The sequence below is a fragment of the Paractinoplanes rhizophilus genome (genome assembly GCF_042664765.1).
Classification (GTDB): domain Bacteria; phylum Actinomycetota; class Actinomycetes; order Mycobacteriales; family Micromonosporaceae; genus Actinoplanes; species Actinoplanes rhizophilus.
In genome coordinates this window covers 1-56557 of sequence record NZ_JBHTBJ010000041.1, presented here as the reverse complement: position 1 = coordinate 56557, position 56557 = coordinate 1, and the positions used below count along the sequence as shown (strand labels likewise).

General features: G+C 72.3%; 52 protein-coding genes (1 of these 52 cut by a window edge). 18 read left to right on the top strand and 34 right to left on the bottom strand.

The features are described 5' to 3' along the window. Positions 1-134, bottom strand: partial view of a hypothetical protein gene (locus ACFQS1_RS34005; protein WP_378976114.1) — the 5' end (the start) only. 724 nt of this gene lie to the left of the window's left edge; only the first 134 of its 858 coding nucleotides appear in the window; its start codon is at positions 132-134; the stop codon falls past the left edge of the window. A gap of 221 nt (positions 135-355) precedes the next feature. Here ACFQS1_RS34005 and ACFQS1_RS34000 point away from each other — a divergent pair, with 221 nt between their 5' ends. Next, positions 356-1183 (top strand): serine hydrolase, encoded by an 828-nt coding sequence (locus ACFQS1_RS34000; RefSeq protein ID WP_378976120.1) that lies wholly within the window; start codon positions 356-358, stop codon positions 1181-1183. A 12-nt stretch (positions 1184-1195) separates the two neighbouring features. Here the strand turns inward: ACFQS1_RS34000 and ACFQS1_RS33995 are convergent, their stop codons facing one another. Genes ACFQS1_RS33995 through ACFQS1_RS33985 form a run of 3 tightly spaced genes read right to left on the bottom strand, consistent with a single transcriptional unit; the run spans position 1196 to position 3056 of the window. Then, the gene (locus ACFQS1_RS33995) at positions 1196-1786 is read right to left on the bottom strand and encodes a DedA family protein (protein WP_378976113.1); all 591 of its coding nucleotides are present in this window, start codon (positions 1784-1786) and stop codon (positions 1196-1198) included. Further along, on the bottom strand, positions 1783-2559 hold the full coding sequence (locus ACFQS1_RS33990; protein ID WP_378976112.1) for an MBL fold metallo-hydrolase: 777 nt from the start codon (positions 2557-2559) through the stop codon (positions 1783-1785). Before ACFQS1_RS33990 ends, ACFQS1_RS33995 begins: the two co-directional genes overlap by 4 nt. Then, positions 2556-3056: a DUF1990 family protein gene (locus tag ACFQS1_RS33985; protein WP_378976111.1), complete on the bottom strand. Its 501-nt coding sequence runs from the start codon at positions 3054-3056 to the stop codon at positions 2556-2558. The genes ACFQS1_RS33990 and ACFQS1_RS33985 overlap by 4 nt, the downstream gene beginning before the upstream one ends. Positions 3057-3109: 53 nt before the next feature. Here ACFQS1_RS33985 and ACFQS1_RS33980 point away from each other — a divergent pair, with 53 nt between their 5' ends. The 3 genes from ACFQS1_RS33980 to ACFQS1_RS33970 all read left to right on the top strand — a co-directional run bounded on the left by ACFQS1_RS33980 (position 3110) and on the right by ACFQS1_RS33970 (position 6222). Next, the gene (locus tag ACFQS1_RS33980) at positions 3110-4048 is read left to right on the top strand and encodes a diacylglycerol/lipid kinase family protein (protein ID WP_378976110.1); all 939 of its coding nucleotides are present in this window, start codon (positions 3110-3112) and stop codon (positions 4046-4048) included. A 61-nt stretch (positions 4049-4109) separates the two neighbouring features. Then, positions 4110-5645 carry a phosphatase PAP2 family protein gene (locus ACFQS1_RS33975; RefSeq protein WP_378976109.1) on the top strand — a complete coding sequence of 512 codons (1536 nt, stop codon included), beginning with the start codon at positions 4110-4112 and terminating at the stop codon, positions 5643-5645. Further along, entirely contained in the window at positions 5563-6222 is a 660-nt protein-coding gene (locus tag ACFQS1_RS33970; RefSeq protein WP_378976108.1) for an endonuclease/exonuclease/phosphatase family protein, read from the top strand. The genes ACFQS1_RS33975 and ACFQS1_RS33970 overlap by 83 nt, the downstream gene beginning before the upstream one ends. Positions 6223-6282: 60 nt before the next feature. Here ACFQS1_RS33970 and ACFQS1_RS33965 read toward each other — a convergent pair whose 3' ends face one another. After that, on the bottom strand, positions 6283-7683 hold the full coding sequence (locus tag ACFQS1_RS33965) for an MFS transporter (protein WP_378976119.1): 1401 nt from the start codon (positions 7681-7683) through the stop codon (positions 6283-6285). Positions 7684-7772: 89 nt separating this feature from the next. On the opposite strand from ACFQS1_RS33965, the gene ACFQS1_RS33960 reads away from it, so the two are divergent. Next, positions 7773-9230, top strand: coding sequence for an alpha/beta hydrolase family protein (locus ACFQS1_RS33960; RefSeq protein ID WP_378976107.1), 1458 nt, complete (start codon positions 7773-7775; stop codon positions 9228-9230). 18 nt (positions 9231-9248) lie between these two features. On the opposite strand, the gene ACFQS1_RS33955 is transcribed toward ACFQS1_RS33960, so the two are convergent. After that, positions 9249-9641 carry a hypothetical protein gene (locus tag ACFQS1_RS33955; protein ID WP_378976106.1) on the bottom strand — a complete coding sequence of 131 codons (393 nt, stop codon included), beginning with the start codon at positions 9639-9641 and terminating at the stop codon, positions 9249-9251. Positions 9642-9916: 275 nt separating this feature from the next. Here ACFQS1_RS33955 and ACFQS1_RS33950 point away from each other — a divergent pair, with 275 nt between their 5' ends. Then, positions 9917-10627, top strand: a complete 711-nt coding sequence (locus tag ACFQS1_RS33950) for a hypothetical protein (RefSeq protein WP_378976118.1) — start codon at positions 9917-9919, stop codon at positions 10625-10627. Between the two features lie 13 nt (positions 10628-10640). Here the strand turns inward: ACFQS1_RS33950 and ACFQS1_RS33945 are convergent, their stop codons facing one another. From ACFQS1_RS33945 to ACFQS1_RS33910, 8 genes are all read right to left on the bottom strand, one after another. Then, complete coding sequence (locus tag ACFQS1_RS33945) at positions 10641-11336, bottom strand: DUF4386 domain-containing protein (RefSeq protein ID WP_378976105.1); 696 nt, start codon at positions 11334-11336, stop codon at positions 10641-10643. Positions 11337-11387: 51 nt separating this feature from the next. Further along, positions 11388-11612, bottom strand: a complete 225-nt coding sequence (locus tag ACFQS1_RS33940) for a helix-turn-helix transcriptional regulator (RefSeq protein WP_378976104.1) — start codon at positions 11610-11612, stop codon at positions 11388-11390. A 2-nt stretch (positions 11613-11614) separates the two neighbouring features. Beyond that, on the bottom strand, positions 11615-12034 hold the full coding sequence (locus ACFQS1_RS33935) for a hypothetical protein (protein WP_378976103.1): 420 nt from the start codon (positions 12032-12034) through the stop codon (positions 11615-11617). A 134-nt stretch (positions 12035-12168) separates the two neighbouring features. Continuing rightward, complete coding sequence (gene chrA, locus ACFQS1_RS33930) at positions 12169-13299, bottom strand: chromate efflux transporter (protein ID WP_378976102.1); 1131 nt, start codon at positions 13297-13299, stop codon at positions 12169-12171. Continuing rightward, positions 13296-13688 carry a VOC family protein gene (locus ACFQS1_RS33925; protein WP_378976101.1) on the bottom strand — a complete coding sequence of 131 codons (393 nt, stop codon included), beginning with the start codon at positions 13686-13688 and terminating at the stop codon, positions 13296-13298. The genes chrA and ACFQS1_RS33925 overlap by 4 nt, the downstream gene beginning before the upstream one ends. Further along, on the bottom strand, positions 13685-14431 hold the full coding sequence (locus ACFQS1_RS33920; RefSeq protein ID WP_378976100.1) for an arsenate reductase/protein-tyrosine-phosphatase family protein: 747 nt from the start codon (positions 14429-14431) through the stop codon (positions 13685-13687). The genes ACFQS1_RS33925 and ACFQS1_RS33920 overlap by 4 nt, the downstream gene beginning before the upstream one ends. A 38-nt stretch (positions 14432-14469) precedes the next feature. Next, a complete protein-coding gene (locus ACFQS1_RS33915; RefSeq protein ID WP_378976117.1) occupies positions 14470-15300 on the bottom strand; it encodes a helix-turn-helix domain-containing protein in 831 nt (276 codons plus the stop codon). A 162-nt stretch (positions 15301-15462) separates the two neighbouring features. Then, the gene (locus tag ACFQS1_RS33910; protein ID WP_378976099.1) at positions 15463-16287 is read right to left on the bottom strand and encodes an SAM-dependent methyltransferase; all 825 of its coding nucleotides are present in this window, start codon (positions 16285-16287) and stop codon (positions 15463-15465) included. A gap of 219 nt (positions 16288-16506) precedes the next feature. Here ACFQS1_RS33910 and ACFQS1_RS33905 point away from each other — a divergent pair, with 219 nt between their 5' ends. From ACFQS1_RS33905 to ACFQS1_RS33885, 5 genes are all read left to right on the top strand, one after another. Beyond that, positions 16507-18111, top strand: coding sequence for an amidohydrolase family protein (locus ACFQS1_RS33905; protein WP_378976098.1), 1605 nt, complete (start codon positions 16507-16509; stop codon positions 18109-18111). Between the two features lie 74 nt (positions 18112-18185). Continuing rightward, complete coding sequence (locus ACFQS1_RS33900; RefSeq protein ID WP_378976097.1) at positions 18186-18497, top strand: hypothetical protein; 312 nt, start codon at positions 18186-18188, stop codon at positions 18495-18497. A gap of 40 nt (positions 18498-18537) precedes the next feature. Beyond that, a complete protein-coding gene (locus ACFQS1_RS33895) occupies positions 18538-19179 on the top strand; it encodes a TetR/AcrR family transcriptional regulator (protein WP_378976096.1) in 642 nt (213 codons plus the stop codon). Between the two features lie 97 nt (positions 19180-19276). After that, positions 19277-19702 carry a hypothetical protein gene (locus ACFQS1_RS33890; RefSeq protein WP_378976095.1) on the top strand — a complete coding sequence of 142 codons (426 nt, stop codon included), beginning with the start codon at positions 19277-19279 and terminating at the stop codon, positions 19700-19702. A 116-nt stretch (positions 19703-19818) separates the two neighbouring features. Continuing rightward, positions 19819-20586 (top strand): class I SAM-dependent methyltransferase, encoded by a 768-nt coding sequence (locus ACFQS1_RS33885; protein WP_378976094.1) that lies wholly within the window; start codon positions 19819-19821, stop codon positions 20584-20586. Here the strand turns inward: ACFQS1_RS33885 and ACFQS1_RS33880 are convergent. From ACFQS1_RS33880 to ACFQS1_RS33845, 8 genes are all read right to left on the bottom strand, one after another. Beyond that, on the bottom strand, positions 20543-21163 hold the full coding sequence (locus ACFQS1_RS33880) for an RDD family protein (protein ID WP_378976093.1): 621 nt from the start codon (positions 21161-21163) through the stop codon (positions 20543-20545). The two genes, ACFQS1_RS33885 and ACFQS1_RS33880, sit on opposite strands and share 44 nt — an antisense overlap. Positions 21164-21187: 24 nt before the next feature. Next, entirely contained in the window at positions 21188-22324 is a 1137-nt protein-coding gene (locus tag ACFQS1_RS33875) for a serine hydrolase domain-containing protein (protein WP_378976092.1), read from the bottom strand. Positions 22325-22446: 122 nt separating this feature from the next. Next, positions 22447-23640: a sialidase family protein gene (locus ACFQS1_RS33870; RefSeq protein ID WP_378976091.1), complete on the bottom strand. Its 1194-nt coding sequence runs from the start codon at positions 23638-23640 to the stop codon at positions 22447-22449. A gap of 151 nt (positions 23641-23791) precedes the next feature. Continuing rightward, positions 23792-24226 (bottom strand): hypothetical protein, encoded by a 435-nt coding sequence (locus ACFQS1_RS33865; protein ID WP_378976090.1) that lies wholly within the window; start codon positions 24224-24226, stop codon positions 23792-23794. Then, positions 24223-24456, bottom strand: a complete 234-nt coding sequence (locus tag ACFQS1_RS33860) for a hypothetical protein (protein ID WP_378976089.1) — start codon at positions 24454-24456, stop codon at positions 24223-24225. Before ACFQS1_RS33860 ends, ACFQS1_RS33865 begins: the two co-directional genes overlap by 4 nt. Beyond that, positions 24453-25121, bottom strand: a complete 669-nt coding sequence (locus ACFQS1_RS33855; protein ID WP_378976088.1) for a DUF2306 domain-containing protein — start codon at positions 25119-25121, stop codon at positions 24453-24455. Before ACFQS1_RS33855 ends, ACFQS1_RS33860 begins: the two co-directional genes overlap by 4 nt. After that, positions 25118-25795 (bottom strand): hypothetical protein, encoded by a 678-nt coding sequence (locus tag ACFQS1_RS33850; RefSeq protein ID WP_378976087.1) that lies wholly within the window; start codon positions 25793-25795, stop codon positions 25118-25120. Before ACFQS1_RS33850 ends, ACFQS1_RS33855 begins: the two co-directional genes overlap by 4 nt. Before the next feature lie 111 nt (positions 25796-25906). Further along, positions 25907-28600, bottom strand: a complete 2694-nt coding sequence (locus ACFQS1_RS33845; RefSeq protein WP_378976086.1) for a winged helix-turn-helix domain-containing protein — start codon at positions 28598-28600, stop codon at positions 25907-25909. A 155-nt stretch (positions 28601-28755) separates the two neighbouring features. On the opposite strand from ACFQS1_RS33845, the gene ACFQS1_RS33840 reads away from it, so the two are divergent. After that, the gene (locus ACFQS1_RS33840) at positions 28756-30276 is read left to right on the top strand and encodes a diguanylate cyclase domain-containing protein (RefSeq protein WP_378976085.1); all 1521 of its coding nucleotides are present in this window, start codon (positions 28756-28758) and stop codon (positions 30274-30276) included. An 81-nt stretch (positions 30277-30357) separates the two neighbouring features. Next, complete coding sequence (locus ACFQS1_RS33835; RefSeq protein WP_378976084.1) at positions 30358-31146, top strand: SAM-dependent methyltransferase; 789 nt, start codon at positions 30358-30360, stop codon at positions 31144-31146. Between the two features lie 37 nt (positions 31147-31183). On the opposite strand, the gene ACFQS1_RS33830 is transcribed toward ACFQS1_RS33835, so the two are convergent. Further along, positions 31184-31672, bottom strand: a complete 489-nt coding sequence (locus ACFQS1_RS33830; protein WP_378976083.1) for a carboxymuconolactone decarboxylase family protein — start codon at positions 31670-31672, stop codon at positions 31184-31186. A 16-nt stretch (positions 31673-31688) separates the two neighbouring features. Next, entirely contained in the window at positions 31689-32000 is a 312-nt protein-coding gene (locus ACFQS1_RS33825) for a hypothetical protein (RefSeq protein WP_378976082.1), read from the bottom strand. Positions 32001-32293: 293 nt separating this feature from the next. On the opposite strand from ACFQS1_RS33825, the gene ACFQS1_RS33820 reads away from it, so the two are divergent. The 3 genes from ACFQS1_RS33820 to ACFQS1_RS33810 all read left to right on the top strand — a co-directional run bounded on the left by ACFQS1_RS33820 (position 32294) and on the right by ACFQS1_RS33810 (position 38990). Beyond that, a complete protein-coding gene (locus tag ACFQS1_RS33820) occupies positions 32294-32884 on the top strand; it encodes a DinB family protein (protein ID WP_378976081.1) in 591 nt (196 codons plus the stop codon). 62 nt (positions 32885-32946) lie between these two features. After that, a complete protein-coding gene (locus ACFQS1_RS33815) occupies positions 32947-35961 on the top strand; it encodes an FtsX-like permease family protein (RefSeq protein ID WP_378976080.1) in 3015 nt (1004 codons plus the stop codon). Next, positions 35958-38990, top strand: coding sequence for an FtsX-like permease family protein (locus ACFQS1_RS33810; protein WP_378976079.1), 3033 nt, complete (start codon positions 35958-35960; stop codon positions 38988-38990). The genes ACFQS1_RS33815 and ACFQS1_RS33810 overlap by 4 nt, the downstream gene beginning before the upstream one ends. Before the next feature lie 4 nt (positions 38991-38994). On the opposite strand, the gene ACFQS1_RS33805 is transcribed toward ACFQS1_RS33810, so the two are convergent. Then, a complete protein-coding gene (locus tag ACFQS1_RS33805) occupies positions 38995-43989 on the bottom strand; it encodes a LamG-like jellyroll fold domain-containing protein (RefSeq protein ID WP_378976078.1) in 4995 nt (1664 codons plus the stop codon). 424 nt (positions 43990-44413) lie between these two features. Between ACFQS1_RS33805 and ACFQS1_RS33800 the strand changes: the two genes are divergently transcribed. After that, entirely contained in the window at positions 44414-47365 is a 2952-nt protein-coding gene (locus ACFQS1_RS33800; protein WP_378976077.1) for a helix-turn-helix transcriptional regulator, read from the top strand. Positions 47366-47464: 99 nt separating this feature from the next. On the opposite strand, the gene ACFQS1_RS33795 is transcribed toward ACFQS1_RS33800, so the two are convergent. The 4 genes from ACFQS1_RS33795 to ACFQS1_RS33780 all read right to left on the bottom strand — a co-directional run bounded on the left by ACFQS1_RS33795 (position 47465) and on the right by ACFQS1_RS33780 (position 52149). Next, positions 47465-48043 carry an HdeD family acid-resistance protein gene (locus ACFQS1_RS33795; RefSeq protein WP_378976076.1) on the bottom strand — a complete coding sequence of 193 codons (579 nt, stop codon included), beginning with the start codon at positions 48041-48043 and terminating at the stop codon, positions 47465-47467. Between the two features lie 109 nt (positions 48044-48152). After that, a complete protein-coding gene (locus tag ACFQS1_RS33790; protein ID WP_378976075.1) occupies positions 48153-50798 on the bottom strand; it encodes a winged helix-turn-helix domain-containing protein in 2646 nt (881 codons plus the stop codon). A 71-nt stretch (positions 50799-50869) separates the two neighbouring features. Continuing rightward, entirely contained in the window at positions 50870-51745 is an 876-nt protein-coding gene (locus ACFQS1_RS33785; RefSeq protein WP_378976074.1) for an SDR family NAD(P)-dependent oxidoreductase, read from the bottom strand. After that, entirely contained in the window at positions 51742-52149 is a 408-nt protein-coding gene (locus ACFQS1_RS33780; protein WP_378976073.1) for a nuclear transport factor 2 family protein, read from the bottom strand. The genes ACFQS1_RS33785 and ACFQS1_RS33780 overlap by 4 nt, the downstream gene beginning before the upstream one ends. Positions 52150-52411: 262 nt before the next feature. On the opposite strand from ACFQS1_RS33780, the gene ACFQS1_RS33775 reads away from it, so the two are divergent. Beyond that, on the top strand, positions 52412-53035 hold the full coding sequence (locus ACFQS1_RS33775) for a nucleotidyltransferase family protein (RefSeq protein ID WP_378976072.1): 624 nt from the start codon (positions 52412-52414) through the stop codon (positions 53033-53035). 153 nt (positions 53036-53188) lie between these two features. Here the strand turns inward: ACFQS1_RS33775 and ACFQS1_RS33770 are convergent, their stop codons facing one another. The 5 genes from ACFQS1_RS33770 to ACFQS1_RS33750 form a co-directional block, all read right to left on the bottom strand. Next, positions 53189-53782, bottom strand: a complete 594-nt coding sequence (locus ACFQS1_RS33770) for a hypothetical protein (RefSeq protein WP_378976071.1) — start codon at positions 53780-53782, stop codon at positions 53189-53191. 19 nt (positions 53783-53801) lie between these two features. Continuing rightward, positions 53802-54014 carry a hypothetical protein gene (locus tag ACFQS1_RS33765; protein WP_378976070.1) on the bottom strand — a complete coding sequence of 71 codons (213 nt, stop codon included), beginning with the start codon at positions 54012-54014 and terminating at the stop codon, positions 53802-53804. 43 nt (positions 54015-54057) lie between these two features. Then, a complete protein-coding gene (locus ACFQS1_RS33760; protein ID WP_378976069.1) occupies positions 54058-54735 on the bottom strand; it encodes a hypothetical protein in 678 nt (225 codons plus the stop codon). Between the two features lie 359 nt (positions 54736-55094). After that, entirely contained in the window at positions 55095-55889 is a 795-nt protein-coding gene (locus tag ACFQS1_RS33755) for an alpha/beta fold hydrolase (protein ID WP_378976068.1), read from the bottom strand. A 246-nt stretch (positions 55890-56135) separates the two neighbouring features. Next, positions 56136-56414 carry a phosphotransferase-like protein gene (locus tag ACFQS1_RS33750; protein WP_378976067.1) on the bottom strand — a complete coding sequence of 93 codons (279 nt, stop codon included), beginning with the start codon at positions 56412-56414 and terminating at the stop codon, positions 56136-56138. Between the last annotated feature and the right edge of the window lie 143 nt (positions 56415-56557).

Here is a 56557-nt window from a genome sequence, read left to right as displayed (position 1 = left end):
ACCAGCAGCTCGGTCTGGCCGAGCACGCCCAGCACCCGCAGCGGCAGGGTGACCGCGGCGGCGGCGGTCTCGACCGCCTGCCCGATCGCGGCGCGGGCGAGGTCGGTGAGCGGTGACACCAGGGGGATGCGCATGCCACCATCATGCGCCCGCGTGACACGCCGGGCGATTGCTCACGCCAGGTGATCGTGGCTGTTCCGTCGGTCGAAAGTACCGGTCGATTTCCGGTGCCCGGGGGGCGGGACGGGCGGCGGTGGCGTAAGCACGGCACTATGGCGCAGTGCGTACTCGAAGTTGGATCTTGGCTGTGGCGGCTGTGGGGATCCTGGGGGGTGGCGGATTGGTCGGCGTGGGCATGACTCGCGGCGACGGGGGCGGCGTGCTGCCGCTGGCCGGCAGCTTCATCTCGACGGCGGCGCCCACCCCGACCGGGCCCAGCCCCGAGGAACTGGCCGCGCAGGAGCGGGCCAAGCGGGCGAAGAACCTGGACGCGGCGCTCACGAAATACGCGGCCACGGTGCCCGAGTTCTCGGTCGCGGTGCTCGACAACAAGACCGGTCAGCGGTATTCGTACCGCGGCGCCGAGAAGTACGAGACCGCGAGCGTGGTGAAGGTTCAGGTGCTGGCCTGCCTGCTGCTCACCGCGCAGGACAAGGACCGCGATCTCACCTCGACCGAGCTGGCCCTGGCCAAACGGATGATCACCCTGAGCGACAACGACGCGACGACCTCGCTGTTCGCGCGGCTCGGCCGGGCCAAGGCGATCACCAAGTGCAACAAGCGCCTCGGCCTGACCCGGACCACCGTCAGCGGCTCCTGGGGGCTGACCAAGACCACGGTCGACGACCAGGTGCGGCTGCTCGCCGAGCTGGTCGACCCCGAGGGGCCGCTCGACGACGAATCCCGCGACCTGGCGCACCGGCTGATGAGCTCGGTGGACGAGGCGCAGGACTGGGGCGTGCCCGCCGCGGCCAAGGCGGGGGAGGACTTCACCGTCAAGAACGGGTGGCTGCCCCGCTCGACCGAGAACAACCGCTGGATCATCAACTCGGTCGGCCGCATCACCGGCGACGGCACGGACGTGTCGATCGCCGTCCTGTCGCACGGGCACGCGACGATGTCGGGCGGGATCAAGGTGGTCGAGAAGGCCGCCAAGCTGACCCGGCAGTACCTCAGATATTGATCAGCGGGTGGCTCAGGCCTCGGACGGGGAGGCGTCGGCGGCGCGGGCCTCGCGCCGCCTGGTGATCCAGGAAACCGTCTGGTTGACCACCAGGATGAGGATCACCGCGGCCACCACGCCCTCCCACGGGCGCGGGAAGATCGACCCGCCGGCCACCCCGATGCCGGCGTAGACGCCCGACCACAGCGCGCAGGCGGGCAGGTTGGCCACGATGAAGATGCGCCACGACAGGCCGGCGAAGGCGGCGGCCAGCAGGACCGGGACGCGGCCGCCGGGGATCAGGCGGGACACCAGCAGGACCGGGATCGGGGACTTCTCCAGGCGCACCTTGACCGACGCCAGGTGCTCCTCGTCGCGCAGCCAGCGCAGCCGCCGGGCCAGTTGCTCGCCGCCCAGCAGGCACATCGCGTACATCACCAGGTCGCCGCAGTAGGCGCCGGCGGCGCCGAAGACGATGACCAGGGCGATGGTGATCGGGTGCTTCTCGTGGAAGGCCAGCGCGGCGGCGCCGCTCACCGCGGCGCCGGTCGGGACGACCGGGATGATCGCGCCGAACGCGACCACGCCGAGCAGCCAGAACAGGGCGCCCAGGTACGACATCATGGGGCGCGCTCCACGGTCAGGGACTCGCCCTGGGACAGGACGCGGACGCGGCTGTCGGGCGCCGCCCGGGCGGCCAGCTCGGCGAAGCGGGCGCCGGGGTCGCGGAACATGTGCGAGCGGACGCGGGAGATGCCGATCGGCCACAGGGTGCCGTAGTGGATCGGCACGGCCCAGTCGGCCCGGACCCGGCGCAGGGCCTCGGCGGCGTCGGCGGCGTCGAGGTGGCCGTGCGCGCCGAGGGTGGGCCCCCAGCCGCCGACCGGGATGAGGGCCAGGTCGAGCGGGCCGATCCCGTTCATCTCGTCGAACAGGCCGGTGTCGCCGGCGTACCAGGTGCGGGCGGCGCCCTCGACGACGAAGCCGATGGCGAGCGCCCGCGAGCGGGACCACGGGCCGCGGCCGCCGTCGTGCGCGGCGGGGACGGCGCGGACCCGGACGGCGCCGACCGTGGTCTCGTCGCCGGGGGCCAGCTCGACGCAGCGGGCGGCGGAGGACGGGCCGAGCGTCTTGGCGACGAACGACGCGGCCCCGCGCGGGACGATCAGGACGGGGTCGCCGGGCACCAGGCGCAGCGACGCCAGGTGGAAGTGGTCGGCGTGCAGGTGCGAGAGCAGCACGGCGTCGGGCGGGCCGGGCAGCGTGGGGGTGGGGCCGGCCAGCCGCTTGAGGTGGGCCACCCGATCGGTGAGGACCGGGTCGGTGAGCAGGGTGACCTCCGAGTCGGCGAGCCACACGGTGCTGTGCCCCGACCAGGTCACCGATGTCGCGCTCACCCGTTCACGGTACCGAGCCGTCTCAGCGCGCGGCCCAGCAGGCGGGCGTACGCGTGCTGGAACACAACGGGAATCGGGCCGCCGAGCCGCATCAGCAGCCGCGCGGGCCGGCTGTACGAGGTCACCGTGAACCACACCCGGTCGTGGGGCTCGAGCGTGACAAGGAAGGCCTCCTCACCCGAGGCGGGGTGACCGGGTAATGTCCCATACGCAAATCCCGCCTTTTGATCGGATTTTTCCGCCCAAATCACCTCACACGGCGCTCGCAGCGGCCCGAATCCGACGGTGACCCGGACGCCGGGAGTGGCAACCGGGGCGGAGGCGGCAACTGACGCTCCGGTCGCCCGATGCATGGCGAAGGAGAGCACGGCCTGCGACGCACGGGCGTAAAGATCGTCCCCGGAGCCCAGGAAGACCCGGTAGGAGAGGTGCCGGAAGCCGGGCGGCCGAAGCCCGGACAAAGTGCCACCCACCGGGGAGTAGGTCAAGTCGCTCACCCCCTCATGATTCCCGAGTCGCCCCGAGCCCATCCCTCCGGCACACTGACGTCGTGACAGGACCCCGGAGCGCCGTGGTGGTCAACCCGGCCAAGGCCCCTGCCGAGCTGCGCCAGACCGTCGGGCGGATGCTGGCCGAGGCCGGCTGGCCGCGCCCCTCGTGGCACGAGACCACGCCCGAGGACCCGGGCCGCGGCCAGGCGAAGAAGGCGATGGCCGACGGCGCCGAGCTGATCTTCGTGTGCGGCGGCGACGGCACGGTGATGGCGGTGGTCGGCGCGCTGGCCGGCACCGACGTGGCGATGGCCGTGCTGCCGGCCGGCACCGGCAACCTGCTCGCCGCCAACCTCGGCCTGGTCGGCGAGCTGCCGGCGGCCGTGCAGGTCGCGCTGGACGGCGGGCGCCGCCGGATCGACGTGGGGGTGGCCGGTGACCGCTGCTTCGCGGTGATGGCGGGCATGGGCTTCGACGCCCAGATGCTGGCCGGCACGTCGGAGCGGGCCAAGAAGCGGATCGGCTGGCTCGCGTACGTCGTCGGCGCCGCCAAGCACCTGCGGGACCGGCCGATGCGGGCGCGGATCGTGATCGACAACCGCCCGCCGATGCCGCGCCGCCCGCGTACCGTCATCGTCGGCAACGTCGGCCGCCTCCAGGGCGGGGTGCGCCTGCTGAGCCGCGCGGATCCGGCCGACGGCAAGCTCGACGTGGCGATCCTGAGCCCCAACAACCTCGGTCACTGGGCCCGGCTGTCGTGGGCGGTGCTGCGCCGGCGCGAGCGGGTGCCGCTGATGGAGACGTTCACCGCCGAGCGCGTCGAGATCCACACCAGGCGGATCGAGCCCCGCCAGCTGGACGGCGATCTCATCGAGCCCGGCCGGAGCCTGAAGATCACCATCAAACCCCGGGCCCTTCTGCTCTGCGTTCCGCTTCCGGACGGCGACCCCGATTTGGCGTACGACGTGAGCGCCGCGGCCCGCCGGGCATCGTCCTGAGTGCACCCCCGCCGGCCGCGGCGCGGTGTACGCGACGTCCGCTCCGGGTAAGACCGCCCGCGTGAGCGTTGCCGAGAAGAGAGCGGGATGGTACTTCGCCGAGCGCAGTGTGCTCGGCCTGGCCGCGGTGGTCGCCGCCGGGCTGGGTTTCGGGACGTTGCTGCTGCTCGTGCGGTACAGCTGGACGCCGATGCTGCGACTCGACCAGCATCTCGACGACCGGCTCAACGCGCTGATCGCGCCGCACCCGGCCGCGGTGGCGGTGTTCAAGGGCATCTCCGCGGCCGGCGGCCGCGGCTGGCTGGTTCCGCTGGTCGTGCTGGTGGTCGTGCTGCTGCTGATCCGGCGTCGGCCGCGACTGGCGTTCTATCTGGCGGTCACCGGCCTCGGCGCGGTGCTGCTCGACCCGTCGCTCAAGGCCCTGGTCGGCCGGGTCCGGCCGGTGGTGGCCGACCCGATCGCGGTCGGCGGCGGCAACAGCTTCCCGAGCGGGCACACGCTCAGCGCGACCGTCGTCTACGGGGCGCTCACGCTGGTCTTCCTGTCGCTGGCTCGGGGCAAGTGGCGCTGGTGGCTGGTCGGGGCGGCGGCGCTGCTGGTCTTCGCGATCGGGGTGAGCCGCCTCGCGCTCGGCGTGCACTTCCTCTCCGACGTGATCGGCGGATGGCTGCTCGGCCTGGCGTGGATCAGCGTCACCGCGTACGCGTTCCGGGTCTGGCGCCGCGAAGCGGGGCAACCCGCCGCGCCGCTGGCGGAGGGCCTCGAACCGGAAGCCGCCGCCGACCTCGCCCCCGCCCCGGACGAGACGGCGATCCTGCCGCATCCGTGGGCGAAGGGCGCCGAGATCCTGGTCGGCTGGGTGTTCACGTTCGGCGTGCTCTACTTCGTCGGGTACGCGGTGACGCGCTGGTCCCCGCCGTTCGACGACGCCTTCCCGCGCTGGCTGCAGACCTTCCGCACGCCGGCCCTCGACGACGTGAGCTGGCTGTGGAGCAAGGCCGGCGACACGCACGCCATCCTCGCCGTCTCGCTGATCTTCTGCCCGATCGCGCTGGCCGTGTGGCGGCAGTGGCGGCCGGTGCTGTTCATCGTGCTGGCCATGTTCGGCGAGCTGACGCTCTTCCTGGTCACCGCGGCCGCGACCGGCCGTCCCCGCCCGCAGGCCGAGCACCTGGACGGGACGCTGCCGACGTCGTCGTTCCCCTCCGGCCACATCGCCGCCACCATGTGTCTGTGGACGGCGATCGCGCTGATCTGCATCGGCCGCATCGAACGCTGGTGGCGCTGGCTGTTCCTGGTTCCGGTCGTCGTGATGCCGGTCGGTGTGGCAGTGTCCCGGATGTACCGCGGCATGCACCACCCGACCGACGTGCTGGGCGCCCTGCTGCTGACCGTGTGCTGGCTGTCGGTGCTGTGGTGGACCGTCCGTCCCAATGCGGAGGCTCTCGGTGCGCATGCTGACCTGGAACATCCTGACCGGCGGCCGGAACGGCCGGCTCGACCGGGTGGTGACGGTGCTCCGGCGCGAGTCCCCCGACCTCGTGGCGTTGCAGGAGCTGGGCGGCTTCGACCGGCGGCGGATCGCGACGCTGGCTGACTCGCTCGGCATGGTGGCGCACCTGGCGCCGTCGGTCTTCGGCCAGCCGGTGGCGGTGCTGGTGCGCCCGCCGCTGCCGATCGTCCGGCGCGAATCGGTGACCTGGCGGCTGCATCACGCGGCGGCCGCGGTGACGGCCGGGACGCTGACGGTGGTGAGCACCCACCTGCACGCGGACTCGCCGCGCCGCCGCTACCGCGAGGCGACCTGGCTGGCGCACCGCTACCGGCGCCGCGGCGAAGTGCTCATCGCCGGCGACATGAACGCGCTCAGCGGGTTCGAGCCGATGCCCTCGACCGGGCGATTCTCGGTGGGCAGCCGGTCGGATCCCGCGGCGATCGCCGCGTTCGAGAAGGCCGGCCTGGTGGACCTGTGGAAGGTGGCCGGTACCGGCTCGGGACTCACCGTGCCGACGGCGGCCGGGGTCGGGGACCCCTTCGACCCGATGCGCCTCGACTACGTCTTCGGCACCCCGGCGGTGGCCGCGCGCGTGCGTGCGGTGTGGGTGCTGCGGGGCGACGAGATCGAGTACGCCTCGGACCACCACCCGCTGCTGGTGGAGATCGCCCCCGCGTGAGTCGCGGCCGCCGGCGGTGTCTGCAAAGGAGCCCCCTCGATCCATGGAGAGGGCTCGATGCTAGTGGGCGCGCGGATGAAGGGAAACGTGTGGATCTTCGCGGCGGGTCGCGAGCACGTCGGCGACCGCGGCGGCCAGGGCGATCAGCACGAACCCGACCGTCACCCACAGCGAGTCGCGGAACGCCAGATCCCAGCTGCCGTGGAACGCGAGCCGGTTGAAGAACATCGAGCCGACCGCGGCGATCCCGACGGCCGTGCCGATCCGCTGGCCGGTCTGCAGCACCGCGCCCGCGCTGCCGGCCCGGCGCACCGGCACCTCGGCCAGCGTCAGCGTCTGGTTGGGCGCGATCACGAACCCGCTGCCCAGGCCCGCGACCAGCAGCGGCAGCGCGGTCGCCCATCCCGCGCCGCGCCCGGGCACGAAGTGCAGCGCCAGCACGACGCATGCCAACCCGGCCGCCACCAGCACCAGGCCGATGGCGACCAGCGGGCGGCCGTACCGGATGACCACGCGCCCGCCGATCGCCGAGGTGACCGCCGAGCCGATCGCGAACGGGGTGATCGCGATGCCGGCCTCCAGCGCGGTGTAGTGCAAGCCGCTCTGCAGCAGCAGCGTGTAGGTGAAGAAGATCGAGGTGAAACCGCCGAAGTAGAGCAGGCCGACCAGCGCCCCGAGGCCGTACGACCGGACCCGGAACAGCGACAGGTCGACCAGCGAGGTCGCCCGCCGGGCGTACGCCCGCTCCCACCACCCGAAACCGGCCAGCACCAGCGCCCCGGCCACCGCGAGCAGCCACTTGGCCGAGCCGTGCCATTCGCGCTCCTGCACCAGCGGCAGGAGCAGCAGCACCACGCCCACGCCGAGCAGGAGCACGCCGACCGGGTCGAGACTCTCCTGCTCGCGCCGCTCCGGCGGCCGGCTCGGGATCCACCGGTAGCCCAGTACGATCGCCACCAGCCCGATCGGCACGTTGATGTAGAAGATCCAGCGCCACCCGTCGGCGGTGCCGAAGACCTGGATCAGCAACCCGCCCAGCAGCGGCCCGATCGCGGTGGAGATCCCGATGGTCGCGCCGAGCAGCCCGAACGGCCGGCCCCGCTCGCGCGGCTCGAACAGCTGCTGGATCAGCCCCGACACCTGCGGGTTCACCACGCCGGCCGCGGCGCCCTGCACCAGCCGGGCGATCACCAGCCACAGCGCGCCGGTCGCCATCCCGGCGGCCGCGCTGGCCAGCGTGAACGCCGCCAGGCCGAAGATGAACACGTTCCGCCGGCCGCGGGCGTCGCCGAACCGCCCGGCCGGCACCAGGATGAGCCCGAAGGTCAGCGCGTACCCCGACAGCACCCACTGCAGCTCGCCCGGGCCGAGGTGCAGATCGGAGCGGATGGACGGCAGCGCGACGTTGACGATGCTGACGTCGAGAAGGGTCATGAAACCCGCGACCAGGGCCACGCTCATGGCGTGCCAGCGATTTACCACCACGCCGCAGTTTCCCGCGCCGGTGCCGGGCAAACCAGGCCCTTGAGTGCGCAAGGTAACTTCCGCGCATGCGCGTCACCCGCTCCGCATCCATCGCCGTCGCTCTGCCCGTCGCCCTTCTCGTGCTCGCCGCGGCCGGGCTCTGGCTCGTGCTCGGGGCCGGGGGCGGGACGCGCACCGGGCACGTCGTGATCGGCGGCGTGCCGATGGTCGAGGTGCATCCGCGGGTCGCGCCGGGGGAGCGGCGTCCGGGGGTCGTGGTGGCGCACGGGTTCGCCGGGTCGGCGCGGCTGATGCGGCCGTTCGCGGACACGCTCGCCGCCCACGGGTATGTGGTCGTGCTGCCGGATTTCGACGGGCACGGCGCCAGCCGCCGCCCGCTGCCCCGCGACGACGCGGCCGACACCGTGGCTCTCCAGCGGGACCTCGACCTGGCGATGACGCTCCTGCGGGTGCAGCCGGACGTGGATCCGGCACGGATCGCGCTGGTCGGCCACTCGATGGGCGCCGCCGCGGTCACGCGTTACGCGGCCGCGCATCCCGAGGTCGGCGCGACCGTGGCGATCTCGCTGCCCGGCGGCGCGACCGGGCCGGTCGACAACCTGTTGCTGCTGGTGGGCGGGCTGGAGTTGCCCGGCTTCCACGCCGCGGCCGCGGCGGCCGGCGAGCGCGGCGGCCGGCATGACGCGGTGGTGACGGTGCCCGGGGTGGAGCACATCTCGATCCTGTTCGCGCCGCGCACCCATCGGGAAACGGCCGGCTGGCTGGACGAGGCATTCGGCGGGCCGCCGCAACCCGGCCCGCTTCCGTTTCCGGCCCGGCGCGTTCTCGGCGCGGCCGTATTGATGGCGGCGCTGGCGATCGGCGTGATTCCGCTGGCCCGGTTGTTGTTCGGCCCGCCCGCCGGAAAATGGCCGCGGTTCGACCGGCCGCTGATCGGCCGGGCGGGTGGCGTCGCCGGGGTCGCCGCCATTCTGGGCGCGCTGATCGCGCCATTCCTGCCGAGCGCGCGTCTTCCGCTTTCGCTCGGCGGTTACGTCGTCGGGCTCGCGTCGGTCACCGGCGCGGTCGTCATCGCGTACACCTGGCGGAACCGGAAACCGGAAACGTTCCGCCATGCGTTCGCCGCGCCGGTTCTCGCCGTTTACGCGGCGATCGCGGTCGCGATCCCGCTGCATCTCGGCCTCACCTATGCGATTCCGGGTGGGTCGCGCTGGGTGCTGTTGGTCGCGGTCTGGGCGGGCTTCGCCATTCTCGCGTACGGCGGGGAAAGGCTCGCCTATGGAAACAGTTTCGGGGTACTCGCGGTTTCGGCCGTCACGGTGGTGGCCCTGACCGCCGCCGCTGTCGCCGGCCTGACCTCGGGTTTCGTGCTGCTCGTCGGGCCACTGCTCGCCGTCCTGCTGCTGTGGCAGGCACTGTGGAGCGCGGTGCTCAATCGTTTCGCGGCCCCTCGGTGGCTGATCGCCGCGGCCGGCTCGCTGCTGGTCGCGTGGCCCATCGCCACCGCCCTGCCGACGCTTTGACGACGCTTCCAAGACGCTTTAGAACAGCGCCACCCCGGTCGCGATCAGCGCGACCACCTTGATGATTTCCAGCCCGACGTACGCGTAATGCGCGCGCGACCGCGGCGCGTCCTGCCCCTCGAGAACCGCGTTCGATCGGCGGGTCAGCGCGGGCCGTACGGCGAAAAGCTGAACGACCAGCGCGACCGCCGCGACCAGAAAGGCCACCCACCCGGCGTCGCCCACCACAAGCGCGACGGCAATGCCGGCCGCGAGCACCACTTCGACGGCGTTGAGCGCACGGAACACCAGCCGCCCGATACTCAGCCCGATCGGCAGCGTCACGCCCGGCGCGCGAAACTTGAGCGGCGCCTCGAGGAACGAGATCCCCAGCACCATCCCGAGCCACACAAAGACCAGCGCCACGGCCACCGCCGCCCCATTGCTCATGGGCCGGACGTTAGCTCGCGCCGCCCGCCCCGACACGGGCCAAAGGTCCCGTCCCGCAGCGATAGCATGAAATCGCGCCCGGATTCCCGGCGCCGCGGTCCCCGACGTCACCGCGGGTGGCAGCGCCGCGTCCTTCGAGGCCGCGCCGTCGAGGCCCGAAGGTTAACGAAAATACCCGGGGGTATACGGTCCGTCGTCCCGAACGCAACGTACGGTTGTCGAGGCGTGAGAGAGGACGGGACGCAACCGTGACGACGATGGGATTCTGGCAGCCGGATCCGCTGGAGCCCCTGGCCGGTCAGGCCGACGAGGTCGAGCTCAAGGTGGTGGTCCCGCGGCGCGACGGGCGGTCGCTGGGCATCGACCCGGATCGTGGGGCCGCCCGCCGGGTGTACTTCCTCGACACCCCGGGCCTGGCCCTCTACCGGCACGGCGTGATCGTCCGGTTCCGCGACCGGGCGAAGCGGCGCGACGACGCCGTGGTCAAGCTGCGGCCGGTCGTGCCCGGGCGGGTGCCGGGCTGGCTGCGCGACGCCGACCGGTTCCAGATGGAGATCGACGCGCTGCCCGGGCACGCGGTGTGCTCGGGCGCACTCAAGGAACGGCTGGGCCGCGACGAGGTGTCCCGCGCGGTCGCGGCCGGACGCCCGCTGGCCAAGCTGCTCTCCGGCCGGCAGCGCCGGCTGCTCGCGAAGTACGCGCCGGCCGGCGCCGGCCTGGACGACCTTATCGTGTACGGGCCGATCGACGTGCGCTGCACCAACGTGCGGCTGCGCGGGCTCGACCGCGGCCTGACCGCCGAGCGGTGGCGCTTCCCCGACGGCTCCGACCTGTTGGAGCTGTCCACCAAGTGCGCGGTCGACGAGGCCGCCGCGGTGGCGAAGAGGGTGACGGCGGCGCTGCGGGCGTACGGTGTGGCGCCCGCCGCCCGGCAGCACACCAAGACCGAGATGGCGCTGCTCACCTGACGAACGCGTGGCTTCAGGTCGTCGCCGGGGCCGGCGCGGGGGCGGGGGAGGAGCCAGTCGGCCGGCGTACGCCGCGGATCAGCAGGTAGCCCACCATCCAGAGCTCGCCGACGGATGCCGGATACGCCATGGCGTCGAAGACGGCCGGCGCGTCGGCGAGGTACAGGACGAACGGGCTCAGCACATACCCGGCGCCGCCGACCATCAGGAGCCGGCCCAGGGCGCGGGGCATCCAGCCGGATCGCAGCACGCACCAGCCCATCGGGATCAGCCACAGGCCGAAGAACAGCGCTCCCACGGCCCACATGTTCAGACTGATCAGGTACAGCAGGTGGACGATGGTCGCCGCGTCGCCGAACGGGTCGGCCGCGACCTGGACCGCGGTGCCCAGCATCGCCGCGCTGACCAGGCCCACGGCGGCGTTGACCAGGCCGAAGGCGGCTATCCCACCGGCGGCGACGGAGTGCACGCCGCGGAACAGGCGATAGAACCAGACGGCGGTGCCGGTCTGGGCGACGACCATGGCCAGTTCCAGCGCGACGCCCGTGCGGGCCAGCGAGGCGTGCGCGACGAGGTTGGCCAGCGTCGCGGCCGGGTCGCCGGCCGCGAAGAGCCGCGGGCGGACGACGAGGAAGCCGAGTACGGCAGAGACGGTCATGCCGAGGTAGAACAGCCCGGTCATCCGTGCGGTACGGGTCAGCGCGTGCATCGGGACTCCTTCTCGGTCCGGCGGTTTCTCGGTCCGGTGGTGGCGAGGCGCTTACTGCTCGGTGTCGCGGTATCCGAAGACGTCGTCGAGCGGCGCCCCGAAGACCCGCGCGATCTGGAAGGCCATCTCCAGCGACGGCGAGTATCGGCCCTGCTCGATCGCGATGATGGTCTGGCGGGTCACCCCGATGCGGTCGGCCAGCTCGGCCTGGGTCATCTCGCCGTGCGCGAAGCGCAGCGCCCGGATCGTGTTGGTGACCCTGGTCGGCTTGCCCACACCTACCAGCCTCGCCGGTAGGCGACTATCTTCACGATCGCCGAGGCCAGCGCCGCCAGCACGAACGCCAGGTAGAGCGCGTGCGCGATCCAGAACTGCTGGGCCTCGGCCATCGCCAGGACCAGCGGCACGATCGCGGCGATGCTCATCACGTAGAAGCCGGCGTACTCACCTCGCCGGTTGATCTCCCGATCGCGCTCGTCGATCCGGTCCGGCTCCCTGGGCCCGGCCGCGGCGGCCACGATGGCCAGGACGATGCCCGCGCCGATCCCGGCGCCGATCGAGATGAGCATCGGTTTCACGTACGCGATCGTCGCCACGTCCGCGCCCGGCACCCGGGACAGGATGGTGGCCAGATAGACGGCCGGGACGACGACGCCGACCAGGGCGGAGATCCAGGTGCGCTTCTCCTCGGACGACATGCCCCACCCCCGTGTAAAGAAAGTTTGACATGTCCGAATGTAAAGCGAAGCCAACATGATGTCAAGAATCTTTTACTCGAGCGGGCGTTCGGCCCGCCCTCGGTGATCCGGATGGTTGCCAAGTAATTATGTGATCAAGTGAGCGCCACGATCACGATCCCCGCGAGCGCCGCAGCGAGCAGGGTGAGCACCGGGCCGCGCCGGAGCACCAGGGCGAGAACGGCGGCGCCGGCCAGGACGAAGTATTGCCAGGGGTGCTCGAGCGCCAGGACCAGCGGGACGGCCGAGCCGAGGATGGCGCCGATGGCGGCCGGGCCGGCGCCGTCGAGGAAAGCGCGCACCCGGCGGTCGGCGCGGAGGCGGTCGAAGCGGTGCGCGCCGAGCAGGATGAGCGCGAACGAGGGGCCGAACGCCACCACCGCGGCGAGCAAGCCGCCGGCCAGGCCCGCCGCCGCGTAGCCGACCACGGCCACGGTGTGCACGACCGGGCCGGGGGTGACCTGGCCGAGCGCGACGGCGTTGAGGAACTGGGCGGCCGTCATCCAGCGGTAATGGTCGACGGCGTCGGCCTGCATGAGCGGGATGATGACAAAGCCGCCGCCGTACGAGAGAGCGCCGACCTTGGTCGCGACCCACGCGACCGACAGCAGGACGCCGCCGCCACCGGCCCCGGCGACGGCCAGGGGCAGGGCGCGGGCCTTCTTCAGGCCGGCCGGCACGCGCTGGGCGATCACCTCGGCCACGCCGCAGGCGATCAGCAACAGCACCAGCCAGGGCCCGGTCGTGGCCGCCGCGACCGCGCCGAGCAGCAGGTAGAGCGACCATCGCCGGCGGCTGCTGCGCTCGGGCGCGCCGCGCCAGCCGGCCGGCATCAAGCTCCAGCCGGCCTGCACGGCGACCGCCGCCACCGCCGCCCCGGCCCCGGCGCCCGCCGCCGTCACCGCGAGCGGCGGGCTGCCCTCCAGGAACAGCGCCGCCAGCGCCAGGATCACGATCAGCCCCGGCACGATGAACGCGGCCCCGCCGACCAGCGCCCCGGCCCGGCCGCGCACCCGCCACGCGCAGAAGATCGCCAGCTGCGTGGAGGCCGGGCCGGGCAGCAGGTTGCAGGCGGCGATGGCGTCCTCGAACTCGCGCGGGGTGAGCCATGCGCGGTCGTCCACGCAGAGCTTGCGCAGCAACGCGATGTGCGCGGGCGGCCCGCCGAAGCCGACGCAGCCGATCCGCCCCCACTCCTTGAGGACCGTGCCCAGCCCGGCGGTCATCCAGCGGCCGGTTGGAACAGCTCGATCGGATTGCCGGCCGGGTCGTCCAGCACGATCTGCTTGCCGCCCGGGCCGGTCACCACGTCGCTGCGGAACTCGACGCCGGCCGACCGCAGCCGGGTGACCTCGGCGTCGATGTCGTCGACGAGCAGGTGGATGCGGTTCCAGCCGCCGGGCCCGGGCTTGCGGCCGTCGGGCATCGGGCGCCCGGCCGAGCTGTCCGGCCCGGAGAGCAGCAGTCGCAGGTTGCCGCGGCGCACGTCGGCGAACGCGGGCGGGAACACTGTCTCGCCGGGGACGAACCCGAGGTGCTCGGTGTAGAACTCGATCGCGGCCCGCACGTCGTCCACCAGGTAGCGGACGTGCACGGTGCCGTCGGTGGCAGTCATGACGGCTCCTTCGTCAGGTTTTGCCTCGTCAGGTTTTGCCTCGTCAGGGTGTGCAGCAGGAAGGTGATCCGCTCGTCGAGCGCGTCCGCGAGCCGATCGAAGTCGGCTCTCTCGGCCGGTTCCGGCGTGCTCCAGTGCGTTGGGCGCGGGTGGCCGGGGAATTCCGGGCAGACCTCGCGGACCTTGTCGCACAGGGTGATCACCCGGTCGAAGCGCCGGCCGGCGAACTCGCTCAGATGTTTCGGGCGGGCGCCGGCGAGATCGATGCCGCGGGCGGCCATGGCCGCCACGGCGTCCGGGTGGAGGGGCTTGGGGTGGCTGCCGGCGCTGCGGGCTTCCACCGATTTTCCGGTACGGCTGCGCAGCAGCGCCTCGGCCATCTGCGAGCGCGCGCTGTTGCCGGTGCACAGGAACAGCACCCGGGCCGACACTCCGGCCGGGTGCGCCGGCGGCGACAGCCGCAGCCCCGGGTGCAGGGCGCCGCCGGTGTCCGCCAGCAGGGCGGCGCAGCGTGCCAGGTTGAGCGCGTAGTAGGTGTCGCGCCGGTCGGCGCTGCTGCGCCGGGCGCTGACCAGGTCGGCCTTGCGCAACTTGCCGAGGTGGTACGACACGAGGTTCTGCGGCTGGCCGAGCAGCTCGGTCAGCTCGTGCACCTGCCGGTCGCCGGTGGCCAATGCGCTCAGCAGCCCCCACCGCACCGGGTGGCCCGCGGCGCTCAGGAAGGCCGGCGGTTCCTGCCCCATCCCCGGATTACATCAAATTGATTTGATGGATTCAACCCTCAGTGGTCCAGATCCTTCAGGATGCGGTGCAGGATGGCCGGGGTCCGGGTCAGCTCGGCGGCCTCGATGAACAGCCGGCTGATCGCCGCCGAGTAGCGGTCGACGTCCTCGCGTTTGTCCATGTAGAGCCCGCCGGTCAGGTGCTCGACGTACACGACGTCGGACAACTCCTGATACGGGAACCGGAGGATGCTGAAGGCGCCGCCCGACGCCGCGTGGCCGCCGGAGGCGAACGGCATCACCTGGATGCTGATGAACGGGTTGTCGGTGAGCTCGAGCAGCGAGGTGATCTGCTCGCGCAGCGCGGCGCGTCCGCCGATCGGCCGGTGCAGCACCGCCTCGTCGAGGACCACCCAGACCTTGGGCGGGTTGGGCTGGCTGAGCCGCTTCTTGCGCTCCATCCGCAGCTGGGCCCGCTTGTCGACCTCCTCGGGGGCGGACTCGCCGTACCCGATGCTGATCACCGCGCGGGCGTATGCCTCGGTCTGCAGCAGGCCCGGGATGAACTGCACCTCGTACGTGCGGATCAGCTCGGCGGCCTCCTCGAAGTCGAGGTAGGTCTGCAGCCAGGTGTCCGTCACGTCGCCGTACGGATGCCACCAGCTGGGCGCGTTCGCCTCCTTGGCGAAGGCCAGCAACGCCTCGCGCTCGGCCTGGTCGTGGACGCCGTACAGGGTGAGCAGGTCGGCGATGTCGCGTTCCTTGAAACCGACCCGGCCCAGCTCCATCCGGCTGATCTTGGAATCGGACGCCCGGATCGGATGGCCGGCCTCCTCGCGGCTCAGCCCGGCCCGATGCCGCAGGGCGCGCAGGCGGGCGCCGAGCTGCATGCGGCGGACGGTGGAGCCGCCGCCCTGTCCCTGTGTCACCTCGCCCGCCCGATCGCGTCTACAGTGGAAGGTCTTGATCTTCGGGCGTTAGCATACCCATGAACGGCCCGAGATGGGCTCGTCGATCGGGGCAATCATGTCCGACGCCGAGGCCGGCCGGTCTCACCGTTTGCGGGCCACCCCGCCGATCATGGTGTAGTAGCTGTCGGTCTGCTCGGCCGTGTCGAGCTCGTCGGGCCGCCACTCGGCCAGCGGCACCATGCCCGGCTCGACCAGTTCGAAGTCGCCGAAGTACGCCTTGATCTCGTCCCGCCGCCGCCAGCGGCCCGTGCCGAGCGTCTCGTTGAACACCCGCTCGGCCTCGACCACCTTGGCCGCGATCTCCGGCTGCTCCTCGGCCGGATCCCAGAAGTGGATGATCGCGACGTGGCTGCCCGGGGCCAGCGCGTCGCGCAGCGTCGCGGCGATCGCGCCCGGGTCCTCGTGGTCGTGCAGGTGATGCAGGATCGAGAGCATCAGCAGGGCGATCGGCTGCGAGAAGTCGAGGTGCTCGCGCACCACCTCGTGCTGGAGGATCTGCTCGGGCTCGCGGATGTCGGCCTGCACCACGGCGGTCGAGTCGTTGCTGGCCAGCAGCGCCCGGCCGTGCACGAGCACCATCGGGTCGTTGTCGATGTAGACGACCCGGGCCTTGGGGTCCACGCTCTGCGCCACCTGGTGCACGTTGGTGTCGGTGGGCAGGCCGGAGCCGAGGTCGAGGAACTGCCGCATGCCGGCCTCGGCCGCCAGGTAGCGCACCACCCGGCGCAGGAAGGCGCGGCAGGCGCGACCCGCTTCCTGAGCGTCGGGCACGATCTCGAGGGCGCGCCGCGCGACCATCCGGTCGACGGCGTAGTTGTCCTTGCCACCGACCATGTAGTCGTAGACGCGGGCGATGCTCGGCTTCGTGGTGTCGATGCCTGGCGGAGCCCATTCCTCGTTCACCACGGCGGCCTCCCCTCCCTTGTGGACCGTGCCGGCACCGTCGAAAACGGATTCGGATTTCTGACGTCGAAGCGTAACGGATCCGCCGGGAAACGTCCGTCCCGGATCCGGGGATGGTGGTATTAGGCCCCCTCGGGAACGGGGTGCAGCACCCGTGCTCCGGCCGCCTCGACCGGGCAGGCTCATCCCGGACGGAAGCACACCTGACCAGGGGAGCGGCTCATGCAACGGCGGACCATCCTGACCGGTACGGCACTCGGCGTCGCGGGCGCCGCATTCGGGCTGTCCCCGTCGGCCCGGGCGTCAACTTCCCCGTCGGCCCGGGCGTCGGCTTCTCTTTCGGCCTGGGCGTCGGCGCGCGGGCCGATCGCGATCCGGGGCGTGACCGTGATCGACGCGGCCGGCGGCGTCCGGCGCGGATGCACCGTGCTCCTCCGCGGCGACCGCATCGTCGACGCCGGGCCCGCCCAGCGGGTGCCGATCCCGCACGACGCCACCGTCCTCGACGGCGCCGGGAAATACCTCATCCCCGGCCTCGCCGACATGCACACGCACGCCGTCGGCATCGACGACACCGACCCCGAGCTGTACGTGGTCAACGGGGTGACGACCACCCGGCAGATGTCGGGCAGCGCCCAGGCCCGTGCCTGGCAGCAGCAGATCGCCGCCGGCGCCCGGCTCGGCCCGCGGTGGTCGATCGGCAGCCGGATCGTCGACGGAGCGCCCTCGCTGTGGGACGGCCTGGACGTCGACGGATCGGTGCACGTCTCGGTCGCGAACCCGGCGGAGGCCCGATCCGCCGTGCGCCGGGAACACGCCGCCGGCGCCGCCTTCATCAAGACGTACACGAGGCTGAGCCGCGACTCGTTCCTCGCCATCGCCGACGAGTGCGGCAAGCTCGGGCTGCCGTTCCTCGGCCACGTGCCCGACTTCGTGGCGCTGACCGAGGCCGCCGACCGCGGCATGCGCACGGTCGAGCACCTGTTCGAGATCTGGTTCGACACGTCGAGCCAGGAGGAGCGGCTGCGCCGGGCCGTCGCCGCCGTGCCGATCGGCCCGGGCGACTACAACGGCTGGTTCACCAAGATGCATCCGTACGAGTACGCCGCGGCGCGCAGCTACGACCGGCGAAAGGCCGCCCGCGTGTTCGACCGGATCGCGCGGCACGGCACGTTCGTCACGCCGACGCTGGTGCTGCACGAGACGAACGACATGCCCGAGCGGATCCGCCGCCACGACCCCCGCTATCGGTACTTCAGTCCGGACGTGATCGATTACTGGGACTGGGCGCTGGACAACCTGTACCTGCCCGGCCGTACCCCGGCCCGGATCGCCGAGTCGCGGGAGCTCTTCCGGCGCCGCCTCGCGCTGACCGCCGGCCTGGCCGATGCGGGCGTGCCGCTGATGACCGGCACCGACCTCGGCACCACGTACCTGATGCCCGGCTTCAGCGTCCACGACGAGCTCGCGCTGTTCGTCCGCGCCGGCCTGAAGCCCATCGAGGCCCTCGCCGCCGCGACGCTGAACCCGGCCCGCTATCTCGGCCGGCCCGACCAGGGCGTGATCCGCCGCGGCGCGGTCGCCGACCTGGTGCTGCTGGACGCCGATCCGCTGCACGACATCCGCAACAGCACCCGCATCGACAGCGTCTTCGTCGGCGGCGTCCACCTCGGCCCGGCGCGGCGCCGGCGGATGCTCGCCGACATCGAGGCCGCCGCGAGCCGGCCCAAGCCGGCCGCCGCCGCGCCGGTCGCGTTCCGGGGCTGCCCGTGCCACGGCGGCTCCCGGTCCCAGTTGTCCGCCGCGGCAGAACCCACGGCGGCCTGAGGCTCGTCGGCCGGTGCGGAACGCGGGAGGATGGCCGGCATGACGTTGCCTGCTCGTCCCGGGGACTGACCGCGGTGCTGCGGATCGACGATGTCGCTGGGCTGGCCGAGGCCCTGCCCGGCGTGCGCCGCACCACGGTGGACGGCCTGGCCCACTGGCGGTACCGTGGCCGGCTCATCGCCCGCCAGCTCGACGACACCCACGTCGTGATCCGGGCGGATTTCGACTTCCGGGCCCTGGTGTTGCGCCAGTTCCCCGGGACCTTCAGCGTGCCGGCCCGCTACCGCAAGCACATGATGGTCGTCGCCGACCTGGCCGGCGGCGACCCCGGCGCCGTCGAGGATGCCCTGGAAGCGGCCTGGCGGCTGCAGCGTGACGCCGACTGACCCGGGCTCCCGGGCCCCGCGGTCGGGTAACCTGGCGACCGTGGTCGACCCGTCGGTCAAGAGCGAGGGCGCCCGGCTCACCGCGCGCGGCGCGGCCACCCGGGAACGCATCGTGCTGGCGGCCGCCGAGCTGATGGCCGTCAAGGGTGTCGCCGCCACCACCCTCGACGAGGTGCGGGTCGCGAGCGGCACCAGCAAATCCCAGCTCTACCACCACTTCGCGGCCAAGGAGGCGCTTGTCCGCGAGGTGGTCGCGCACCAGGCCGGGGTGGTGCTGGAGCGTCAGTACCGATTGTTGCGCGACGTCAGCTCGTTCGCCGGGTTGCGCCGATGGCGCGACGCCGTGCTGCAACGCAACATGCTGCGCAGCGGCGCGCACGGGTGCGAGATCGGCACTCTCGCGGCCGAGCTGTCCGACACCGACGAGGCCGCCCGGCAGGCGCTGGCCGGCCACTTCGCCACCTGGGAACGGCTGCTCGCGGACGCCTTCCAGCGGATGCGCGACAACGGCACGCTGCGCCCCGACGCCGACCCGGCGACGCTGTCCGTCGCGGTGATGGCCGCCCTCCAGGGTGGCTATCTGCTGGCTCAGACCGCGCACAACGCCGAGCCCATGCGGGTGGCCCTGGACATGGCATTGGCGCACGTCGAAACCTTCCGAGTGGGCACAACGGGACTATAGAGTCCACTCTTCTGGGCGCTTGCTCGTGTCGGGTCGGAGGCTTGGACTTTGGAGTCCAACTCAAAGTGGTCTAGGATGCGGGCGTGGAGGTCTTTCGATGACAGATCATGTGAGTCCGCCCGGGCCGCTGGAAAATGTCAAGATTTTCGGGCTTCGCCCGGTGGAGGCGGTCGCCGGGCTGGTCCCCGGCGGCAAGCACTGTGTGCCGATCATGGCGGCCCTGCCCGGGCTCGGCATCGAGACGGAGATCGTCGGCATTCTGCACGGCGCCGACGGCCTGCGCATTCTCGACCCCGAGCCGCACGGGATCGGGCACCGGGTCCTCAAGTTCTTCGAGAGCTGGGGCTACCACGCCGAGATCATCAAGCTGTACGACGAGGGGCTGCGCAAGGGCGAGTCGCTGGTGGTCGTGCCGACGGCGTATCCGGGCCGCGACGACGTCAGCCGCCTGATGGCGGGTAACGGCGGTCACGCGGTCTTCTACTTCGGCGTCGGGCATGTGGAGTCGCTGACCGGCCCCTGATCCCGGCCGGCGGGCGCTAGGCCCACCGGTTCCGGTCCACCGCCCAGGCCGCTTGCTGAACGTCTCTGTAAGGCGGCAATCCACTGGCGGAAGTCGCGGCGACTACGCTGCCGGGCATGACGGCCCGTGACCCGAGCGCCCGGAATCCGAGCCAGGTGTGGCAGGAGCTCTCTGCCGACTACGAGCAGGCCCGTGCCCGGGAAGACTCACTGGACCGGCTGGTCGAGTGGCCGGCCCAGCGCGACCTTCTCGGCGATGTCACCGGCCGCTCCATCCTGGACCTGGGCTGCGGCAACGGCGGCAAGCTCGCGGAACTCGTCCGCGACGGCGCGGTCGCCTCCGCCGGGGTCGACATCGCGGGAAACTTCATCGCCGCCCCGCCCGCCGGCGTCGAGCTCATGCGGGGCGACCTGTCCGATCCGGAGTCGGTGCCGGAGCTGAGCGGACGCACCTTCGATCGCATCTTGTTCCTCCAGTCCTTCGGCTACGCCAAGGACCCGGTGCACACCTTGCGGGCCGCGCGGGCCAAGCTGAACCCGGACGGATTCATCCTGCTCACCAGGACACAGCCGATCCGGTACGCCGTCGAACGCGCCGAGAAGAACGGCACCACGCTGGGCGAGGAGTATTTTTCCCGGGCCGACTACACCTACCGTACGAGCTGGAACGACCACCTCGCCCTGACGAAGCGCACCTACACGATGTCCGACCTGCTCAACGCGTTCAGTGCGGCCGGGCTGTGGATCGAGACCGCCGTCGAGCCCCAGCTCACCGAGGAAGACGCGCGCCGCCACCCGCACAAGCAGGCGTGGCTGAACAAGTACTTGGGCATCCTGATCTTCAAGCTGCGGCCCCTGTCATCGCGCTTCGCGTCCTTCCAATGACCGCAGTTCCCGACAGCCGGTCGTAGGGTGTTCGCCCCGTGCCGACGAACAGCGAGGCGAGATACCCGATCGGCAGGACGTAGGACGCGCCCGTGAGCACCCAGACCCCGATGGGCACCGCACCCGAGTCGCCGGTCTCGACGATCGCGTACACCGCCGCGTGGCCGATGAGCCACGGAACCGCGATTTTCAGGGTGTTCCGCAGCAGCGCCCGGCCGAAGCCGGCCCGCGAACCGTCGGCGGCCGTGACGACCACCAGTCCGCGGAGTCGCTTGCCCGGCGTCGCCTGGCGGGCACCGGACTCCAGCCGGGCCAGCCAGAACGTGACGGGCAGGATCACAACCGCAGCCGCCACGAGGTTCAGCGTCACCGTGCCGAGCGCATCGGTCACGCCGGCCAGAAAGAGCGGAACCCCGACGGCCGCGGTGATCGCCACCCAGACCAGGATGCAGCCCCAGTCGACCACCCAGGCCACGATCCGGCTCAGCGGCGCACGAACGACGGGCCCGACGCCGAGCCCACCGTCCGGGACGATGTCGTCGCTCGTCTTGGGCCGGCCGGTTCCGCGTTCGTCCATACCGAGAGTCTGGCGTACCCAAAACTATCGCTGGCAGAGCGTCTCGTCGATCAGCTTGCGCACGCGCTGCCGGACGGACACCTCGCTCGTCTGGTCGGCGAGTTGGGACGACAGCGAGAGCACGACGACGCGCTTGCCGTCCGGGCTGACGCCGTTGAGGGTGCTCCAGCCGAGCTCGTCGCCGGCGTGTGACCAGTAGCCGCCGCAGCTGTCCGGGATCGACACGATGCCGAGGCCGTACCGGTCGCCCGGGAACGCCGGCGCCGAGCCGGGCTCCGGCACCGTCTGGTGCATCTGCGCCATCTGGGCCGGGGCGAGCAGCCGGCCGCCCTGCAGCGCCTGCCAGAAGCGGGCGAGGTCGGTGGGCGTAGTGACCATCGCGCCGGCGGCGTCGGCGGTGGTCGGGTTGAAGTTGGTCGTGTCGACGAGCGGCCCGCCGAGCCCATTCTGGGTGTAGCCGTCGGCGTGCGGGTCCCGTAGCGTCGGCTCGTCGCCAGGCACGTACGTGTGGTTCAGGTGCAGCGGCGCGAGGATCCGGTCGTGCACCTCCTGCGCCCACGAGTGTCCCGTCACCCGGTTGATGATCATCCCGGCCAGCACGTAGTTGGTGTTGGAGTAGCTCCACGACGCGCCCGGCGCGAACAGCGGCGGCTTCGTCATCGCCAGCGCCACCAGCTCGGCGGCGTCGTGGTGGTCGAACCGGTGCGCCTGGAAGCCCTCAGCGGTGGCGAGCAGCGGCAGCCCGTCGGCGTAGTCGGCGATGCCGCTGGTGTGTTGCAACAATTCCCGTACGGTGATCTTCCGCCCGTCGTTGCCGTTGCCCGCCACCACGCCGGGAAGCCAGCGCTCCACCGAGTCCTCGAGCGACAGCCGCCCCTCCCGGACGAGCTGCAACACCACCACCGACACGAAGGTCTTGGTGTCACTGCCCATCCGGAAGTACCCGTCGACCGGCACCGGCGCCCCGGTGGCGACGTTCGCGACCCCGGCGCGCGCCGTGGTCACCCGCCCGTCGACGTCGGCCAGTCCTTGCACGCCGGTGATGCCGTACCCGTGCAGATCGTCGACGGCGGCCTGCAGCCGCTCGTCGCCGCTGTGGGCGGCGTCCGCGGTGGTCCCGCCCATCACCAGGGCGGCGGCCAGCGTCGCGACGACTGCCATCCGTACGGATCGAGCTCCTCGCATGCCGTGTCCCCTCATGACATCGCCAAGCAGGATACGACTCGACCGCACGGCGATCGCGCCGACCGACCCGAGGCCCGGCTCATCCGGAGAAGCGCCGGTCAGCTCAGCGGAACGACGCCGGCCTGTATCGGCCCGTTCTCGGCGTAGTACGGGCCGGTGATGATGAACAGGAGGCCGGATCGGTGCCGCCTGTCCGCGCCGGGGAGCCGGATGGTCTGCCGGCTGTATCCGCCCGGGACCGCCGACGGCATCCGGGTCCACCTGTCCGGGTCGCCGCGGTGGCGGTTGAGGAAGAGGTCCTGGTCGCTGTTCGCGGTCACCACGATCGTCCCGTGCGGGCCGCCGGAGTCGGACCACGACACGGTGGGCGCGGCCGACGGGATGTAGCCGTCCTGGTCGTGCAGCACGATGTCGGGGGCCGGGCCGAACGACTCCGGGTCCTTCGCCAGCTTGTAGTGGACGGCGTAGAAGTTGTCGCCGGAGTTGCCGCCGGCCTCGTGAGTGAGGATCCACAGGCGGTCGTGCACCTGCGCGACCGTCGTCATGCCGGGGCGCTGGTCGTAGTCCGTGCCCACGGCGTCGTCGACGACCGGTCCCCAGTGGCGCAGGTCCCGGCTGGTCTGGTGCGCCAGCTTCTGGCCGTACTTGGGGTCGCGCTGGTCGGAGTAGTAGCAAATGAGCCGGTCCTTGTGCAGCAGCAGGGCCGGCTCCCACACGGGCGTGTTGCCGTTCTCCGGGATCGGGGCGCCGCCCTCCGCCACCGTGCTCAGGAACGTCCACGTGCGGCCGTGGTCGCGGCTCGCGTACAGGTGGATTTTGGTGCTGGTGAAGGTCCCGAGATCGTTGCCGGCGCACAAGATGGTGCCCTTCGGGAATCCGGCGAAGGCGCGCGGCAGCTCGTACAGGTACGGCTGCAGCCAGAAGCCCGACGCGTCGCCGGTGCTCGGCACGTTGCTCAGCGTCTGCCACGTGTGGCCGTCGTCGTCGCTCCGGTAGATCGGGAATCCCGGCGCGCCGAACTGCTGGAACGTCGCCAGCCAGGAGCGTGAGTTCCCGATCCGGACGGCTCGGGCGTACCCCGCGCCGGCTCCCGGGTCGGCCACCACCACCGGGCCGAACGGGGCCGCGCCGTGCGGCCGGCCGGGACCGGGTGGGCCGGCGAGTGCCGGTTCCGCCGTGCCCAGGGTCAGCCCGGCGAGCGCGGCGACTCCCGTACCCAGGAGGGCTCGACGCGACAGGGGAGTGGTTTCGCCGGTGGCGCTCTCCTCCGGCTGCGACTGACGATCCTGCACGGTTGCCTCCCCCATCGACACTCCGGGCCGCCATCCGCCGTCCGGCACGGCGTCAGATCGAGGATGGACGATGGGTCGGACGCTACCACTCGATCCGGAGCCGCTGCCAACGATTCCATGGGTAGGCACCGATGTCCGGCCGAGGTGGTGGTCACCGCCAGCGGTCGCCGGTCGCGGTCACGTACGCGTGCCAGGCGTACCGCCACGGGATGACGGCCACGATGACGACGACCAGCGAGCAGTTGATCAGGACGTCCCGGGTGGCCTCGTCGAGGTCGCCCGCGACGGCGCGGGGCGCGGCGACGACGGCGAGCCAGATCACTTTCCACGCCGCTTCGAACAGCAGCACGGGCAGAAGCTTGACGGGATACCGCAGGCCGAGGAACGCGAGCAGCGACATCGCCGTCAGGAGGCAGGCGACGACGCCCTCGAACAGCGGCATGGTGGCGGCGCCGTGCACGACCAGGGGCCACTTCACGACGGCCAGGCCGAGGCCCATCAGCAGGTAGCCGGCGCGCATGAGGTGCAGGCGGTACAGCGGCAGGGCGGCAGTGGTGGTGTCGGCCGGATTCATGGTGACGGTCACGGTTCACTCCGATCGGGTCGGGCCGGGGCGGGCATCGCGTTGAGCGAGATGAGGGTGAGGCCGAGGTCGCGCACCTTGGTGAGCAGGCCGTGCAGCGCGGCCTGGTCGGTGACGGTTCCGCGGATCGTGGTGGTGCCGTCGGCGTGGTGGGACAGGGCCAGGTCGTCGAACCACGCGGACCAGCGCTCGTCGAGGTGGCCGCCGATGCGGAGCTCGTAGCGGGAGCTCATCGCGCCATCGCCGGTCGTCCCGGGCGCTTCCCGCGGGCGATCACCCACTCGGCGACGGCGGCGTTGATGACCCAGGCCGCGGTCATCGACAGCGCGGTGCTCAGGTCGCCGGCGCCGAAAGCGGCCTCGCCGACGCCCTGGGTCACGGTCTGCGTGCCGGCGCCGAGGCCGAGGGCGTACGCGCGGATCATCCAGGCGCGGTGCGCCGGGAGGTCGCGGCGCCGGATGGCGGCGAAGCCGAGGACGAGGGCGGTGGCCATCGCCGAGCCGACCGTGAGCCGGACAGTCCAGAGCACGACACCGCCCGGCGCGTTCCGGTAGAACACCGTCATCCACAGCCCGGAGAGGGCGACAAGCAGGCCGGCGGCGACCAGCACCCGGCCGGCGGCCCGATGCCACGCGCGGTGCCGGCGACGCAGCCGGGCGGGGAATTGGAACGCGCCGAATATCGCGTACGCGGTGGCCGCCACGATGTGCACCACGACAGGCCCGGGTTGGGCGTCGATGCGCGGGTTCACGGGCATGAGTTGCGGTCCGCCGGCGACCTCGGCCAGCCGCAGGGCGCCGGCGACGAGCGGGATGACGCTGATGATCAGCAGCCCCGTCGGAGTGCGCCAGGGCGCGGCGCCTGGCCGGGCGAGATCGGCGCGGGCGGGAGCGGTCATTGCGCACCGGCCGCGGAGAGCCGGGCGGTGGCCGGCGCGGCGAGGCTCTCGCGGGCGGCTCGCCACAGCGACCAGCCGAGGGCGATCATCGCGATGCCGTTCGGGAAGGCCAGCAGCCGGTAGAACGCGTCCGGCATGACGGAGAGGGCGATCGTGACGACGCCCCCGGCGGCGAGCAGGGCAGCCGCCCAGCGGGGGAACACCCGCGCCCGGAACAGCGCGACGCCGAAGACAAGGCCGCCGGCGAGGTAGGCGAAGTCCTGAACCCGCAGGACGGTGCTCAGCAGGCCGATGTCGCCGGCCGGGGTGCCGCCCGTGGTCGCGGCTACTACGTCGTTGACGTAGGCGGCGTTGCTCCCGGCGATCTCGGGCAGGACGAACGCGGCCATGTACGAGGTGCCCACGATGATCGCGTATCCGGCGCCGAGCACCAGGTAGCCGAGCAGGCCGAGGACCCCGGTCTGCCGCACCTGACGCAGGTACATGCCGGTGATGCCGGCCAGCGCCAGCACGGCCATCAGCATCTTCAGGCAGTTGCGGACGACGACGTCCGCGGTCGTGATCGAGGCGGCGTCCAGGTGCGGGTGGTTGATCTGTACGCCGATGAAGATCAGCCCGGCGGCGACGGCGGCCAGGCCCGCCGCTCGGCCGAGGGTGCTCGCGGTGATGGTCATGTCGGGTTCCTTTCCGGGTGGTCCGGGGCGGGCGCCGCGGATACCTGGAACCTAGGAACCGAGATGGTGAGCCGGCGTCACCACATGATGTGAACGCCGTGGTGACACGGCTCAGAGCAGCCCGTACTCGCGGGCCCGGCGCACCGCCGCCGCCCGGGTCGTCACGCCGAGCTTGGTGAAGATGCGCTTGGTGTGCGTCCGCAGCGTGTTGACGGTGACGTACAGCCGGCGGGCGATCTCCGGCCCGGTCAGGTCGCTGTCCAGCAGCCGCAGGACCTCGAGCTCCCGGGCGCTCAGCCGGTCGGCCAGGGGCTGCGCGGGCACGTCGGCCGGCTTCGGCGCCGCGGACCGGCCGAGAAGGACGCCGGCGCGCGTCCGGGCCGGCTCGTCGAGATCGGCCGCGGCGTCGCGCAGCAATGCCCGCATCGGGGCGCCTTCGTCGAGGAACAGGCGGACGTGACTGTCCGGCTCCGGCGGCGCGGTCAGGGCGCTGCTGAGCGGGCCGAGCGCGCGGGCCGTGTCGCCGGCGGCGTGGTGGGCGAGGGCCTGCAGCACGTGAATCTCGCGCCGGCTGCCGGGCCGGCCGGCCGCGGCCGGCCGCAACCTTTCCAGCAGCGCCAAGACCGGGGAGATCGAGGCGCGAGGTCGGGAGAGCATGACGCGTACGAGGGTGAGCAGCTCGTACTCGCGCAGGTAAGCGGGATCGTCGTCGACCGTGACGCCGGCCTCGTCGGCCCATTCACCGGCCGCCGCCAGGTCACCCGCGGCGAGAGCCAGGCGCGCCCGGACCGCGGCGATCGGGCGTACGTCGGGGTAGAAGCCCGGCCGGTACAACTCCTGCGCCCGGTCCAGCAGCTCCGCCGTGTCCGCGTAGTCGCCCGCCGCGGCGCGCAGCTGCGCCATGGCGACGAACCACCGATGCCGGTTCTCGGTGATGGACTGGTGCTCGGCGAGCGCCCGCGCCGTCCGCAGGTGCTCCTCGGCCGCGGCCAGGTCGTCGCGTTCGCGGTCCAGCTCGGCCAGCCCGACATGCAGGTCGGCGGTGGCCCGCGGATACGGCTCGCCGCGCGCGGTGGCGGTCCGCAGCGCCTGCTCGTAGAGCCGGCGAGCGCGGCCGGGCTGCCCGGCGGCGACCCACATGTCGGCCAGGACCAGCGTGCTGTCCAGCTCGTCGACCAGGTTTCCGGCCGCGTGCAGGCTGCGCACCGCCTCGGTGAACATCGGCAGCGCCTCCTCGACGTCGCCGGCCGCCCAGGCGGCGAGCCCGAGGAAGCCGGCGCCGGCCCCGCGGACGAAATGGTCCGCCGGCCCGGCCCGGTCGAGCGCCGCCCGGGCGTGCCGCACGGTCCCGGCCACATCGTTGCGGGCCTGGGCCAGCGACGCGCGGTAGACCGCGATCATCGCCGGGGCGGTGCGCAGATCCTCGGTGTCCACCCACGCCGCCCGCAGCTCCGGGTCGTGCTCGCCGGCCGCCAGCGCCGCCTCGGCGTCGTCGAGCCGGGACGCGAGCCCGTCGAGGTCGCCGGAGATCAGGGCCGACCAGCCCGACACGATGCTGAGGACCGGGCTACGCCGTACGATCTGATCCGGCAACGCCCGCATCCACTCCTGCAGCAGCCGGTCCTGCCGGGTGCGCCGCAGCTCCGGCACCGCCTGCTCCATCCGGGCGGCGGCCCGGGTGACATCGCCGGCGGCGAGCGCGTGCCGCACCGCGTCAGCCACCAGGCCGTGCGCCGCGAACCAGTCGCCGGCCCGCCGGTGCAGCTCCGGCACCTCGCCGGGGTGCTCGGTCGGCAGGCGCGCCCGCAGCACGTCGGCGAACAGGTGGTGATAGCGGTACCAGCTGCGTTGCCCGTCCAGCGGGACCACGAACAGGCTGGCCCGGTCGAGCTCGTCCAGCGCCCGCCCGCCGTCGGCCCGGCCGGTCACCGCGTCGCACAGCGGACCGGTGAGCCGGTCGAGCACGGCCGTGCGCAGCAGGAAATCCCGTACGTGTCGGGGTTGTCGGGCGAGAACCTCGTCGGCCAGATAATCGAGGACGAACCGGTGACTTCCGGTGAAGGCGTCGATGAACGCGGCCACCTCCGCCGGATCGTCGACCCCGCGCAGCGACAACGCGGCGAGCTGCAGCCCGGCCGCCCAGCCCTCGGTGCGCCCGTCGAGCGCCGCCGCGTCCGCGGCGCTGAGATCGAGACCCATCACGCGGGTGAGGAACTCCTCGGCCTCCGGCGGCCGGAACCGCAGGTCGGCCGCGCGCACCTCGACCAGCTGCCCCCGGCTGCGCAGCCGGGCCAGCGGCAACGGCGGGTCCGCCCGGGTCGCCACCAGCAGGTGCACGTGGCCGGGGAGGTGATCGAGCAGGAAGGTGACCGCCTCGTGCACCGCCGCCGACTCGATGACGTGGTAGTCGTCGAGCACCACCACCCGCGGCTCCCCGTCGAGGCGCGTCAGCTCGTTGACCAGCGCCGGCAACACCGCGCCGGCCGACGCGGCGGGCACCGCGTCGAGCAGGGCCCCGCCCACGCCGAGGGCCGCGAGCAGGTGGGCCAGCAGGCGGGACAGGTCGTTGTCGCCGTCGTCGAGCGACACCCAGCCCACCACCGGCGGCGCCGGCCGCTCGACCAGCGCCGCCCGCCAGTCGCCGAGCAGCGTGGTCTTGCCGAACCCGGCCGGCGCCGACACCAGCGTCAGCCGCTGCCCGGCCGCCAGCGTCGCGTCGAGCAGCTCCATCAGCCGAGGCCGCGCCACCAGCCGCGCACGCCGCGGCGGCGCGAACAGCTTGGTGGCAAGAACCGGCAGCGGCATGGACGAATCCTAGAAGCGCCGCGACGATCGCCGGCTTGTCTGCCGGGAGGAGCCACGGCTGCTTTCGGCCAGAGTTTGCGGGCGGGATTCCTTCATCGGGCGGTTTCGCTGTCGATATACCCCGGAGTGACTCGAAGACGAGGGTGGAGGTGCCGGTGCGCCCGCAGATAGCGCCGACCCGGCGCGGCCGTCCGGTGCTCGTGGCGTTCCTCCTGCTGACGAGCGCGGCGATCGCCGTGCACGCCGTGTCCGGTCCCGCCGTGCAGCGGGCCGTCTTCTTCTCGATCATCGCGCTGCCCACCATCGGCGTGTTCGTCGCCATGCGGCTCAACCCGGCGATGGACCGGTGGGTGTGGGCCACCGGCGCCGTCGGCCTGGGCCTGCAGGCCGTCATGGCGCTGATCTGGCCCACCTACTTCGCCGACGACCTGGGCCGGGCCCAGGGCAGCCTGGCGGACCTGTCCATCGCCGGAGCGCACGGCTTCCTGCTGGCCGCGGCCGTGCTGGTGGTCTACCGCACCGCCGCAGGCGATCCGGGCGGCGTCATCGACGCTGCCATCATCGGCCTGTGCGCGAGCGCGCCGTTGTGGGAATGGGTCCTGCACCCCCAGCTCGTGGCGATCGGCGCACCGACAAGCGGGCAGGCGGTGATCCTGCTCGACGTCCTGAGCCTCGGCGGCGTCTTCGGCTCATTGGCCCGGATCGCCACGACGACCCGCCGCGGACGGCCCACCCTCTGCTACCTGCTGCTCGCGATCCTGCTGACCTTCGTGGCGATCACGGTCGCGGTGCTCACGGCCGGCTCGCCGGGGCACGGTGCGCAGGCGGAACTGCTGATCGGCGCATTTCTGGCGTTCGGGTTCGCGCCGCTGCACCCGGCGGTCGCCTATCTCACGGCGCCGGACCGGGCGACGCCGCGTCGCCTCAACCGGTCCAACCTCGTCTTCCTGGCCCTCGCGCTGACCGTGTTCCCCGTCATCGCCCTCGTTCAGCTGGCCCTGGGCCGACCGTCCGACCCGCTGCTGTTCGGCCTCGGCTCGCTGGTCACCGTTCCGCTGGTCGCCGTCCGGCTCGGCCAGCTCAACGGCCGGCGGGAGCGCGCGGAGCGGGTGCTCGCACACCACGCCCGCCATGACGAGCTCACCGGGCTGCCCAACCGGCGGGCGATGCTGGAGGAGATCGACAACGCGCTCGCCTGTGTCCGCGACGGCTCCCTGGCCGGCGTCGGCCTGCTCTTCTGCGACCTCAACGGGTTCAAGCCGATCAACGACACGTGGGGACATCAGGCCGGCGACACCCTGCTCGAAGTCGTCGCCGCACGACTGACCGCCTGCAGCCGGGCCGGGGACACCGTCGGCCGCTTCGGCGGCGACGAGTTCGTGATCCTCTGCCCCGGCATCTCCGAAGCGGAAGTCCAGCGACTGCGTACCCGGGTGGAGGAGGCCGTCGCGGCTCCGGCCGAGGTCACCGGCGCCACCGTCGCCGTCGGCGTCAGCGTCGGCACCGCGGTATCCGACCGGGACAGCATGGTCGATCGAGACGCATTGGTCTCCGCCGCGGACGCGCGCATGTACGAGCAGAAGCGCCGGACAACCTCACCTCACGACCGGACCAAGGGTCGCCGGCGTCCGCGGAGTCAACAGACGACCGGCCTCCCGCACCACTCGGCACCCTGAGGCGAGCCACCCGATCGCCGTGAGGGTCTATGCTGGCGCAGATCTGTCTACATCGGTCCATGCCAGAAGGAAGACGCGCACGTGTCGAACGACGAGCAGACGGCACCCCAGCTGGACACCTCGGTCCCGCACACCGCGCGGATCTGGAACTATCTGCTGGGCGGCAAGGACAACTTCGCCGCCGATCGCGTGGTCGGCGATCAGATCCTCGTGGGTCAACCGGCGCTCGCCGAGAACGCCCGCCGCTGCCGCGCGTTCCTGATCCGCGCGGTGCGCTACCTGGCCGGCGAGGCCGGTGTGCGGCAGTTCCTGGACATCGGCACCGGGCTGCCCACCGTCAACAACACGCATGAGGTGGCCCAGTCGGTGGCGCCCGAGAGCCGCATCGTCTACGTCGACAACGATCCGCTGGTGCTCGCTCACGCTCGCGCCCTGCTCACGAGCCGGCCCGAGGGCGTGACCAGCTACATCGACGCCGACATGCACGACATGGATCTGGTGCTCCGCGAAGCCGCTCGCACCCTCGACTTCTCGCAGCCGGTCGCGATCCTGTTCATGGGCGTCCTCGGCCACGTCGAGGACGACGCGGTCGCGCAGCGCATGGTCGGCACGGCGCTGGACGCCGTGTCGTCCGGCAGTTACCTCGCCCTGTACGACAGCGCTCCGGTCTCACCCGAGGTGGTCGAGGCGGCTCGCATCTGGAACGAGTCCGCCGCGTTGCCATACCATTTGCGCAGCACGGACCGCCTTGCCCAGTTCTTCCAGCGCCTCGAGCTCGTGGAGCCCGGCCTGGTCCCGGTGACCCAGTGGCGGCCGGAGACCGAGGCACCCGAGATCGAGCAATACGGCGGCGTCGGGCGCAAGCCGTAAGAGCAATACGCTTGGACGACCCGGCGCGAGCCGACATTCAGCCGGATGCCGGGTCCACGTCGCCGGCCGTGGTGTACGGCACGGCGCCCTGGGCGAGTTTCAGTCGCGTCCAGACATTCATGTTGATGATGACGGCAGCGAGCTCCGCGACCTCTGCCTCGCTGAAATGGTTGATCAGCTCTTTGTGCAGGGCCGGAAACGCCTTCAGGTCGTACTCCGTCAGTCCTTCGCAATACGCCAGAGCGGCCCGTTCGGATGCGGCGAACATCCCGCTCTGACGCCAGCTCGGGAGGTGCGCGAGCTTGTCCGGGTTGATGCCCTTTTCGAGTGCCGATCTGGTATGCAGGATCAGGCAGTAGGAGCAGGGCGTGAGCTGTGCGACACGCAGCCGGATCAGTTGGGCGAGTTGAGCGTCGATGGTGAGTTCGGCCGTGTACCCGAACGCTTTTGCCATCTGCCCGGCGAGAGAGTGAAACGGTGTCAGGTCGGGGTCGAACCGTAGATTGGTGTACTTCACATCGCTCATGACTGTCCGCCTTCGCCTACGCCTCAGGCACCACGCGGCAGTGGGGCATCCCGCCGAGATCACAGACGATGGTGGCGTGATCGGTGCCGGAGGGTGCCCGCCAAGGCAGCACCGACTCACCGTTGAGCACTCCTTCGAGGGTCTGCATCGCCGGGTCACGCGGCTCCGGGTGATGGTCGTAGCCGGCTCGCCCCAGCGCGAAGGCGACCGCCAGGACGAGCAGATGGATTTCGTCCAGTTTTTCCGGAACCGCGGACACGTCCGCCGGGTCCAGCCGGATACCACCGCCGGGCACGTCCACGATCGTCGCGACGTAACGGTCAGGCATATGTGTTCCTTCCGCAGGGAGTCGGGCTGGGTGGATTACACCACTTCCCGACCGCCGCACCCAGCCCGGCCTCGAACAGGTCCGCCGGCTGCTGCACCGCTTCCACGCCGGCATCTGCCGTGCAGCTACCGCCGGAGTGCGGTCTTCTGCCCCGCCGGTCAACAAGGCCGACATCCGGGATCAGCCGCGAATTCGACACCGATTCCCGTCACCGTCCCGGCCGTGCGAACTTCTCCGCCTGGCCGGACAGATAAGGGCGGACCACGGCCGGCGGGTAGGGAAGACTGGCGGACATGGCTGATCTGGGCGACCCGAAGGCGGCGCTGCACCACTACCTGCGAGCAACTCGCGAGGACCTGATCTGGAAGCTCGACGGGCTGAGCGAACGCGCGGCCCGGCTGCCCCGCACCGCGACCGGCAACAACCTGCTGGGGCTCGTCAAGCACTGCCTCAACGTCGAAGCCGGCTACTTCGGGCCGACCTTCGGGCGCGAGTTCCCGGCCGCCGACGAGCTGGTCCCGATGTCGGCGTACGACCAGGACCCGCAGTCGGACTGGTACGCCCGGGCGGACGAGACGATGGACGGGCTGATCGACCTGTATCGCCGGGTCGGGGCGTTCGCGGACGAGACGATCGAACAGCTGCCGCTGGACGCGCCGGGGCGCGTGCCGTGGTGGCAGCCGGGCAGCGATGTCGTCACGCTGCAGCGAATCATTGTGCACGTGACCTGCGACCTCGCGCGGCACGCCGGGCACGCCGACATCATGCGCGAGCAGCACGACAGCGCGATCGGCTTGCGGCGGAACAACACCAACATTCCCGACGAGTACGACTGGCCGGGGTACGTCGCCAAACTGACCGAACTCGCCGACCGCTTCGCATAGCCGGCCGGACGGGGTCGTTCGGGGACCATGGCGGCGCGGGTGATGGCGTACGCTGCCCGTTGATGTTGACCTTCATCATCGGGGCGGTGCGAGCCCGGACCGCGCAGGTTCTGACGGTGCTCGTTCTCACTGCTCTGGCCGCCGCGGTCGCCGCGGCCGGCCCGTGGTTCGGGGTCGCGAGCATGCGATCGGCGGCCGCGGCCGATGTCACCGCCGCGCCGGCCCAGCAGCGGACGCTGTCGATCCGCCAGGTCACCCAGATCAACGGGGATCCGCAGCAGACCATCGACGAGTTCGTCGCCCGGCTGCGCGACGTGGTCGCGTTCCCCTCCGCCCAGCCGGTCGACGGCCTGATCCTGACGATGCGGGTGACCAAGGGCGCGCTGAGCGAGACCCTGCCGGTGGCCTACCGCGACGAGTTCTGCGGCCACGTCCAGTTGCAGGGGCCGTGCCCGGCCCGGCCCCGCGAGGTCTCGATCAGCGCGGTCGCCGCCCAGCGGCTCGGGCTGCGGCCCGGCGACCAGGTGACCGAAGAGGTCTCGCTGGGCACCCCGTCGGTCGTGTTCCGGGTGGTGTCGATCTACACGCCGGTCGAGCCGGACGGACCGTACTGGAGCAATCGCCTCTACCGCGTGCAGACCGGCCTCGATCCGGTGTTCACGCCGATCGAGACCTTCCGGCTCAACCAGCTGGCCCGTCCCATCGTCACCCACGACGTCGAGGTGCCGGAGGAACTGCTGCGCGGGGACGGCGGCTACGACCTCGCCGCGACTCTGGACACCGCCGCGGCCCGGCTCTCGCGCGACAAGCTGGAACTGGTCAACTTCAGCAAGCAGTTGCTCACCGCGGTGGCTCGGGACCGCTCGACCGTGCGCACCACGGTCACCATCGCGCTGGTGCAGGTGCTGATCCTGGCCTGGTTCGCGATCGGCCTGGCCGGCCGGTACACCGGGCGGGATCGGCATGGGGACGCCGCCTTGCTGAAGCTGCGGGGCGCCACCCCGTCGAGCATGCTCCGGCTGGCCTGGGGCCAGCACCTGATCCCGCTGGCGGCCGGGGCGATCGCCGGCGTTCCGCTCGGGTTTCTCCTGGCGCGCTGGCTGGCGGGCCCGGTGGGCAACGCGTCCGACCGGCGAACGGCGCTGCTGCTGTCGATCGGCGCGGCGGCCGCGGTCCTCGTCGGCGGCCTGCTGGTGCTGGCCGTGCTGGAGGCGCTGGCCCAGCGGCGGCCGGTCGCCGACCTGCTGCGCCAGGTCCGGTCCGGGCGCGGCGACTGGAAGTCCGGCCTGATCGACCTGCTCCTGCTCGTCCTCGCGGTCGCGGCGGTCTATCAGGCGCGGGTCGGTGACGCCACGAGTGGCCTCGCGATCGCCGCGCCGGCCCTGGTGGCCTTGGCGGTCGCGTTGCTGCTGGCCCGGCTGCTGACGTGGATCGCCGATCGGGGCGGGGGCGCGGCGGTGCGGTCCGGCCGGTTGCGGCTCGGCCTGACCGCGGCGCAGGTGTCCCGGCGGCCCGGCGCCCACCGGCTGTTCGCGCTCGTGGTGGTCGCGGTCGCGATGTTCGCCACCACGCTCGGCGGATGGCTGGCCGACCGCGAGCACCGGGCCGAACGCAGCGTCGCCGAACTCGGCGCGCAACGGGTGCTGACCGTGCAGGCGAGCGACCGCACGGCCTTGGCGCAGGCGGTCCGCCGGGCCGACCCGGAGGGGAAACAGGCGATGGCGGCGGTCGTCGACACCACGAGCCTGCCTCCGGTCCTGGCGGTCGACAGCTCGCGGCTGGCCGCTGTGGCTCGCTGGCGCCCGGATTACGGGCCGGTCTCCGCCCTTTCGGCGGCGATGGCCGACGACCCGGGTCCGGCGCCGCTCCCGGCCGTCACCGGCGACCGGCTCACCGTACGCGTCAAGCACGACGGCGCCCCGGCGGCCGCGCTCTGGCTGGTGCTGCAGCACGAGGGCACCGGCAACCCGGTCCGGGTCTCGTTCGGCGTGCTCGGGCCGGGCGAGCAGACCTTGACCGGCGCGGTGACCGGCTGCTCGGCCGCGCCCGGCTGCCGCATCGTGCGGTGGGAGGTGACCGCGCCGCCCGACCCGGAGGGGCACATCCGCGCGGCCGATTTCCCGACCGCGGTCACCGTACGCGGGCTGACCCAGCAGGATCCGCCGGCGACCATTCTGGACGGCGCCACGCTGGCCGACATCAACCGCTGGCGGGGCGGCACGTTCGCGACCGCGATGGACATCGACACGTCGCGGGGAGCCTTGCGGATGGCGATCGACGAGAAGGTGATCGGCAACGGCTCGTCGGACTATCAGGTCTGGGCCGTCGACAACGCGCTGCCGTTGCCGATCGTGCTGGGCGGGGCGTTGCCCGACGAATGGCGGCTGGCCGAGCCGGGCCTGCTCTCGCTGGGCGGCGGGATCACGCCGGTGCGGATGGCCGGAAACCCCCGCGCGCTGCCGGTGCTCGGCGCGGACGGCGTGCTGATCGACCTCGACGCGTCCCGCCGGATCATCGCCGACTCCGCCGTGGCCGGAACCTTCCAGGTGTGGCTGACCCCCACCGCCGGGCCGGAGCTGATCGGCGCGCTGGAGCGAAACGGACTGACCGTTCTGCATGACGAGTCGATCGCGCAGCGCGAGGCTCGGCTGGGGCAGCAGGGTCCGTCGGCCGGTTCCCGTTTCGCCCTGCTGTCCGGGGCCATCGGGCTGCTGCTCGCGGCCGCGACCATCGCGGTCGCCGGGGCGGTCGACCGGCGCACGCGTACGGCCGAGATGGCCGCGCTGCGGGTGCAGGGCCTGCCGCGCCGGACCGCGGTGGTCGCGAGCTGGGCCGGCACCGCGGGTCTGATTCTCGCCGGGCTCGTCGGCGGCCTGGCCGCGGCCGTGCTCGCCGTTCCGCTGGCCCGTACCGCCGTGCCCGGCTTCACCGACGGGTGGGCCGTGCTGGCGCCGCCGGGACCGCTGAGCGGCTTGGCGGTCGCCGCGGCCGCACTGATCGCCCTGGTCGTGCTCGGCCTGGTCGGCTGGTTGTCGGAGCGGGCCGTGCTGCGGCCGCTGCGGGAGGGCGCCCGGTGATCTCGCTCGTCCTGGCCATGATCTGGTCGCGTCGCGGGCAGGCGGTCACGCTCACGCTGCTCGCCCTCTTCGCGGTCGCGGCCGCCGTCGCCGCGCCGGCCTATCTGACCGCCGCCGACCGGGCGATCGCCGTCGGGCAGATCGCCACCGCCAGCACGGCCGAACGCAGCCTGGTGGTCGCCGGCGTACAGAACGACCGGGATGGTGACGGCGGCAATCAGATCGACTTCAAGGACATCGGGTCGGCCCTGATCGATCTGCCCGGCTTCAGCTACATCTACTCGGCGGAGTTCTCGGCGATCGGCATCGAGCCCGGCCGGCAATACGCCGACCGGCTGGTGTTCCGCCAGGACGCCTGCTCGCACCTCCGGATGGTCAGCGGCCGCTGCCCGGCCGTCGAGGGCGAAGTGATCATCGGGGTGGCCACCGCCGAGCGTCTCCACCTGGCGGCCGGTCGGTCGATCACCATGCGGGCGGCCAAGTACAGCGATGACCCGAACAACGCCGGCTTCATCCCGGACGGCAAGCCCCGCAAGCTGGTGATCACCGGGACCTATCGGGTGCCGGCCCCCGGGGATCGGTACTGGGGCGGCCACGGATACTTCACTGCCGTGCCCGGTCTCGGCCCGGGCGAGCCGGTCTTCACCACCTCGGGCACGCTCGACCTGATGGATCACGGCGACACCGCCAAGGCCATCGACGGCGCCGCCGGGCCCGGGGCACTCGACCCGGACGACCTCGATCAGCTGCGGACCGGGCTGGCCACGTTGAACTCGGAACCGTCCGAGCTGGGCGTGGCGATCCAGATCCGTACGGAGATTCCGGCCCTGCTCGAGCGGATCGACGCGGGCCGGTCCGCCGCCCGGCTGCTGGTGCCGGTGCTCGCGGTGCCGTTGGTGCTGCTCGCCTGCTTCAGCATCTTCCTGGCCGTCGGGTACGGCACCGAGGGCCGGCAACCCGAGCTCGCGGTGGTGGCCCTGCGCGGCTCCCGGTGGTGGACGCGCTGGTGGCTTGCGGTCGGGGAGAACATCACCGCGGTGGTGGCCGGCGCGATCGCCGGGTGCCTGGCCGGTCAGTTGCTGGTCAACGCGGTCGCGGCGGCGCGCTTCCCGGGCGTACGCGTCGATCAGGGCTGGAATTCCCTGCGGTACGCGCCGCTCGCCGCCCTCGCCGCGCTCCTCGCGGCGCTCCTCGCCCAGCGGCGGCAGCTGGTCGGCCCGGTCGTCAACCTGCTGCGGCGCAACCCGGTCGCCGGCCGCGACCATCGGGCCCTGGCGACCGAGGCGGTGATCGTGCTCCTCGCGATCGTGGCCACCGTGCAGCTGGTCCTCTCCGACGGCACGCTGACCGGCGTCGGCCTGGTGGCGCCCGCGTTCCTGATGCTGGCCGTCCCGGTGCTCGCGGCCCGCTTGCTGCTCCCGGCCGTCACCTGGTACGCCGTCCGCGCCCTCGACCGCGGGCACCTCGGCGCCGCCCTGGCCGCCTTGCAGCTGTCCCGCCGCCCGGGCGCCAAGCGGCTGCTGGCCCTGCTGGTCGCCACGGTCGCGGTGGCCGGATACGCCGCCTGCACGATCGATGTGGCCGCGCACGGCCGGGCGGTCCAGTCCGGCCTCGGCGTCGGCGCGGACCGGGTGCTCGACATCGGCGGTTCGGTCTTCCGCAGCCAGCTGCTGACCGCGGTCCGCAAGGTCGACCCCGACGGCAGATACGCGATGGCCGTCGTGCGGATGCCCAACGCCGGTCACAACGAACCGCCCGGCCTGGCGGTCGACTCGACCCGCCTTGCCGCCGTCGCGAACTGGCCGTCCGGTGGCCCGTCGGCGGCCCGCGTGGCGAGCCTGCTGCATCCGGATGCCCCAGCGGCGCCGGTGATGTTCACCGGGCCGGAGCTCACCGTCGAGGCGACCGCCAGCAACTTCACCGTGAAGTCGGAGCTCCGGCTCGTCCTGACCGTCTCGTCGACCAGCGGTCTCGGCGACGCCGTCGTCCAGTTCGGCAAGATCAGCGATGGGCGATCGCGCTACCGGCAGAGTGTCGCGGTCTGCCGGCAGGGCTGCCGGCTCAACGGCATCGAGCTGGTGGAGGCCGCCGGGGCCGCCGCGGTCTCCGGCCGGCTGGTGGTCAACTCGCTCGGCCCGGCCGGCCCCGGCGATCCGCTCGCCGAGCCGGGCCGCTGGCGGATGACCCAGCACGGCACGATCACTTCCGACCCGGCCGGCCTGCTCGTCACCGTGGAAGCGCCGGGCGGACTGACCGGTGGCGCCTGGATCACCCCCGTCGACACGCCGTACCCGATCCCGTTGGCCTATTCGGGTGCGGCGCCGCTCGACGATTCGATCACCGGAGCGGGCGGCGGCCCGCTGCCGATCGCGCCGGTCGGCGACCTGCCGGCGATTCCGCGGCTCGGCCGGCACGCCACCCTGGTCGACCTGGAGTGGGTCGACCGCCTCGCCACCGACGTCGACCCGGCCCTGGAACCCCAGGTCTGGCTGGGCCCCGGCGCACCGGCCGACATCGTCGACCGGCTCTCCGCGCAGGGTCTGACGATCACTGGCGACATCCGCGCCGGCCAGGTCGGCCGCCAGCTCGACCGGCAGGGCCCGGCGCTGTCGCTCTGGTTCTACGTGCTGGCCGCCGGGTTCGCGGTGCTGCTCGGCGCGGGCGCGCTGGTGCTGGCCGCGGCGGTCGACCGGGTACGCCGGGTCGAGGACTTGTCGGCGCTGCGGGGCCAGGGGCTGAGCCGGGGCCGGCTCGCCGCCGCCACCAGGTGGACGTACCCGATCCTGGTCGCGATCGCCGCGCTGGTCGGACTGGGCACCGCCGTGATCGCCTGGCTGGCGACCGGCTGGGCCCTGCCGCTGGCCGGTGTCAACCCGCCCGACCTGCCGCTGCCGTCCTGGCCCGGGGCACCCGCGGTGATCGGTACGACGGTGGCGGTCTTCCTGGTCCTCGTCCTGGTGGCGGTGGCCACCGGGCAGGACCTGCGCCGCCGGGTCGCCCGGAAGGAAAGAGCGGCCCGGCGAAAGTGACGGATCAGAGGTGCAGGCCGATCTTGCCGGCGGCGATGACGGCCGTGTCGTAGGTCACGCGGTAGGCGCTGTTCGCGGCCGCCGTGAGGATGGTTCTCAGGTCGAACTGCGAGACGTCGCTGAGCAGCTTGATGGCCGTGCCCAGGTCGTCGACGTCCGGGAGGAACGAATTCAGGACATTGATCTGGTCCAGCGCGCTGTAGTGGTGAGCGAGCGCCTGGAGCGCCAGCTTCGCCCGGTCGTACGGCGGCGCGCCCGGGGCGAACACCGAGGCCAGCGAGCCGGCGGCTTGCTTGAGGGAGTATCCGGCCGAGGTGAGGGTGACGACCAGCCCGGTGTGGTCGCTCCCGAACACGCCGCCCAGTGACTCGGTGATCTGGTCGATCCCGTAACCGGAGGTCTTGAGCAGGCCCGCGACCTCGCCGGGCGCCTTCCCGAAGAAGAAGGCCAGGTTCTGCCCGACCTGGTCGAGCTGCCCGTCGGCCCAGGCGAACGCCTTGCGGCCCAGGCCTTCCAGCCAGGCCTCGGCCGTCGAGTAGAGGGACTGGAACACCCCGTCGCCGACCGTGCGGACGGCCAGGCCCACCTGCTCGGCGAGGGCGTCCAGCGTGGCCGGGATCTGCGGCAGGCGCACGCTCACCGCGAACGTCCGGGTGCCGACGGTGAAGCTCGCTGTCCCGGACAGGCTCACCCCGGACGCCTCGTCGGCGATCACGTCCAGGGCGAGGCTGACCGCCAGCACCTGGCGGAAGCCGTCGGCCAGCTTCACGAGGGACGGGACCGGGCGGCCGGTCGAGAGCACCGTGACGGGCCCGAAGGGCGGGTCGACCATCAGGGCGCCGGTGGCTCGGCCGCGCAGCCGCGGGTGACTCATCGTGGTGTCCAGCTCGAGATGCACGCCGAAGCGGCCGAGCCAGGAGCCGTCGACGGTCAGGGCTTCCGGGGTCACGGCGACGCCGGCCGCGGCCAGGGTGAGCCCGGCCAGGTCCACCTCGCCGTTGCCGGCCAGGCGGACGGACGGTGACCCGCCGGACGGGCCGGCGGTGATCTCCCCGGCGACGTTGCCCTTGACCTTGAGGCCGACGGCGTTGTCGCCGAACAGGTCGAGCTTGCCGCTCACCGACACCCGGGAGGGCTCGACGTCCACGCTGCCGCTGAGGAACTGCTGCTGATCCGGCTGTCCGCGCAGCAGCCACCCGGTGCTCGTGCCCGAGATCCGGGCCGGCTGGCCGGCGGTCGCGGGCGCGTCCAGCGGCGGAGCGTCGGCGCCGGGCGGCAGCCAGCTCGTCGCGGTCGTGACGCCGTCGAACCCGGAGGGCCCGAGGTCGCGCACGACGGTCCCGGTGCCCTCGTCCAGCGGCCAGTACCCCGCCAGGCCCGGCTCGCTGCCGGTCAGCCGCTGCCGGAGCGACGCCTGCACCTCCTGGATCGGGCGCAGGTAGTCCCACACCCGCAGTTCGGCGATCCGGCCCCGCACCTGGCTGCCCGGCACCGGGATGCCGAGCCGCATCCCCCGCCACGGGGCGGGTTTGGACATCCCGGTCTTCAAGGCGAGCTGGATGCCGTTCCGGAACAGGATGGCGACGCCGTCGTGGTACGTGAACGCGAAGTGCTGCCAGGTGTTCAGCTGCACGGTGCCGGCGGGCAGGTCGGCGGGGGTGAACCGGGTCGCCACGTCGGTGCCGCAGTACACCGCGCCGGAGGCGGTGCTGTGGAAGACGAACGCGCCCCACACGTCGTCGCCCGAGATGAACTGGTTGTAGTCCGCCAGCCCGGTCGGGTACATCCACCACTCCACGCTGAACGAGTTCGGGGTCCAGGCGGGCCCGGGTGTGCTGAGCCGGGCGGCCGGGTCGGTGAACTGCAGGACGCCGCCGCCGGGTGGTGTGCCGGGCGCCGGGCTGATCACGCTGCCGCCGAGCTCGAGCGCCACGGCGCCGCCGGCCAGGGTGGCGTCCACGGCGAAGGCCATCCCGAGGTCGGTCCCGGTGGTGCTGCGGACCGCCAGGCGCGACGCGATGCCGGCGAGTCCGGGCAGCTCCGCCGACCCGTGCAGGGCCACCTCGATGCCGCGCCGCGCCACCTCGCCCGGCCGGGGGCCGGGCGGGGTCGCGACGTCGTAGCCGGCCGAGAACGACAGCGGGCCGAGGACTACCGGCCGGCCGGTGGCGGCGCCGTGCAGCAGGGCCTCCGGCAGGGCCTGGAGCAGTTCGTCCAGGCGCAGCGTCTTCAGGCCGTTCAGCAGGTGGGCCAGGTTGCTCCCGGCGCTCACGGAGCTGGTCGCGGTGCGTGAGCCGTAGGTCTGCCCGCCGAGGTAGTCGGGCAGTCGCAGGTACGCGGGGCCCGCGGTGAGCTTCAGGTCCAGGCCCGGCGCGGCGATCTGGCTCTCGTCGAGCAGCGCCGTGGGGCTGGTGAGGAAGTCCGCGAACTGCCGGTAGAGCGCCAGCGCCGCGGCGACGTCCAGGGCGGGCGCGGGGAAGCTGAGGTGGGCGCCGACGTCCGCCCCCTCGACCCCGCGGTACTCCACGCCGAGGTCGGTGCAGAAGACCGGCGCCGCCACCAGCGCCTCCGGGACCACGAGCAGGGTGAGCTGGTCGGCGACCAGGCGACGGGTCAGCGACCGCGGGTCGGCCGGCCCGGGGGCCGACTCGGGCAGGGCCAGCAGCGTGGCCAGCGGCAGGAGGTCGAACTGGTCGACGTTGAGGTCGGCCCGGACGAGCAGGGCGGCGCCGCCGAGGATCTCGCCCACTTGCAAATTCCAGAGCTCGATCCCGGTCAGCAGCGGACCGGTCGCCGACAGCCCGGGCAGCAGGAACCGCAGCGGGGTGGCGTTCGCCCGGGTGCCCGGGGCGTCGCCGGGCCCGGTGACGCTGACCCCGCCGAGCAGGGCGCCCGCGGCCGAGACCTTGAGGTCAACGCTGAGCGCCTCCGGCACGTGGCAGTCCAGATACGGCTTGAGCCGGTCCGGCAGCCGCTCGGCCGCGGCCGCGATGGTCTGCAGCGCCTCCCGCAGCGCGGTCTGGTCCGGCAGCGGGAGCCCGGGGACATTGCCGAGCGCGGTGCGGATCATCCCGGCCAGCCCGTCGGCGTCCAGGCCCGTGACCGCGTCGTAGAGGCGCACGTCGTCCAGCGGGAGGCGGTCGGGCAGGAAGGGGGTCACCCGCTCCAGGTTCAGCGCCTTGAGCACCCACTTCACCGGGGACAGCGGCAGGGTCAGCGGTCCCTGGCGGCGGACGGCGGCCCGCGCCGAGAAGGTGTCCCCGGAGACGCCGATCGACGGCACCACGAGGGAGAAGGTGCCGACCTCGGGGACCACGACGGTGGCCTGGCGCTCGTCGCCGCCCGGGTCGGCCGGCTCCAGGGTGAGGCCCGCGAACGGCGAGGTCAGCGGGTGCAGGGCCAGCGCCGGGCCGCCGCTGCCGCCGCCGGTCGCGCTCGCCGTCAGGGCCAGCCGCTGCAGGGTGTCCGGGTCGGCCTCGTCGTAGCCGACGAGCACGTCGTGCCCGGCGCCGAAGATCTGGTTCAGCTCGGCCGGGATGCCGATGCCGAGGTCCGCGGAGACGTCCAGGCCGCCGCCCCGCGCCCAGCGGATCTCCAGCCGGCCCACCTCGATCGCCGACCGGGCCTGGCTCAGGTCGAGGGTGAACACCTCCGGGATCCGCAGGTCCGGCAGGTGGAACGGCTGCATCGGCAGCACCGGGCCGACGCTGAACACCACGCCGGCCTCGGCTCCGGTGGTCAGCTCGAAGGTGCCGGTGAGCTCGGTGTCCCGGCTGCCCGGCAGCACGCTGCCCAGGCCGCACGGCAGCCCGTCGAACCAGACGGCGGCCTCGGCGGACACGGTCCACGTGCTGGTTCCGCCGACGGTGGCACGCGAGATGCCGAGGCCGTCCAGGCCGAGGTGGGTCACCACCGACTCGGCGCCGGGCAGCGGGACCGCGACCTCGGCGCCTTCGCCGCCGGCACCGGGGCGGAACACCAGGCGGAGCGAGCCGGGCTCGCCGGTCACGGTGAGGGCGCCGTCCAGGACGATCGCCTGGTCGAGCAGGTCCAGGTGCCCGGCGGCCGAGACGCCCCAGCTGTACGCGGTCCGCGGGTCCAGCCGGACCTCGCCGGGCTCCGGGGCGGCCGCCGGCGCGGTGCCCAGGCCGCGGGCGACCGTCACGGACAGCGAGCCGAGGCCGAGGGCGCCGGCGCCGGCCAGATCCACCGGGGCGGCCGCGACAGCGGTCGCGGCGAAGCGGAACTCGCGCCGGCTCGCGGTCTCCGCCAGGCTCGCCGTCAGCTCGACGGCCTCGCCCAGCAGCTCGGTGCTCAGGGCGCCGGTCAGCCCCCACCCGTCGTCGTGGTGGAAGGCCAGCGCGAACGACGTGACGCGGAAGCCGTCCGTGACGGTCACGGCGCCGGCCGAGGCCAGGTCGAGGCGAACCCCCACGGCTCCGGCGTCGGCGGCGCGCTCCAGGTGCAGCCCGGCGCTGCCGACCGGTAGCCCGTCGCCGCCGAACGGCAGGGTGAAGGGGACCAGGCAGATGGCGTCGGCGGTGAAGGCGCCGGACCGGGGCGCCACCGTGAAGCCCAGACCGGTGAAGCCGAGATCGGGAACCTCCGGCGGCAGCGTGGTTCCGGCGCCTGCCACGCCGGCCAGGATGCCGGACAACCGCACCGGGTCGGCGTCGTCGGCGGCCAAGGTCAGACCGGCCGTGAGGCCGGAGGCGTTGCTGCCGCCCACGGAGATCTCGACCGTGACCCCGGACGCGCCGAGCAGCTCCACCGTGCCGGCGATGCCGATCGCGTCCGGCCGGGTGAGGTCGATGCGGGGGTTGCCGATCGGCAGGGCCGGATCGTGGAACAGCGGTTGCAGCAGCGGGAAACCGAGCACATCGTCGGTGAGCGGGAGCGTGCCGTCCGAGGTGTGCGCGGACAGCCAGTCCCGCAGCGCGGCGAGCTCGTCGGTGGCGGAGCCGATGGTGGCGACGTCGCCCTGGATGGTGGTCATCATGCGCCTGCTTTCCGGAAGGGAACGGTCAGTGCCTGGAGGTTTGGCTGACCGGCCCGACGCTAGGGGCGGGGGCGGGTGGAACGCCTCGGGCGGATGCCGTATCGCCGCCGGCCGATACCTCAGGGGAATGTCGGGTTGCCGACCGCGGCCCGGCCGCCCGGAAGCCGCCGCGGCGCACGGACGGCCGTGGCGCGGGCCGGGAGAGGGCCGAGGGCGTGGCCCGGGGCCCGCGCCGGGAGGTGGCCGGTGACCTGCTGCGCCTAGGGCAGGTGCCTTAGGACCCCGTACGCCGAATGTCCTTTTTGGATACGCGTGCGCAAGCATCTCGGCGACCGTCGCCGGCGGGGTTTTGATCGCGGCGAACCGGCGGATGTGACCGACGGCCGGATGGTCAATCGGGTGTCTGCCTCGTACCGTTTCCCGGGTGAGCCGTGAGCTGGTCAGTCCGGTGTTCGTCGGCCGCCGCGCGGAACTGAGCCGGCTGCGTGCGCTGCTGGATCGGGCCGTTGCCGGCGAACCGCAGGTCGCGCTCGTGGCCGGCGAGGCGGGGGTGGGCAAAAGCCGCCTGACCCACGAGCTGGCCGGCATCGCGCGGGCCTCGGCGGTGCGGGTGCTCGCCGGTGGATGCGTCGAGCTGGGCGGCGAGGGGCTGCCGCTGGCGCCGCTGATGGACATGCTGCGCGCCGTCGCCCGGTCCAGCACGCCCGAGGAACTCGACCAGTGCCTCGGCGCGGCCCGCCTGCCGCTGACCCGGCTGCTGCCCGAGCTCGATCCGGGCGCCGGCGCGGGCGATTCGCCGGAGGGATCGCCGACCCAGCTGCTGGAACACGTGCTCGGCCTGATCACCCGCCTGGCGGCGACCCGGCCCCTGCTCATCGTCGTCGAGGACCTGCACTGGGCCGATCAGTCGACGCTGGACCTGGTGGCGTTCCTGGTGCAGACCCTGCGCGAGCTGAGCGTGATGCTGCTGCTCACCTACCGGTCGGACGAGATGCACCGGCGGCATCCGCTGCGCCCGCTGGTCACCGCGTGGGAGCGGGTGCGTCACGTGGAGCGCCTGGAACTGCGCCGGTTCACCCGGGCCGAGGTCGGCGAACAGCTGCGCGCGATCCGCGAGACGACGCCCAGCGCCGACTTCATGGATGTGGTTTTCGAACGCTCGCAGGGCAACGCGTTCCTGGTCGAGGAAATCCTGGCCGCGGCGGACAGCGGCGCGGACTCGCGGGCGCTGCCGCCGTCGCTGCGCGATGTGCTGCTCGCCCGCACCGAGACGGTGTCGGAGGCCGCCCAGCGGATCCTGCGCACCGCCGCCGCGGCCGGTCCGCGGGTGGGGGAGCGCCTGCTCGAGGTCGTCGCCGGGGTCTCCGAGGCGGAGTTGTACCCCGCGCTGCGCGAAGCGGTCGAACACTACCTGCTGGTGGTCGACGACGCGGGCCACGGCTACGCGTTCCGGCACGCGCTGACCCGCGACGCGCTCTACGACGACATGCTGCCCGGCGAACGGGTCCGGCTGCACGCCGCGTACGGCGCCGCCCTCGCCGCCGACCCGACGCTGCTGGGTGAGGACGGCAACGTCGCGGCGACGCTGGCCCACCATTGGTATGCCGCGCTCGACCTGCCCCGTGCGCTGACGGCCTCGGTGCAGGCGGGACGGCAAGCGTCCGCCGCGTTCGCGCCCGCCGAGGCGTTCCGGCACCTGGAGCGGGCGCTGCGGATCTGGCCACGCGTGCCGGAGGCGGCCGGCTCCGCCGGCGTGGACTGGGTCGCGCTGCACATCATGGCCGCGGAAGCGGCCTTCGGCGCCGGGAACCCCAACCGCGGCCTGTCCATCGTCGACCAGGTGCTCGCGGAGCCCGATGCCGGCCTCGACCCGGTCCGGCGGGCCGAGCTGGTGGAGCGCCGCGCGATCATGCTGCGCGCGCTCGGCCGGGACCGGGAGGCGGCCCGGCAGCTGCGGGACGCGCTGGAGTTGCTGCCGCACGGCACGGCCGAGCCGATCCGGGCCGTGGTGCTGGCGTCGCTGGCCAACTCGCTGATGCGGGCCGACGACATGACGGGCGCCGCGACCACGGCCCGGGAAGCGGCCACCGTCGCCGCCGAGACCGGTCGCGTGGCCCAGCGAGCCGACGCCCTCATCACGCTCGGCAGCGTGCTGGCGTACCTGGGCGAGGGCGACGACGAGCTGACCCCGCTGCGGGAGGGCCTGAGACTGGCCGAACGGCACGGGTTGCACGGCGTGGCGGCACGCGGATACACCAACCTCTCCGACGTCCTGACGATGCTCGGCCGGTTCGCCGAGGCGGCGGAGGTCGGCCGGGCCGGGATGGCGCTGGCCGGCCGGATCGGGTTCGCCCGCTCGTGGGGCGCGATGATCAGCGGCAACCTCGCCGAGCCGCTGCTGCGGCAGGGACGCTGGCGCGAGGCGCTCGATCTCATCACCGAGTCGCTGACCGACGAGCCGACCGGCACGTTCGCCAGCACGCTGCTGCTGATCCGCGCCGAGTTGAACGTGTGGCAGGGCCACGCCGACGAGGCCGAACGGGACGTGCGGGAGGCACGCCGGTTTTTCGGTGACGGCGCCGAGCTCCAGTTCGTCACGCCGATGCGCTACGTCGAGGCAGAGCTGGCGCGCGGTCGCGGTCACCTGGCCGAGGCCCGGCGGTGGCTGCCGGATCTGGACGGACCGCTCGACGGCGCGTTCGCCCGGTACCTCTGGCCGCTGATGTGGCTCGGGATGCGGATCGAGGCCGACATCGCCACCACGCGGCCGGCCGGGGCGCCGACCGCACCCGAGCGCGACCGCCTGTACGCCCGCACGCGCGCCCTGCCGACGGTCACCCCGTCCGCGCACGGCTATCGGGCGATGGTGGAGGCCGAGATGGCCCGCCTGGACGGTCGCGACGAGGTGCGCGCCTGGCAACTCGCGGTCGGGGCGATCCGCGCGGCCGACGAGGCGTACCCGCTGTGCTACTGCCTGTTCCGGCTCGCTGAGGCGCAGGCCGCGGACCCGGCGATCGGCACGGAACGCACCAGCGCGACCGCAACCGAGTGCATCGTGCTGGCCGAGCAACTCGCGGCGGCGACCGCCGACGACATCCGCATCCTGGCCCGGCGCGCCCGCCTGCGGATCGCCCCGGCGAGCGCCGGCGCCGCGGCCGACCGGCCCAGCCTGCGGATCCGGCTCACCGACCGGGAGCTCGAAGTGCTCGGCCTCGTCGCCGAGGGCCGCTCGAACGGGCAGATCGCGGCGGCGCTGTACATCAGCCCCAAGACCGCCAGCGTGCACGTCTCGAACATCCTGGCCAAGCTGAACGCCTCGACCCGCACCGAGGCCGCCGCCCAGGCCCACCGGCTCGGCCTGCTGACCCCGGCATAAGGCGGCGCGGAAACGAACCGTACGGGTGTCGCGAAGCGCTCGGGGCCGCCGATGATGGCGGCATGGTGGACCGCGCGAGGCGGTGGCCGGTGGTGCCGCTCAGGCCGGCGTGAGCGCCCGATCCGCACGCCGGATCGCGAAGGCCAGGACAATCGCCGTGACACCGCGGATCAGCGCCATCACACCCACCCAGAACAGCACCAGGAAGGCGCGCGCCTGGAGGTTGAAGATCCGGTCCGAGCCGGACACCCACAGACCCAGCAAGATCAGCAGCACGCCGGACACCAGACCCAGCCACCAGTACGGATTCTCCGCCCGCGAGGCGACACCCCGGACGATCTCGAACGCGCCCTCCAGCAGCAGCACCAGCCCCAGCACCGAGACCAGGGCGAAGAACGTGTTGACCGGGCGGATGAGCGCCCACAGGCCACCGAGCAGGAGGATCACCGCGATCACCCAGTGCAGGACCTTCCAGCCGCCGCCCACCATGGTGGCGACGAAGACCTCGTTGAGGCCGGCCACGATGAACAGCACCCCGAGCAGCAGGCCGACCGTGGCCAGTGAGGTCACGTTCGCGCGCAGCACCAGCCAGCCGACGATGAGCCAGGCGATCCCGGCCAGCAACTCCACCCACCAGTACTTGCTGCGCTCGGCCAGGAGCATGCGTCCTTCAAACATCGACACTCCTCACGATCTCCGCGAGCCATCAGTGTCCGGGACCGGCCGCGACAAGGAATCATCCTGGCCGAATGAACCCCGAGGTGCGGCCGGCGTTTGTGGAGCACGTCTACATAGGAAGCAGACGCAGCTCCCGGGCCCGGGCGATCGCCTCGGTGCGGTTCGCCGCGCCCAGCTTCTCCAGGACGTGGCTGACGTGCTTCTTGACGGTGTCGACGGTGACCACGAGGTCGCGGGCGATGGCCTGGTTGGAACGGCCGGTCGCGATCAGGCGCAGCACCTCCAGCTCCCGGACGGTCAGCGGGTCGACGAGCCCGGACGCCTCCGCCGGGCCGGCGGCACGGGTGGGTGCGGACGAGTGCCGCAGCGCGGCCAGGTAGTCGGGCGGGGCCGTCGCCGGGTCGAGCCGGCGCACGAGCGCCGCCATCGGCGGTCCCTCGTCCGCGAACACCCGGATGTGCCCCTGCCGCCCGGCGAGGACGACGGCGTCGGCCAGCGTGTCGCGGCCGGCGAGCGCCTGCAGGGCGCCGATCTCGATGAGGCTGCCGATCCGATCCTGCGCCGCCGCGGCCGCGTGGAGCTTGTCGAGCAGCGCCAGGGCCGGCCGCGGCCGCCGTCGCGCGATCAGCACGCGGGCGAGGACCAGGTGGGCCGGCTCGCGCGCGTACGACGGATCATGGTCGGGGCGGAGCCCGGCCGTACGCGTCCAGCGCTCGGCCGCGTCGACGTCGCCGAGGGCCAGCAGCAACCGGGCGCGCTGAGCCGGTATCGGGTTCAGCAAGTCGATCACTGCCGCGCCCGGTGACGCCTCGGCCGCCTCGTCGATGGCGGCCTTGGCCGCGGCGCGGTCGCCGCGCGCGAGGTGGATCCACGCCTGCGTGGCCAGCGCTCCGGCCAGCGGCTGGGTGTACTGCAACTGGCGGCACAGCGGGATCGCGGTGGTGGTGTGCCGCAGCGCCGCGTCGAGATGGTCGCGCTGGTACTCGCACCAGGCCAGCCCGGCGTATCCGGCGCCGGCCGCCGGTGACGAGAGCATCTGGCGACACGTACGGGCGGACGCGTCGAGGTCACCGCGTCCGCACTGGATCTGGGCCAGGCGGTAGCCGCCCCGCGCGGTCCACATCGCCTGCCCGGCGCCGTCCAGGTTGGCGAGCGTCGCGGTGAGCCGTTCCTCGGCGGCGGCGAGCCGGCCCCGCAACCAGTCGGCGACCGCGATGACCTGCTCGGCGACCAACCGCTGCGGGAGCTCGTCCGGGCCGATCGCGGCGAGGGCGATTGCCGCCTGCTCGGCCGCGCCGTCGGCGTCGCCGCGGAGGGTCGCCAGCCGTCCCCGGTGCACCGCCACGGCGGCCGGGAAGTTGGCCAGCAGGCTGGCGTCCCGGCCGACCGTGGGCGCGAACTCCGGCTCGGCCGCGGCCTGTTCGGCCCGATCCAGCAGGCGCAGCGCGTCGGCCACGCGGTTGTCGGTGAGCAGCATCGCCCGCGCCAGCAGCAGCCGGGGCCGAGTGGACAGGAGGTCCTCGGGCAACGCGGCGAGCCAGCGGTGCAGGGTCGCCCCTTCGCCGTGCCGGGTGTAGGTCTCGTCGTAGTACGACTCGATCAGCCGCGCCGCGGACGGCAGGTCGTCACCCGCGATCCGGTGGCGGACGGCCTGGTCGGGCAGCGACCGGTCCTCGTACCAGACGGCGGCCCGGCGGTGCAGGTCGCGAGCGCCGTCCGGGTCCTCGGCGCGCAGGCGGGCCCGCAGCACGTCGGCGAAGAGGTGGTGGTAGCGCCAGCGGCCACGCACGTCGTCGAGCGGGATCAGGAACAATCCGTCCCGTTCCGCGTGCTCGAGCATCGCCTGGCTGTCGCGGCGGCCGAGGACGACGTCGCACAGCGGGCCGGTCAGGTGGTCCAGGATCGAGCTGTGCAGCAGGAATTCCCGCGTCGGCCGATCCTGCGCGTCGAGGACCTCCTCGGCGAGGAAGTCGAGGATGTGGCGGTGGCTGCCGGTGAGCCCGGCGACGAAGGCGGCGGGGTCGGTCCGGCCGCGCATGGACAGGGCGGCCAGTTGCACCCCCGCCGCCCATCCCTCGGTGCGCGCGGTCAGGTCGGCCGCCGTCTTCATGGACACGGGCGCGCCGGTGGCCTGGCGTACGATCGCCGCGGTTTCGGCAGCCGTCAGGCGCAGCTCGGCGAAGCGCAGTTCGGCCAGTTGCCCGCGGGCCCGCAGCCGCGCGAGGGCCAGCGGGGGATCGGAGCGGCCGGCCAGCACCAGGTTCAGCCCGGGCGGGCGGCGTTCGGCGAGGACGGTCAGCGATTCGTGGACGACCGGTGAGTCGACGAGGTGGTAGTCGTCGAGGACCAGCACGCGGTGGCCGGCCGGTTCGGACGCCAGCTCGTTGATCAGCGCGGTGACCAGCGGCTCGCACGAGGGCGGCAGCGGCGGGGGGAGGAGCAGCTCAGCTCGCCCGGAGAGACCGAGCGCTCCGGCCGCGTGCCGCCAGAAGCGGATCGGGTCGCTGTCGCCCTCGTCGAGCGACAGCCACGCGACCGATCGGCCGGTGCCGCGAGCCCAGTGGGCCAGCAGCGAGGTCTTGCCGGCGCCGGCCGGAGCGGAGACCAGGACGGTCCCCTGCGCGAGCGCTTCCTCCAGCCGCGTCGTGAGCCACGGCCGCGGCACCGAGCCGGCCCGCAGTCCGGGCACGACGAGTTTGGTGGCCAGCAACTGATCCCGCTCGGCCGATGCCGGACGCGCCTGGTGCGGCTTCACATCTGCGGCCCCCAAGCGATGGGTGTGTGTCGCTCATCGCTCGGATCACCTTAGCGTGGATCTCGCGACGGTCAGGTCAGCGAGCCCGGGGCGGGCAGCCGGAAGATCGCCCGCCGCACCGCATCCAGCGCCGGGGTGGGCAGCCGGCTGATGAGGGCCATCCGGCGCGCGAACCGGCCGGTGAGATAACTGCCTTTCGGACGTGCGGCGAACAGCGCCCGGTCGATCGTGGCCGCGACGACGTCGGGCGAGCTGCCCGCCGCCTCCCGCCGCCGCATCACGGCCAGCATCCGCTCGAACGAGTCCTGGTACAGGGCACGACCAGCCGCCGGCCATTGGGCCAGGGCGTCGGCGGCCTGGCGCGCGACCTTGTCCGCCGCGGCGCTGTTCACGCTCGCCGGCTCGACCAGAACGACCCGGATCCCCCACGGCGCCAGTTCCTGCCGCAGCGCGTCGCCCATGGCCGTCAGGGCCGCCTTCGACGCGTCCAGCGGCCCGGCGAACGGAGGTGCGAACCGGACGCCGATCGAGCCGACCATGACGATCCGGCCGCGTGCCTGGCGCAGCAGCGGCAGGACCGCCTGGGTGACCAGCAACTGGCCGATCACATTGATCTCCAGGTGCCGGCGGAACGTGTCCGGCGGGAGCAGTTCGAGCGGCGCGGCCAACCCCACCCCGGCGTTGTTGACCAGGCCGTCCAGGCCGTTGTCGGCGACGTGCCCGGCGATCGCGGCGGTCGCCGCGCCGATCTGGTCCGGGTTCGTGACATCCAGCGGTACGGGAGTGACCAGGCCGTTCCCGGCGGCGCCGGCCAGGTCGGCCGCGTCCCCGTCGCTGCGGACCCCGGCGTACACGTGTCGTCCGGCCGCGGCCAGGCGCAGCGCGGCGGCCCGGCCGATCCCGGAGGACGCGCCGGTGACCAGCACGTGCTTGCGAGCGCAAGTCATGACGTCACCTCCGGGAACAGCACCCGCCCGGCGTAGGCGGTGTCGAAGTATTCACGGACGGCGGTGATCCGGTCATCGCGAACCTCGAAGACGACGGCGTAGTCGTTGTCGTACGGTTCCCCGGCGACGGAGCGGGCGTGGCTGGTCCATTCGGCGACGGCCATGTTCTCGTCGGCGACGATGTGATTGAGCGTCTGCGTCACCGGCACCGCCGGGTCGAGCCGGGCCACCATGGCGGCGAGAAACCCATCCAGAATCTCGGTGGCGCCGGTGTAGGTGCCGGACACCGGAAGGTCGCCCCGCAACCACCAGGTGGCGTCCGGCGCAAAGCTGGCACGCAGCGCCTCCAGATCACCGTCCTGCAGCGCCTTGACATACCGTTCCACAACATCGCGAGCGGACACCATGCCTCCTAGATCGCCCGGATCGACACTTCGATCCCCCGACCGTAGGCACCTCCACCACCGCGAACGTCACCCAAAGGTGCCAGCCGGGTGGACTCTCCACCGCCGGGTCGCCCGGATCGCTTCATATAACGCTCACGCTGATCTGCATCGCCGTCGGCCTGCTCCACATGGTCGCCGCCGCAATCGTGGCGCGGACTCGGACAGATTCCGCGTGCGCTGAGGTCCAGCCCGTGGAGGCCGACTGTGGTAGGCAGGCCTGGTGATCAGCCGACTTCCGCTGGATGAGCAACTCGCAGCGTTTCGTGCGGTTTTGTCGCGTAATGATGCGTTGATGGAGGTGCTGACCCGGGTCGCGACGTTGGACCTTCCCGGCTGGTATGTGACTGCCGGGTGCTTGTTCCAGACCGTGTGGAATGTGGTGACGGGTAGGCCGCCGACTAATGGCATCAGGGACTACGACGTCTTCTACTTCGATGGCAGTGATCTGTCGTGGGAGGCGGAGGATGCCGTTATCGCGGCTGGTCGAGAGGTCTTCGGTGGGCTTCCCGTGGAGGTGGAGATCCGCAACGAGGCCCGGGTGCACCTCTGGTACGAGGACAAGTTCGGGGTGGCGTGTCCGCCGTACGACTGCACCGAGGCGGCGATCGACAACTTCGCCGCGACGACGTGCTGCTTGGGATTACGACTAGAAACTGATGGCCGGTGGCGCGTCTATGCGCCGCATGGGCTGTCGGACGTGTTCGGCCTTGTCGTTCGGCCGAATCCGGTGCTCGCGCCGCGGTCGGTCTATGAGAGCAAGACAGCACGATGGCGGGAGCAGTGGCCGGAGTTGACCGTGCTGGACTGGCCCTCCAGCGTCACGACGGCTTCCTCCGGCGGCTGACGTCTTTCTCCACGCCAAGGGCGGCGCAGACGGCGTCGACGGCGTTCTGCTGCTCCGCCTGGCATTCGGGGCCTCGATCGACACAGTCCAGGTCGACACCGCATTTGCTTTGGCGCTCCCGCATCGTCGCGGCGGGAATGTCGATCGGGAATGCTAGGACGTCGAGATCGGGCGCTTGCTCCCGGAGCACGTCGAACGGGCGGGCGGTTTCGGTGGGCTCGCCGACCATGAGCCAGTCGTCGCTCTCCCGGCGGTAGACCACGCCGGCGGCGATGCCGCCGGTCCACGCATCGAGGAGGGCGGCCAGGCTGGGGCGGCGCGCACCGGGTCGTACAGGTCCGGGCTGATCAGGTATCGCCAGATCTCGCCCTCGTGATCGCCGTCGAGGACGAACGTGAACACGTACGGGTCGAAGCGGAACAGGGGGATCTGGCGTCGCCAGGGGAACGGCGTGGCGATGGCGAAGCACAGCACGCTCAGCGACTCCCGCGTGGTGCGGGCGTCGGTCGGCCACGGCTCGAGCTCGCCGTCCACCGGGCACGGCCAGCGGGGATCCCATCCCTCGAACCGGAACCAGCTCAGCTGTTCGGGGAGATGGTCGACGTCGAACACGCGGTGGATCAGGTCGAGGTCGGGAGGTTGCGCGTCCTGCGTGGCGCCTGCCTCCGGCCAGGGCACGCCGGCGGCCGTAACGGCCGCCCGGTAGTTCTGGATCGCGGCACGCAGGACGCGCATCTCGTCGAGCATCAACGTTCTCCCAGCCTTGTCACGGCGTCGTCGCCCTCGGCTGCGGTTTCATGCACAGGCTGGCGCCGCCCTGATTGACCTGGAAGCCGAAGCTCGGGCCGAGTCCGGAGGCCGCTGCCTTCAGCAGGGCGGCTTCAACCGTCCGCACACCGCAGACCCACTGCTCTGCCGAGATTGGCATCGGCAGAACACGCCATACCCGAATCGGCGCCGGCGGTACGCCGAACTGCACGCCGAGTACGCGCGGTAGAGCCAACCGGGAGAGCGCACCCACACTACGGCAGAACAGTGATTGGTCTCGATGCCGACGGCAGGAACTCGCGGAAGTGTTCGGCAACTACGTCTGCGACGGCTTGAGCGTCGCGGGATCCGTCCACCTCGATGACGCGAATATTCAGGCGCTTGGCGTTACGGACGGCGTCTTCGGAGATGAGTCGGTCGCGAGTGATCCGGTTTTGCTGCGCCACGTGCGGGTCGCTGACGTTCTGCCGGAGGGCGCCGGCGCGCGGTAGTTCCCGGAGCTGGTACTGACGGAAGTCCTCGGTGGGCACCATGACGACCATGCGTCGCGTCGAGGACAGCAGCGGCGCGACGAGTTCCGGGCGCAGTCCCCACCCCTCGGCGATGACCGGGTGCGGCGACGTGAGGGCGCGCAGGTCGTCCTGGACGTACTCGAAGCGCTCGACGAAATCGTGGAGGGCCTGGTCGACGGCCTGCTCGACAGTGGAACGGACCCACATATCCTCGGGGTCGGGCTCGGTGGGCCTTTCGCCGGAGCGAACTTGCCGAGCTATCCGGCGGTCCAGATGGCCTCGGGCGTCGTGGTAGTCGTAGTGGTAATGGATGAGGCCGTACTTCGCGGCGAGAATCCCAGCCACGGTGGACTTGCCAGCCCATTGGCCGCCGCCGATCCAGAGGGTGCGTTGCAGGGTCGTGAAGGGGTCCCAATGCATGGAAAAAGCGTGACCCTGGCCAGCACCAAGATAAAGTCTTGTTCTTGCCAGGCCAGCAATGATTATCTATCCGTAGAGGCAAGATGTTCGCGTGCCGGCACGATTATCGTCTTGCGAGCCGGCGCCAAGCTGCGTGACCAAGTCGATACGATCGCACGCTGGGCTCAGAGGATGAGATTCGCGCGCTGTCGGCGGCGTGGGACCACGCGCTTGTCGCTGACTGCGCGCAAGGCCAGCGCCGGCGTTTGGGACGGCAACCCATATACCGCGGACGCACCCGCTTCCACCACCTGCCGGGCGCGCTACACGCGGAGATCCGGATGCCGAGCCGGCTCGATCGTCCGTGACGGCGTCGGCCGTCAAGCGTGGGCCGCCCGTTCGGTGGTGGCGATGATGAGTCTGGTGACGGCGTCGGGCTTGTCGGCCATCGGGACGTGTCCGCCTTCGGGCAGTTCTTCGAGGTGGGTTCCCTCTGGCAGCTGTTCCAGGTGGCGGGATTGGCGGGGCAGCAGGAGGCGGTCACGCGATCCGAAGGAGACGGTGACCGGGGCGTCGATGGATGGCCCGGCGCGGTAGCGGCTCGGTTCGGTGGCCTTCATGGTCGCGTCGAAACCGGGGGCGTTGGCCATCGCCAGGACGGCGTTGCGGGCGTACGTTGCGGAAATCCGGGACGGCCGGCCGTGGGTTTGGCCGAGAATGAGGACGCGCCCGGCGCGGTAGCGGACGAGGCGGCACGCCGGTGCGGTCAGGTGCTTGGCGAGCCACCGGGTGGTGCGCAGGCTGATCCGGTTGTACAGCGGGGTTCCGTTGTGCCACAGGCCGGCCGGAGACAGCAGCGTCAGCGACCGGACCGGGCGGATGGCGGCGAGTTCGAGGGCGACCCAGCCGCCCAGCGAGTTGCCGGCCACGTGCGGTGTCGTCACGCCCTGGGAGTCGAGGAAAGCGGCTACGGCGGCCGCGATGGCGTCCGGCCGTGGTTCGACGTCCGAGGGCAGCAGCGGGGATTCGCCGTGACCGGGCAGGTCGACGGCGATCACGTCGAATCGCTCGGCGAGTCGGTCGAGGACAGGGTCCCACGCTTGGCGAGCGGACCCGATGCCGTGTAGTAGCACCAGCGGCGCCCCGGATCCGCGGCGGGTGAATGCGAGTGTCATTTCCGAAGGACGACCGGGGCTGCCGCATTGTGACGCCCGAGTGAGGATCCGCCGGGATGCCCTGCCATCTCGGCCTGGCCAAGCCGCGGATCCAGCGCGGCTCGCACGATGATGTCGGTGTGGTCGTCGCCGCCCCTGTCGTCTTGATCGGCTCAGCTCAGCCCAGCGCAGGCCCCCAGGCGTGGCTCGCGCATTATCGCGGCGTGAGAGTGCGCTCGATCTTGCTCCAGGAATGGCACTGCACGTTCAGGAATCGCGGCGAGCGCGGAGCCGGTCGAATGCTTTCACCAACGGCAGCACGCCGAACGCTTGGATGATCGCCGTCGCGCACTCATCGGCGGTGCTTCTGGTGGTGTCCACGACGATGTCGAACTCTCCGATCCGGTAAACCGACGTTTGGGAACGAGCGAGCCCGATAGTCCGGTCGGCGCGAACGCGCTCGCGCCGGTCGAGTTCCTCCGGCGCGCAGCGGACTTCGACGAGTGTGACGTCGTAGCCGCCCAGGGTCGTGAGCAGGTCTGCCACGCGCCACGGTTCACTAAGACCGCATCCCATTAGGGGTTGTTGCTGGTCAGGAGGTTGAGGCGGACGGCTCGGCGGTAGCAGATCAGAGCGCAGGCCAGGCGCAGGAATCCGATGAAGTGAGAAGCCTTGCGGTCGTAGCGGCG

What these genes read in the sequence shown, in the direction of transcription:
- ACFQS1_RS34000 (WP_378976120.1), top strand. Translation starts at nt 356, where the DNA reads ATGACTCGCGGCGACGGGGGCGGCGTGCTGCCGCTGGCCGGCAGCTTC.
- ACFQS1_RS33995 (WP_378976113.1), bottom strand. Translation starts at nt 1,786, where the DNA reads ATGATGTCGTACCTGGGCGCCCTGTTCTGGCTGCTCGGCGTGGTCGCG.
- ACFQS1_RS33965 (WP_378976119.1), bottom strand. Translation starts at nt 7,683, where the DNA reads ATGAGCGTGGCCCTGGTCGCGGGTTTCATGACCCTTCTCGACGTCAGC.
- ACFQS1_RS33960 (WP_378976107.1), top strand. Translation starts at nt 7,773, where the DNA reads ATGCGCGTCACCCGCTCCGCATCCATCGCCGTCGCTCTGCCCGTCGCC.
- ACFQS1_RS33950 (WP_378976118.1), top strand. Translation starts at nt 9,917, where the DNA reads ATGGGATTCTGGCAGCCGGATCCGCTGGAGCCCCTGGCCGGTCAGGCC.
- ACFQS1_RS33945 (WP_378976105.1), bottom strand. Translation starts at nt 11,336, where the DNA reads ATGCACGCGCTGACCCGTACCGCACGGATGACCGGGCTGTTCTACCTC.
- ACFQS1_RS33935 (WP_378976103.1), bottom strand. Translation starts at nt 12,034, where the DNA reads ATGTCGTCCGAGGAGAAGCGCACCTGGATCTCCGCCCTGGTCGGCGTC.
- chrA (WP_378976102.1), bottom strand. Translation starts at nt 13,299, where the DNA reads ATGACCGCCGGGCTGGGCACGGTCCTCAAGGAGTGGGGGCGGATCGGC.
- ACFQS1_RS33925 (WP_378976101.1), bottom strand. Translation starts at nt 13,688, where the DNA reads ATGACTGCCACCGACGGCACCGTGCACGTCCGCTACCTGGTGGACGAC.
- ACFQS1_RS33920 (WP_378976100.1), bottom strand. Translation starts at nt 14,431, where the DNA reads ATGGGGCAGGAACCGCCGGCCTTCCTGAGCGCCGCGGGCCACCCGGTG.
- ACFQS1_RS33915 (WP_378976117.1), bottom strand. Translation starts at nt 15,300, where the DNA reads ATGCAGCTCGGCGCCCGCCTGCGCGCCCTGCGGCATCGGGCCGGGCTG.
- ACFQS1_RS33905 (WP_378976098.1), top strand. Translation starts at nt 16,507, where the DNA reads ATGCAACGGCGGACCATCCTGACCGGTACGGCACTCGGCGTCGCGGGC.
- ACFQS1_RS33890 (WP_378976095.1), top strand. Translation starts at nt 19,277, where the DNA reads ATGACAGATCATGTGAGTCCGCCCGGGCCGCTGGAAAATGTCAAGATT.
- ACFQS1_RS33885 (WP_378976094.1), top strand. Translation starts at nt 19,819, where the DNA reads ATGACGGCCCGTGACCCGAGCGCCCGGAATCCGAGCCAGGTGTGGCAG.
- ACFQS1_RS33880 (WP_378976093.1), bottom strand. Translation starts at nt 21,163, where the DNA reads ATGGACGAACGCGGAACCGGCCGGCCCAAGACGAGCGACGACATCGTC.
- ACFQS1_RS33875 (WP_378976092.1), bottom strand. Translation starts at nt 22,324, where the DNA reads ATGGCAGTCGTCGCGACGCTGGCCGCCGCCCTGGTGATGGGCGGGACC.
- ACFQS1_RS33860 (WP_378976089.1), bottom strand. Translation starts at nt 24,456, where the DNA reads ATGAGCTCCCGCTACGAGCTCCGCATCGGCGGCCACCTCGACGAGCGC.
- ACFQS1_RS33855 (WP_378976088.1), bottom strand. Translation starts at nt 25,121, where the DNA reads ATGACCGCTCCCGCCCGCGCCGATCTCGCCCGGCCAGGCGCCGCGCCC.
- ACFQS1_RS33850 (WP_378976087.1), bottom strand. Translation starts at nt 25,795, where the DNA reads ATGACCATCACCGCGAGCACCCTCGGCCGAGCGGCGGGCCTGGCCGCC.
- ACFQS1_RS33845 (WP_378976086.1), bottom strand. Translation starts at nt 28,600, where the DNA reads ATGCCGCTGCCGGTTCTTGCCACCAAGCTGTTCGCGCCGCCGCGGCGT.
- ACFQS1_RS33830 (WP_378976083.1), bottom strand. Translation starts at nt 31,672, where the DNA reads ATGAGCGATGTGAAGTACACCAATCTACGGTTCGACCCCGACCTGACA.
- ACFQS1_RS33825 (WP_378976082.1), bottom strand. Translation starts at nt 32,000, where the DNA reads ATGCCTGACCGTTACGTCGCGACGATCGTGGACGTGCCCGGCGGTGGT.
- ACFQS1_RS33820 (WP_378976081.1), top strand. Translation starts at nt 32,294, where the DNA reads ATGGCTGATCTGGGCGACCCGAAGGCGGCGCTGCACCACTACCTGCGA.
- ACFQS1_RS33815 (WP_378976080.1), top strand. Translation starts at nt 32,947, where the DNA reads ATGTTGACCTTCATCATCGGGGCGGTGCGAGCCCGGACCGCGCAGGTT.
- ACFQS1_RS33805 (WP_378976078.1), bottom strand. Translation starts at nt 43,989, where the DNA reads ATGATGACCACCATCCAGGGCGACGTCGCCACCATCGGCTCCGCCACC.
- ACFQS1_RS33795 (WP_378976076.1), bottom strand. Translation starts at nt 48,043, where the DNA reads ATGTTTGAAGGACGCATGCTCCTGGCCGAGCGCAGCAAGTACTGGTGG.
- ACFQS1_RS33785 (WP_378976074.1), bottom strand. Translation starts at nt 51,745, where the DNA reads ATGACTTGCGCTCGCAAGCACGTGCTGGTCACCGGCGCGTCCTCCGGG.
- ACFQS1_RS33770 (WP_378976071.1), bottom strand. Translation starts at nt 53,782, where the DNA reads ATGCTCGACGAGATGCGCGTCCTGCGTGCCGCGATCCAGAACTACCGG.
- ACFQS1_RS33760 (WP_378976069.1), bottom strand. Translation starts at nt 54,735, where the DNA reads ATGCATTGGGACCCCTTCACGACCCTGCAACGCACCCTCTGGATCGGC.
- ACFQS1_RS33755 (WP_378976068.1), bottom strand. Translation starts at nt 55,889, where the DNA reads ATGACACTCGCATTCACCCGCCGCGGATCCGGGGCGCCGCTGGTGCTA.